We start from the raw sequence: 57,671 nt of genomic DNA, 5'->3' as shown, positions 1-57,671 counted from the left end.
GCATGCGGGCGGCGGAGTACGGCCCCCTGCTGCGGGGCCGGATCGTCCGGCGGGGCGTCGTCCACCTGGAGTCCGACGTGCTCGAACCCCTGCGCCACGGGTCGCTGTTCCTGGTGGGCGACGCCGCCGGCCTGATCAGCCCGTCCGCCGCCAAGGGGGCGAACCTCGCGGTGCTGGAGGCCGAGATCCTCGCCCGCGCCCTGATCGACGCCCTCGTCCGGGGCGATACCGTGCCTCTCGCGGGCTACTCGGAGCGGTGCCTGGCGCACATCTGGCGTGCGCAGGACTTCTCCCACTGGATGATCGGCCTCCTGCACACCGCCGCCCCCGGGCCTGAGGCCGCCTCGTTCTTCCAGGAGGGGCTGCGGCGTTCGCGCATCGCGGCGCTGCGCGGCTCGCGCACCCAGCAGGACTGGTTCGCCGAGAACTACGTCGGTATCTGAGCGGCCCGTCGCGTTCGCTTTCCTTCCCTTCCTCCCCTTTCCCCTTCTGTTTTCCCTGGCCCTTTCTCGTCTTTCCCCTCCCCTGACGGATGGTGAGTGCGCTCCATGGATTCCTTCGGCATGCCCGCGATGTCGTATGCGACCGGTGTCGTCGTCGATGACGGCAGCGATTTCGGTGGCGATTCCGGTGATGATGCGGCACGGTTGATCGCGACGGCCGGATTCGTCCGGGAGCAGGACACGTCCGTCCTCCTTTCGCGCGTCCTGCCGGGGCTCGACGGCCCCGAACTGCGGGCGCTGACCGAGCGGTGCCGCTTCGCGCACGCGGCCGTGCTCGTGTTCCCCGCCGATGAGGCGGCCCTGCGGGCGGAATTGGCACGGTGCGGGCTGGCGACCGATGCCGAGGCGCAACCCAGCGTCGTGGTCCGCCGGCGTCTCGCCGACCGGCACGGCCTCCCTGTCGCCGATCTTGACGTAAGGATTCTCCGGCCGCCGGTGCCCGGGCCCTCGGGAGAGGAACGGGCGGTGGAGGTGTTCGCACTCACCGTGCCGCCGGGTTCCGGGCTGTCCGCGATCGCCGACCACGAACGCCGCCTGGACCACGAGGCGCACCTGGCCTTCGACGTCGTACGGCCCGACCCGCTGGTGCTGCGCGGACTGCTGGCCGGATTCGCGCGGTACGGAGCGGCGGCGGACGGCGGCGGCTACAACCCGCACGAGGACGGCACCGTCTTCTACTTCACCGCCCCCGCGGGAACGAAGACGGCGTACCGGCGGGTGGAGCTGTACGCGGGCGGCGACCACCGGGACGTGCTGGGCGAGCACCTCGGTGAGCGCCGTGGCGGGAACCCTGACGGGAACGCCGACGGCAACGCGGACGCGAACGCCGTACGGCCCCTGGACGATGTGCAGGCGGCCGAAACGCTCCTGCGGCTGCTGACCGGGGCCTGGACCACCCAGGCGCTGGCCGCCTGCGCCCAGTTGCGGCTGCCCGAGGCGATGAGCCGGCACACCGGCATCGGCACGGCCGCGCTGGCGGAGCGCGTGGGGGCGCATCCGCGGAGCCTGGCGACGCTGCTGCGGTACCTCGTCATGCTGGGCGTGGTGTCCGAAGGAGCGGACGGGTTCCGGCTGACCGGCGTCGGCGCCCTGCTGGACGCGGCGGCTCCGGCGTCGATGCGGCCGCTGGCGCTGATGTACGGCGGCCCGTTCTACGAGTCCTTCGCCCGACTGGCCCACGCCGTACGCACCGGACGGCCCGGTTTCGAGGACCTGTACGGCGAGAACCACTTCGACCACTTCGCCCGCGATCCCGAACTGGCCGCGGTGTTCGACCGGTCCATGGCCTCCAGCGCCGCCATGTTCGGTCCGCTTCCCGCGCACCCGGTGATCACCGGGGCGGCGGCGGCCCCGACGAGCACCGTCACCGCCGCCCCGGGCGGGCCGCGCACCGTCGTCGACGTCGCCGGCGGTACCGGGGAGCTGCTGGGCCTCGTCCTGACCGCCCACCCCTCCCTGCACGGCGTCCTCCTCGAACGCCCTCATGTGCTCGAAGCGGCCCGGAGCCGTCTCGCCGGCACCGGTGCGGGCGACCGCTGCCGCTACGTGGCCGGTGACTTCGCCGACGTGCCCCCGGGCGGCGACGTGTACGTGCTCTCCCGCGTCCTCCACGACTGGGACGACGACCGGTGCCGGACCATCCTGGGCCACTGCGCCCGGGCCATGCCCGCGCACGCCGACCTGCTCGTCGTCGAACGCCTCCTGCCCGAGGACGGCACAACACCGTCCCTCGCCACCGCCTGGGACCTCCACATGCTGTGCAACACCGGCGGCCGTGAGCGCAGTGCCGGGCACTACGGCCGGCTGCTCCGGGACTGCGGGCTCGAACTCGTGGGCCACACCGCGCTCCCGCTCGGGGCCCATGCCCTCCACGCGCGCCGGTCCTGAGGTTGGGCACGGGACCCTCTCCCCGGGTGCGCGGGCCGTCGGCGGGCCGTGTCCGAGGCCGTATCCGGGGCCGTGTCCGAGGCCGGGACCGATTGTCAGTGGTGGGTGCGAGGATCGGAACATCGAATCGGAGAGGCCGAAAGGCCGAATCGAAAGAGGGGGATCCGCCATGTCCGGAAAGCAGAACTACATCAACCACGTCGCTCTCGTGCTGGACGCGAGTTCGTCGATGTCGCACCTGAGCGGCAAGGTCATTGACGTAGCCGACCAGCAAATCGCATATCTGGCCCGACGGTCGGAGGAACTCGACCAGGAAACCCGCGTCACGGTGTACGTCTTCGCGAACAAGGTCGAGTGCGTCATCTACGACAAGGACGTGCTGCGGATGCCGTCCCTGAAGCAGATGTACCGGACGGGTGGAATGACGGCCCTGCTGGCGGCCACGCTGCAGTCGCAGCGTGAGCTCGCCCAGACGGCCCAGCTGTACGGCGACCACAGCTTCCTGACGTTCGTCCTGACGGACGGGCAGGAGAACGCGAGCCACCGCTGCCCGGGCGCCCCGTCCAAGGACCCGCGCGTGCTGGTGGATTCCGTGGCGGAGATGATCGAGACCCAGCAGGACAACTGGACGCTGGCCGTCCTCGTGCCGGACCAGATGGGCAAGCGCGAGGCCATGCGGTGCGGATTCCCGAAGGACAACATCGCCATTTGGGACGCCACGAGCACGCAGGGGCTGGAGGAGGCCGGGCAGGTCATCCGGGAGGCCACCGAGAAGTTCATGGTGGGCCGCACCAAGGGAATCCGGGGATCGCGTGCGGTGTTTTCCACGGGCGCGGAAGCGGTGAACAAGGACACCATCAAGGCCGCCGGACTCACGCCTCTGGATTCGGCCGGCTATCAGCTCGTTCCGGTGGCACGGGAAACGGCCATCCGGGAATGGGTCACCGAAAGCGGGCACACGTACCGGACGGGTTGCGCCTTCTATCAGCTGAGCAAGTCGGAGAAGATCCAGGCGCGGAAGCAGATAGCGGTGCTGGAGAAGAAGTCGGACCGGGTGTATTCGGGGCCGGAGGCGCGGGCGCTGCTCGGCCTGCCGGACGCGGAGGTGCGCGTGAAGCCGGACCACAACGACGACTTCACGATCTTCGTGCAGAGCACCAGCGTGAACCGGAAGCTGGTCCCGAACACCCGTCTCCTGGTGATGATCTGACGGTCCGGTAACCGGCGCGAACACCCGTACGATGCCCCGCGTGGCAGAGATCATCGACTATGGACGGTTCGCCGAGCGGCTCCGGAGCCAACAGGGCAAGTCCCGTTGGGAGTTGCTCGACGCGGTACAGCGCGAGTGGGGATACGAGGACCCTGGGGGCGAGCCGGTCGCTTCCCGTTGGGACGGGGAGAACTCCGACTACGGCATCGACGAGAGCCTGCCGGTGCCCGCGGCGCTCGCGGAGTGGTGGGACTCCCCGGTCAACTCCTTCTCGTTCCGGCCGCGGCTGTACTGGACGCACACCCAGTGGCCGCCGAGCATCTGGGTCGACGAGGCCGGCGATGACGATCCCTACGACGAGGACTTCTTCGATGCGGAGGAGGACGACGAGGACGAAGAGGATCAGGAGGACGACGTCTTCCTGGATCCGGCGCGGGCCGACGGGCTGGCCGAGGACAGCCCGCTGCTGCCTGCGGACGCACCCGACCGGCGGATCTGCGTCTTCATGTCCGAGTACCAGTACTGCAACCAGTGGGGCTACCTCGCCGCCGAAGCGTCCCATGCCGACCCCCGGGTGGTGGTCAGCACCGGTGGCGGCTGGCAGCTGCAGAGCCGGTCGCTGTCGGAGTTCTTCCTGCAGCTCGCCCTGTCACGGCTGCCCGGAACGTACGGCTGGACGCTCAGGATGCGGCGGTCCGACGTCGAGCACGCCCCTGCGGTTCTGGAGCGGCTGACGGCCTCCTACCCGGAGCTGGGACTGCTGCCCTGGCAGGAGCTGGGCTGCGACTCGCTGATGTACGGCGGGCCGGACGTGCTCATCACGCACGGGCGCGGCCGGGGAGCCGACTTCGCCCTGGTCGTCCACGGCCGAACCCGTGAGGCGCTGCTCCAGGCCGTCGGGACGCTGGGGATCGACTGGACCGACGAGGACGTCGAGCAGCCCGGCGAGGTCCCCGAGCCGCTGGAGGAGCTCGGCCCGTTCGCGGCGGCCGGCGGGGACGGCGACGACCGCGGGCGCTGGCGGGTGGAATCCGCCGGCGGCGCCGCGCCCGCCGAGGACGCCGTCCCGGCCACGGAGACCGTCCCCGGTGTGTTCCCGGCGGTGGTGGACCGCCTCACCGCCACGGCTCTCCTCGACGGGGGAGCCGCCCTGGCCGTCGCGGGCGACGCCGAAGGCCGCGTCCACCTGTGGGAGTCAGCCGACCGGGCGGCTGCCGACGGGGCGGTTGTCGACGGGGCAGGCGTCGGCAAGGCACTGCACCGTGCCCCGGTGACGGCGCTCGCCTGCTTCCGGCCCGACGAGGCCCACCGGGCCGTGGTCAGCGGCGACGCCCACGGTGTGCTGCGGTACTGGCGGACGGACTGCGACCCGCGGCCGTTCCCCTTCGACCGGCGGCGCACCGCCGTCACCGCGCTCACGGCCGCCGACCTGGCCGACGGACCCGCCCTGGCCTGCGCCTGGGCGGACGGGCTGGTCCGGATCTGGGACCTGCGCTCCGGTTCCGTCGCTCGGCTCCTCCTGGGCACCGGCATCACGGACCTGACCCTGGAGGGCGACGGCACGCTGCACGTCACCTGCCCCTCCGGGCGGGTGGCGCTCCGCCTCGACACGGCGAGGCTCTGGCCGCACCGCGAACTGCAGCTGCGTCTGGACGACATCGAATGGGGCTCGTACTGGTCCGGCCGCGGGCCCGCGCACGCGGTGCCGGGTCTGATCCGCAAGGTGGCGTCCGACCACGAGGAGACCGCGATGAACGCGGTCCACGACCTCTACCGGCTGCTGGTCTCCAAGGGGGTGCGCATCACCGCGGCGGCACCCGCCGTGCCGTTCCTGGCGGAGCTGATGAACGATCCCGAGAACCGGTCCCGTCCCACCCTGCTGCTGCTCATCGCGGACATCGCGGACTGCAACTCCGCGGAGAACCTGGCCGCCGTGCGGGCGGTGCTGCCCACCCTGCGCCACCTGCACGACGACCCGCTGTCGTCGATCCGGTGGGCGGCGGCGGAGCTGGAGAAGCACTGCGCGCCGCGGGCCGGCGAGGAGGCGGAAGAGGAGTGAGCGGGCCGGGCGTCCGGGCGGCGGTCCTGCCGCCGCCCGGTCCGCTCGCCGGCCTCACGACGACACGGCGCCGGCCGTGGAAGGGCCGCCCGGGCCGGACTGCCGCTTCGCGGTGACCAGTTCGCAGGTGCCGTTCTCGCACGAGCGCTGCAGACGGCCTCTGGAGACGGTTTGCAACAGGCCGATCGTCCAGCACATGGGGCATCCCCGCAGGGCCAGTACGCCGACCGGCAGCAGCAGGAGGGACACCAGGCCCACGAGCGGGAGCAGTGCGACCGAGCCGATGAGCCCGCCGAAGCCGACCGCGCCCCGTACGAGGTGGCGGGGCAGGGACGAGCTCGCGAAGTCGGGGCCATCGTTCCCCGCCCTCGCCATCGTCCTCGTGTCCGTCCTCCTGTCCGTCCTCGTGTTCGTCTTCGTGTTCGTCTTCGTCGTCGTTGTCATCTCGACTCCTTGAGGTCTGCGAGCGGGGCCGGGGCGGCCAGGGCGGCGCGGAGCGCCGCCCTGGCACGGTGCAGACGGGACTTCATCGCGGCCGTGCTCAGGCCCAGCGCATCGGCGGTCATCCGCCCGCTGTATCCCTGGATGTCCCGCATGACGAGCACGCGCCGCTGGTCGTCGGGAAGGGCGGCCACGGCGGCGGCCACGCGGCCCGCTTCCAGGCGCTGCAGCACCTCCTCCTCGGCCGAGCCCACGGCGGTGTCCGGCCGCGGCGGCACCGGGTAGGGGTCGGCGAGGACCGTGCGGGCGCGGCGGAGGCACTCGTTGCGGACGATGCGGAACATCCACGACGCCAGGGCACCGGACGCCCGCAGCATCCCGATCTTGCGGTACAGGACGATCAGCGCTTCCTGCGCCGCGTCCTCGGCGTCCTGCGGAGTCGCGCACAGGAAGTGGGCGAAGCGCTGTACGTTCGGGTGCGCGCCGGTCACCAGGGCCGTGAGCGAATCGACGTCACCGCGCTGCGCGGCGACGACGAGCTGCTCCCCGGGCCATGTCGGCTCAGCCACGCGCCCGGCCCCGCTTCCGCAGCACGGTGACGGTGCAGGCGCACAGCAGTACCGCCCCGACGGCGACCGCGATTCCGATGACCATGGCACTCTCCTTCTCCGTCCCGGCCCCTTGCCGGCACAGCTGTAAGAGGAGCGGGCCGACGGAAAGGATTCACCCCGGGCGGGAGAACGGGACCCGGCGCCCGTTCTCACCGGACCCGGCGCCCGGTCTCAGAGGAAGTTGTTCGGCCAGATCATGGTGCGCCACATGTGCGCCTCGGGGGAGCCGTCGAAGCCCAGGCCCTGAGCGGGCTGGCGGAAGTGGCGGCCGACCACGTCCTCGAACTCCTCGAACTCGACGTGTGCCTCGGGGTCGAAGGTGTACACGTCGTTGATGGTGACCATGCGGGCGGACATGTACCAGCGGTGCCTGCGCGCTTCGAGATAGGCGACCCGGGTGTGGGCGGGGGGCCGGTATTCGGCGCCGAAGAAGTCTGCGTACGCCTCCGGGTAGCCGTAGCCGACGGTCTCGTCGGGGAAGTAGCGCAGGACCTCGTGCTGGCGGATGGCCCAGGCCACCTCCTCGTCGACGTACGCCCCCACCAGTTGCGCGCCCCAGTGGCCGTGCTGGCTGCGCAGCAGGCCGGCGACGGAGATGTCGTGCAGGAGGCAGGCCAGCACCACCTTCTCGCCCATCCCCTGCTGCCGGGCCCTGCGTGCGCTCTGCAGCATGTGGCGCGTGGTGAACGGGTCGAGGGCGAGGCGCAGCCGGAAGAAGTCGGCGAGGGTGGGCCGTTCGGGCATCGGGGGAAGGGTGTGGTTGTCACCCATCATGAAGACCTGACCGGGTCCGCGCGAGGACAGCCACCGGTCGCCGGATCGGTGGCCGTCGGTGCCGAGGGTCGCGGCCGCCGGCGGGCAGATGAGGCGGTCGTGGTTGTGCTGACCGTGGGTCACGTGCTGCCTTCCTGATCGGATGATGCCATCGGGGACGGGCATCAGGGCTCCGATCCCAGCAGGAAGATCGACACGGGCGGCGCCGTGTTCACCCGTACGGCGGAGCGTGCGGGTGAAGAACACCCGGTTCGGTGAGCCCGGCGCACGTATCCGAGCCGTCCGGGCGCCGACACGCCCCCTCCCCCTCCCCCTCGCCCACACACACCTCGGCCGCGCGCCCGTGCTGTCAGGTGTGCCTGCGGCGCAGGAGGGCGAAGGCGGCGGTGGCAGCGGCCGCGGCGAGGAGCAGGACGATGCCGGACTCGACGAGTTGGAGGGGCCAGAAGTGGGCCTGCGGGTGGTGGTGGAGGGCCGTCCCGCCGGAGGCCGGCTGCGTGGAGAGGTCCCAGGCCCGGGCGTTGCGCGGGGCACCGTCCACGGTGGGCCACAGGTGGGGGCGCAGGGCGGTGAGGGCCGTGAGGGTGCCCGCTGTCGCCGCCACGGCCGCGGCCATGGCGGCGAGCGTACGGCGCAGCAGGAGTGCGGCCAGTGCGCCCGCGGCGATGGCGAGGAGGGCGTAGGCGAGGACCACCGGCCCGGTGGCCGGGTAGACGGTGCTCCGGTACCACTCGACCGGGTACCAGGAGCGGGGGCGGAGGGTGGTGCGCAGGGCCCAGGCGTGGACGAGGACGGCCGCCGGCAGGGCGAGGGCCACGCCGGCCGCCGGGAGGAGGAGCTTGCCCGCGAGCCACCGGGCCGGGGTGACCGACTGGGTCCACTGGAGGCGGTAGGTGCCCGACTCCAGTTCACGTCCGATCACCGGGCCGGCGACGAAGGCCGCGAGGAGGACCGGGAGGGCGGTCAGCGCCAGGGAGGTGAAGGAGAACAGGCGGTTGTAGTAGAGGCTGACGCTGAGGTAGTGGCGGACCTGAATGCCGCAGCCGGGGACGGTCGCCTCGACCCGGCAGCCCTCGGCGGCGAGGTCGGTGCCGAGGCCGTCGGTGTACCAGCGGGCGGCGGGGAGCGCGGCCGAGGCGAGGGCGAGCAGGGCGAGGAGTATCCACAGGGCGTTGCGGTGGAGGCGGGCGTCGACCCACAGCGGGCCGCGCAGGGCGGGGGCGCTCATGCGTGCGCCACCTCCGCGGACGGGGTGAGCAGCGCCGGGACCTCCGGCGCGCGCAGGTGGGCGAGCAACAGTTCCTCCAGGGTGGGTTCGGCGCACTGCCAGATGCCGGGGTCGAGGGGGCCTTCGGGGCGCAGCAGGGCGGTGAGGCCGCGGCCGGTCGTGCGGGTCGAGACGACGGTGTGCGGGGCCAGGTCGTGGACGGGGCCGGTGACCAGGGTGTGGGCGGCGAGGAGGTCTTCGATGTCCCCGGCGAGCCGGATCCGGCCGCCGTGCAGCAGCAGGAGGTGGTCGCAGGCGTCCTCGAGCTCGGTGAGGATGTGGGACGACATCAGGACCGTGGTGCCGTGTTCGGCGGCCGTCGCCATCAGCAGGCCCATGAGTTCGCGGCGGGCGAGCGGGTCGAGGTCGGCCATCGGCTCGTCGAGGAGCATCAGTCCGGGGCGTTTGCCGAGGGCCAGCGCGAGGGCGACGCGGGTGCGTCCGCCGCCGGAGAGCGACCTGATCCGGTCGCCCGGGCGGAGGCCGCCGCCGGCGAGGGCCGCGTCGGCGGCCGCCGCGTCCCATCGGCCCGGGTTGAGTTCGGCGCCCATGCGCAGGGTCTCGGTGATCGTGAGCTGCGGGTAGAGCGGCTTGTCCTGGGCGACGTAGGCGATGTGCTCGCGGGCGGGGGCCCGGAGCGTGCCCTCGGTGGGCCTGAGCACTCCGGCGGCCAGCTCCAGCAGTGTCGACTTGCCGGCGCCGTTGGGGCCGACGAGGGCGCAGATACGGCCCGCGGGCAGGCGGAAGGAGCAGTCGCGGAGCGCCCAGCCGCGCCGGAAGCGCCTCCCCACCCCGTGCGCTTCGAGCTCGATGGCCGTCGCCTCCACCGCCGTCGCCGCCTCCCCCGCCGTCTTCGCCTCCCTCGCCGTCGTCGCCGTGGTCGCCGTCGTCCTCATCCTTCGTCCCCCTCGGTGGTCGTGTGCGTCCCGCCGTCGTGTTCCTCCAGTACGGCGGTGAACAGTGCGGTGATGTCGTCCTTCTCCAGGCCCTCCGCCCTCGCCCGGGCCATCCACGCGGTGAGGTCGGAGCGCAGCAGGGCGTCGTCGGCGCGTCCCCCGCCCAGGCCGCGGCGTACGAAGGTGCCCAGGCCCCGGCGGCCTTCCACGAGTCCTTCGCGTTCGAGTTCGCGGTAGGCCTTGAGCACGGTGTTCGGGTTGATCGCGAGGGCCTCCACGACCTCACGGGCCGTCGGCAGGCGGTCGCCGGGCTCCAGCAGGCCCAGGCGCAGGGCCCGTTTGGTCTGCTGGACGAGCTGGAGGTAGGTGGCGACGCCGCTGCGGCGGTCGATGCGGTACTCGATCACATCAGCTCAACACCCTTTCACTATTTGAGTAGTGAAAGGGTGTTGCATGGGCGTCGACCTTGTCAACGTCACGGAAGGGCGTGACCGGACGTGCGTGACCGGGAGGACGCGACCGTGAGGACGTGACCTGGAGGACGTGACCTGGAGTGTGTGACCGGGGGTTCGGGACCGGGGGGCGATGGGTGTCAAGAGGCGAAATGGTGGGACTTTCCGAGGGAGTCGGAGACACGGAGAGTGGCGGTGGAGCGTCGTGAACCGCCGCCGGGCGGGTCCATCCGAACGAGGAGACCGACCACCGCATGTCCACTCATGACCCCGGGGCACTGTCCCTGCCGTTGACCTCGCCGCAGGCCGGTGTGTGGTTCGCCCAGCAACTCGCCCCCGGTCGCACCGACTACGCGATCGGCGAGTACCTGGAGATCCGCGGCCCGCTCGACGCCACGGTGTTCGAGCAGGCGATCGACCTCGTACTCGCGGAGACCGAGACGCTCGGCATGCGGTTCGCCGAGAGCGGCGGCGAGGTCCGTCAGGGGCCCGTCGCCCGGCGGCCGTTCCGGCTGGAGACCGCCGACCTGCGGGGGCGGGCCGACGGGCGGGCCGAGGCGGAGGAGCTGATGCGGTCGGCGCTTGCCCGGCCCATGGACCTGGCGTCCGGGGACGTCCACCGTCACCTGCTGGTGCGCAGCGGCGCCGACCGGCACCTGTGGATGCACGGCTACCACCACATCGTCGTCGACGCGTACGGCGGCTCGCTGCTGGCCCGCCGGACGGCCGAGGTGTACACCGCGCTCGCCACCGGTGTGCCGGTGCCCGCGCCGGAGGAGCCGGCCGCGCCGTGGGCGGAGATCGTGGCGGAGGAGCGGGCGTACCGGGAGTCCGCGGAGTGGGCCCGGGACCGTGGGTTCTGGCAGGGGGTGCTGGCCGCGGCACCGGACCCGGTGGCGTTCACCGGGCGGCCGCCGGCCCGCCCGGCCGGGACGCCGCTGCGCTGCCGGGGCGATCTTGCGGCGCCGGACGCGCACCGGCTGCGGGCCATGGCGCGTTCCCTGGGCACCCGGTGGTCGGCGGTGGTGGTGGCGGCCTCGGCGGCCTACCTGCACCGGGTCGGCGGCACCGAGGACGTGGTGCTGGGCCTGCCGGTCACCGGCCGGACCACGCCCGCGGCACGCCGCACGCCCGGCATGTTCTCCAAGGTGCTGCCGCTGCGGTTGCGGGTGACCGGCGGGATGACCGTGGGCGAGCTGGTGCGCGGCGCCTCGGCCGCGATCCGCGACGCGCTGCGGCACCAGCGGTTCCGGGTGGAGGAGCTCTACGGGGACGCGCCGCCGTGGAGCGCGTCCGTGAACGTGATGTCACTGGACTACGTGCTGTCCTTCGCGGGTTCCGCGGCGACCGCGCACAACGTCGCGGTCGGGCCCGTGGAGTTCCTGTCCCTGAACGTGTACGACCGGGGCGGCGACACCCCCTTGACGGTGCAGGCGGAGGCGGACGCGGCGGACACCGGGGCGGCCGGGCTCGCCGCGCACCGGGACCGGTTCCTGGCCTTCCTCACCGCCCTGGCGGACGCGGGGCCGGACGCCGCGCTGGACTCGGTGGACCTGCTCACCGGCGGGGACCGGGCGCTGCTGGCGGAGTACGCCGACGGCGGCGGTCGCGGAGCCGAAGCCGGCGGGGAGGGGGCGCTGCTGCACGGCGTGTTCGAGCAGCAGGCCCGGCGCACTCCCGGCGCGACGGCGGTGGTGTGTGCCGGGCAGGAGGTGACGTACGCGGAACTCGACGCCATGGCCGGCGCCGTCGCGGACCGGCTGCGGGGCCGCGTCGCGCCCGGTGACCCGGTCGGGGTGTGCGTGCACCGCTCCCCCGCGATGGTGGCCGCGCTGCTGGGCGTGCTGAAGGCGGGGGGTTGCTACGTCCCCCTCGATCCGGGTCTGCCGCAGGCGCGGGTCGCGCAGATGGCGCAGGACGCCGGCATCTCGGTGGCGGTCACCGGGCCGGGTGCCGGGGACCGGCTGCCGGAGGGTGTGGTGACGGTGTCCGTCGGCGCCGGCGCCGTACCTTCCCCCGGTGCCGTACGTCCCTCCGGTGCCGTACGTCCCCCCGGCGCGGGCGACACCGCGGGCTTCGCGACGGGCTTCACGGCGGGCGGCCCGGAGCTGCCCCCTGCGGCCCCGGCGTACCTGCTGTTCACCTCGGGCAGCACGGGCCGGCCGAAGGGCGTGCTCGTCCCGCACGCCGCCGCGGCCGACTTCGTGCTCGGGCACCTGGCGTGCGCCGGGATACCGGGGCCGGGTGCCGGTGCCGGGGAGCGCTTCCTGGGCTTCGCGGCGCTGTCCTTCGACGTGTCGGTGCTCGACGTGTTCGGTCCGCTGGCCGCGGGCGGGACGCTGGTGCTGGCCACCGACGAGGAGCGGCTCGACGTGGACCGGCTGCAGGCGCTGCTGGCCGGGCAGCGGGTGACGGTGGCCGACCTGCCCCCGGCGCTGCTGCCGCTGCTGGACCCGGCGCCGCTCACCGGGCTGCGCTTCCTGTCCACGGGCGGCGAGGCCCCCTCGGGCGACGCCCTGGACCGCTGGGCGGCGCCGGGGCGGGAGGTGTGGAACGCCTACGGCCCGACCGAGGCCGCCGTGTCCGTGACGATGCACCGCTGTACGGCGCCGTCCGGGGGCCGGGTGCCGCCGATCGGCCGGCCGATGCGCAACCACCGCGCCTACGTGGTGGACGCCCGGCTGCGGCTGCTGCCGCCGGGTGCCGCCGGTGAGCTGTGCGTGGCGGGCGCCGGTCTGGCGCACGGGTACGCGGGCCGTCCGGGGACCACCGCGGAGGTGTTCACGGCCGACCCGTACGGCGGGGTGCCGGGCGGCAGGATGTACCGGACCGGGGACCTGGTGCGCTGGACGGAGGACGGCGAGCTGGAGTTCCTCGGCCGGATCGACCGGCAGGTGAAGGTCAACGGGCACCGGATCGAGCCCGGTGAGATCGAGGCCGTGCTCGCGGCGCACCCGGCGGTCGGCCAGGCGGCGGTCGTGGTGGACGGCGGGTCCGGTACGGGTGCCGGGAAGCGGCTCGTCGCGTTCGTCGCGCCGGCGCCGGGCGGGCCGGCGGCCGGGCCCGCGGAACTCGTCGCGCACCTGGGCGGATCGCTGCCCCGGTACATGGTGCCGCAGGTGTTCGTGCCGGTGGACCGGCTGCCGCTGACGCCGGGCGGGAAGGTGGACCGGCGGGCGCTGGTGGTGCCCGCCCCGGCGGCGGGCGGGCCGGGCCGGGAGGTGCGGGAGCCGGGCAGCGCGGCGGAGCGGACGCTGTGCGCCCTCTTCGAGGAGGTGCTCGGGCAGCAGGCGGGGCCCGACGACGGCTTCTTCGAGCTGGGCGGCGACAGCATCGCCGCGCTGTCGCTGGTGAGCCGGGCCCGGGCGCGGGGGCTGCGCTTCACGCTGCGCGAGGTGTTCGCGGCGCGTACGCCGGCGGGGCTGGCGTCGGCGGCCGTGCAGGACGACGGTCCGGGCGCGGAGGCGGCGGCCGGCGGTCCGGTCGCCGAGACGGGTCCGCTGCCGGCCACACCGGTGATGCGGTGGCTGCTGGACGGTCCGGGCCCGGTCGGCCGGTTCAGCCAGTCGATGGTGCTGGCGCTGCCCGAGGGCATCGGCGACGCCGCGCTGGTGCGGGTGCTCCAGGAGGTCCTGGACCGCCATCCGGCGCTGCGGATGCGGATGGCGCCCGGCCCGGACGGGCGCCCGCAGTGCGAACTGCCCGCGCCGGGCGCGGTGGACGCCGCAGGCGTGCTGGTGCGGACCGCCGACGGTCCGGGAGGGCTCGATGCGGCCGCGGCCCGGGCCGTCGCGGAACTCGACCCGGCGGCCGGGGTGATGGTGCGCGCGGTGCGGTACGACGGGCCGGACGGTGCCGGGCGGCTGCTCCTGGTCGTGCACCACCTCGCCGTGGACGGGGTGTCCTGGCGGATCCTCGCCGAGGACCTCGCCGCCGTGTGGGACGCCGTCGCCGCCGGCCGGCCGGTCGCCCCGGCCCCTGCGGGGACGCCGCTGCGCGCGTGGACGGCGTACCTGGACGGGCTGTCCCGCGCCCCGGAGACCGTGGCGGAACTGCCGTACTGGCGGCAGACGCTGGCCCCGGTCGGGGCCGGCCCGGACGCTCCGGAGCCCGCCCCGGCGGCCGGTACGGACGCCGTCGCGGAAGCCGCCACGGAGCCCACCCCGGCGGCCGTCGCAACGGCCGGTGCGGAAGCCGACGCAGAAGCCGGTGCCGAACCCGCCCTGACGGCCCTCGCAGAGGCCCGTGCGGAAGCCGTCGCGGAGGCCGTCACGGAGCCCGCCCCGGCGGCAGTCGCGGAAGCCGCCACGGAGCCCGCCCCGGCGGCCGTCGTACAGGCCGTCGCACACGCCGTCGTGGAGGCTGGTGTGGACGCCCGTGCGGAGACCCGTGCGGCGGAGGCCGCGCCGTGGGACCGGGTGCCCGACCCGGGCCGGGACCTGGTCTCCGGGAACCGCACGCTGCGGGTGTCCCTGCCCGCCGGGGTGGCCGGCCCGCTGCTCACCGGGGTGCCCGCGGCCCTGCGGACCGGGCCCGCGGAGGTCCTGCTGGCGGGTCTGGTGCTCGCCGCGCACGCCGTGCGCGGGCGGGTGGACTGCGCGGGCGTCGCCGACTCCCTGCTGCTGGACCTGGAGGGCCACGGCCGGGCCGACGCTTCCGGCCTGCACGACCTGTCCCGGACGGTGGGCTGGTTCACCACCCAGTACCCGGTCCGCCTCGACCTGCGGGGCCTGGATCCGGCGGCGGCGCGGGCCGGTGACGCGGCCGCGCTGGCCGACGTCGTCGAGCGGGTCCATGTGGCGCTGGCCTCGGTGCCGGGGCACGGCACGGGCTTCGGGCTGCTGTCCCGGCTGAACCCGGCGACCGCGCGCGAGCTCGCGACGCTGCCGGCGCCGCGAGTGCTCTTCAACTACCTCGGCCGGTTCGACGGCACCGGCACGGCCGCGTGGGGTCCCGCCCCCGAGGCCGGCGGGCTGCGGGCGGACGCCGATCCCTCGATGCCGGTGGACCACGCCCTCCAGATCGACGCCATGGCCGTGGCCGGATCCGGCGGCACCGCCTTCGAAGCGGTGCTGACCTGGCCGTCGGCACTGGTGGGCCGGGACGAGGCGGAGGCGTTGGGTGCCGCCTGGGAGGAGGCGCTGCGGCTGCTGGCCACGGCGGCCGCCGCCGTTCCCGAGGGCGGCCCTTCCGGCGGGGACGGGCGTCCCGCGCCGCGGGACGTGCCGCTGGTCCGGGTGACCGGCCGGGACCTCGACGGGCTGGCCGGACGGTACCCGCTCCTGGCGGACGTACTGCCGCTGTCGCCCCTGCAGGAAGGCCTGTTCTTCCACGCCGCGTACGACGCGGACGGCGTGGACGCCTACACCGGGCAGATCGTGCTCACCCTGCACGGTCCGCTGGACCCCGGGCGGCTGCGCGCCTCCTGCGCCCGTCTGCTGGACCGGCACGCGGGGCTGCGTGCGGCGTTCACCGACCGCGGCACCGGGCGCCCGGTGCAGGTGGTGTCCGGCCGGGTGGAGCTTCCGTGGCAGGAGACGGACCTCAGCGGCCTGCCCGCGGCGGACCGCGAGGCCGGCTGGCAGGCCCTGCTGGCCGGGGACCGGGCGCGCCGCTTCGACCTGGAACGGCCGCCGCTGGTGCGGTTCACGCTGGTGCGGACCGGTGGCTCCGAGCACCGCTTGGTGGTGACGAACCACCACATCCTGTGGGACGGCTGGTCCTCGGCGGTGATCCTGCGCGAGCTCCTCACCGGGTACCGGGAGCCTACGGACGCGCTGCCCGCGGCGCCCGCGTACCGGGAGTTCCCCGGCTGGCTGGCGCGGCAGGACCGGCAGGCCGCCGCGGAGGCGTGGGCGGCGGCCCTGGACGGACTGGCCGAGCCCACCCTGCTGGGTGCGGCCGACCCGCACCGGATGGCGGAGCTGCCCGAGCGGATCACGGTGGAGCTCTCCGAGGAGCTGACCGCACGGCTGACGGCCGGTGCGCGGGCGGCCGGGATCACCCTCAACAGCGTGGTCCAGGGCCTCTGGGCGGTCCTGCTGGGCCGGCTCACCGGCCGGGAGGACGTCGTATTCGGCGGCACCGTGTCGGGGCGTGACGCGGCCTTCGAGGGTGTCGGCGAGCTGGTCGGCCTGCTCATCAACACCCTGCCGGTACGGTTCCGGGTCCGCCGGGACGAGGGGCTGGGCGCGGCACTGGTCCGGTTCCAGCACGAGCAGGCGGGGCTGCTGGACCACCGGCACGCCTCCCTGGCGCAGGTCCAGGGCGCGGCCGGACTGGGCACGCTGTTCGACACCGCCGTGGTGGTGGAGAACTATCCGCTGGACCTGGAGGGGATGCGGGACCTGGCCGGAGAGGTCCGGCTGGCCGGCGTCGACGCCTGCGACGCCACCCACTACACCGCGAACCTGGTGGTGCTGCCCGGTGACCGGCTGCGGCTGCACCTGGACCACCGTCCCGACGCGCTGGACGCGCGGGCGGCGCTCAGCGTCGCCGAGGGCCTGGAGCGGCTCCTGACGGCGTTCGCCGAGGACCCGGAGCTGCCGGCCGGTGCCGTGGACCTGCTGTCGGACGGGCAGCACCGGCTGGTCGAGGAGTGGAACGCCACGGCCGTGCCGGTGCCGGAGACCACCCTGAGCGCGCTGTTCGAGGCGCAGGCCGCCCGTACGCCGCACGCCCTGGCGACGGTATCCGGCTCCGAACGCCTCGACTACGCGGAGCTGGACGCGCGGGCGGAGGCCCTGGCCCGGGTGCTGCGGGCGCACGGCGCCCGGCCGGAGACGGTGGTGGCGGTGGCCCTGCACCGTTCCACGGAGATGGTGGTGGCGCTGCTCGCGGTGCTGAAGTCGGGGGCGGCCTACCTGCCGGTGGACCCGTCCCTGCCGGAGGGCCGGGTGGCGTACCTGCTGGAGGACGCGCGGCCGGTGCTGCTGATCGCCACCGACGGGGTGGCGGCCGTACTGCCCGCGGTGACGGACGGGCCCCTGCGGGTCCGTCCGGACGGGACGACGGACCGGGACGCGCAGACGGATCCCGGCACGGACGCGGGAACGGACGCGGGCACGGACGGGCTTCCGGACGCCGGGGGTGCGCTGCCCTCGCACCCGGCGTACGTCATCTACACCTCGGGGTCGACGGGCCGTCCCAAGGCCGTGGTCGTGGAGCACGCGGCGATCGTCAACCGGCTGCTGTGGATGCAGGACCGCTACCGGCTCGCGGCGGACGACCGGGTGCTGCAGAAGACCCCGTTCGGCTTCGACGTGTCCGTGTGGGAGTTCTTCTGGCCGCTGCTGGCCGGTGCCGCGATCGTCGTCGCCGCGCCCGGCGGGCACAAGGATCCCGCCTACCTGGCGCGCCTGATCCGGCAGGAGTCCGTCACCACCGTCCACTTCGTGCCGTCCATGCTGGCCGAGTTCGTCCGGGAGCCGGCCGCCGCCGAATGCCGGAGTCTGCGCCGGGTGGTGTGCAGCGGCGAGGCCCTCGGCGAAGCCGTGAAGAACCGGTTCCTGGACCTCCTGGACGTACCGCTGCACAACCTGTACGGGCCGACCGAGGCGGCCGTGGACGTCACCCACTGGGACTGCCTGCGGGCGGACACCGGTCCGGTGCCGATCGGGCGGCCCATCCGGAACACCGCCCTGCACGTGCTGGACGCCGCCGGACGGCAGGTCCCGCTCGGCTTCCCGGGCGAGCTGTACCTCGCGGGGGCCGGGCTGGCCCGCGGCTACCTGGGCCGTCCCGGGCTGACCGCCGAGCGCTTCCCGGCCTCCCCCTACGGTCCGCCGGGCAGCCGGATGTACCGCACCGGGGACATCGCCCGCCGCCGTGCGGACGGGGCAGTGGAGTACCTCGGGCGCACCGACGACCAGGTCAAGATCCACGGGTTCCGCATCGAGCTCGGCGAGATCGAGGCGACGCTGTCCCGGACCTCCGGGGCGGCCCGGGCCGCGGTCGTCGTGCGCGAGGACCGGCCCGGTGAGAAGAGGCTGGTCGGGTACGTCGTCCCGGAGCCGGGGGCCGACGCGCCCGTGCCGGAGGCGGTCCGGGCCGAACTGGCCCGCACCCTGCCGGAGTACATGGTGCCGGCGGTGGTCCTCGTGGACGCGCTGCCGGTCACCGCGAACGGCAAGCTGGACCGGGCGGCGCTGCCCGCCCCGGACGATCCGGCCGGTGCCGCCGGATCCCCGGGCGGCACGGGCGAGCCGCCCGAGGGCGAGACGGAGGAACTCGTCGCCGCGGTGTGGCGGTCGGTGCTCGGCGTGGACCGGGTCGGACGCCACGACGACTTCTTCGCCCTGGGCGGGCATTCGCTCAGCGCGACCCGGGTGGCGGCACGGCTGCGCCAGTCCCTCCTCCTCGAACTCCCCCTGCACACGCTCTTCGAGCACCGCACCGTCGCCGGCCTCGCCGGGGCCGTGGAAGCGGCACTGCTCGCCGAACTGGCGGACGGCCCCGACCCCGCGGACCCGTACCCGGACCCCGTCACGGACCCCGCCGCGGGCCCGGACCCGTACCCCGCCGCGGACCCGTACGGGTCCGCGGAATCCGACGCCCTCCTCGTCCCCGCCGCCCCCGCACCGGGTGACGACGCACTCGCCCCTCAGGGAGACCGCTCATGACCCTCCAGGACAACCCGCCGGCCGCCGCAGGCCGCCCCGATGCGCGCGAACTGCTGCGCCGGCGGGTGCGGGCCGCGCTCGCCGGGACCACCGCCCCGGACGCCGACGGCACGGCGGCCGCCGCCGGCACCCCGGCCGCCGCCCCTGCCGCTGCCGGCCGGTCCTCCGCCCCGGCCGAGCCCGTCGCCTCGTTCGCCCAGGAGCGGATGTGGCTGGCCGACCGGATGGCCGACGGCGACTCCGGGTACGCCGTCCCCCAGGTGGTGCGGCTGCGCGGCCCGCTGGACCCGGCGCCGCTGCGCGCGGCGCTGACCGCCGTCGTCGCCCGGCACAGTCCCCTGCGGACGGTGTTCCGGGAGCAGGACGGGCGGCCCCGCCCCGAGGTGCTGCCGCCCCCGGCCGCGGTGCCCGTCCCGCTGCTCGACCTCGGCGCGGGCGAGCCCGCCGACCTGGAGCGGCGGGCCCTGGACCTGCTGCGCGAGGAGGCCCGCCGTCCGTTCGACCTGGCCGCCGGCCCGCTGCTGCGCGCCCTGCTGGTCCGGACCGCCCCCGAGGAGCACCTGCTCCTGCTGGTGGTGCACCACATCGCCACCGACGGCTGGTCGATGGGCCTGCTCTGGGAGGAGCTCGCCCGGAACTGGACGGAGCCGGCCGCCGGCCGGCCCCTGCCGGAGCAGCGGCCGCTGCCGCTGGAGTACCCGGCGTACGCCGGCGAGCAGCGCGAGCGCTTCGCGCGCGGTGCGCTGGACCGCGAACTGGCTTACTGGACCGGCCGGCTGGCCGGGCTCGAACCCCTCGAACTGCCCGCCGACCGGCCCCGGCCCGCCCGCCGCAGCGGGGCCGGCGCCTCCCTCGGCTTCACCCTCGACGCCGGGCTCACGGCCGGCCTGCGCCGGCTCGCCGAGGGCGAGGGCGTCACCCTGTTCACGGCCCTGCTGGCCGGTTTCCAGGCCACCCTGGCGCGTTTCTCGGGCCGCACCGACATCGCCGTCGGCACTCCGGTCGCCGGGCGGGACCGGGTGGAACTGGAGCCGCTCGTCGGGCTGTTCGTGAACACCCTGGTGCTGCGCACCGACCTGTCGGGCACCCCGGGCTTCCGGGAGCTGCTCGGCCGGGCCCGCCGGGTCGTCCTGGACGCCTACGACCACCAGGAGGTGCCCTTCGACCGGGTCGTGGAACGGCTCGCCCCGGAACGCGCAGGGGACCGCAATCCCCTGGTCCAGGTGATGTTCGCCGCGGCCCGGGACGAGACGGAGGGCCTGCGGCTGCCCGGGATCGCCGCGGAGCCCGTCGACCTCGACTTCGGCGGTTCCCTGTTCGACCTGAACGTGTTCGTCACCGAGGGCGCCGAGGAGTGCACCGGCACCCTGGTCCTGGACACCGACCTGTTCGACCGGGCCACCGGCGAACGCCTCCTGGGGCACTGGCTGGAGCTGCTCGGCGCGGCCGTGCGGGACCCGGAGGCCCCGTTCGCCGGGCTGCTGCCGGCCCCCGCCACGGCGGCCCGCCTGGTCGCCTCCGGGCACGGCACGCCGAGGCCCGGTCTGGCGCCCGCGACGGTCACCGGCCTGTTCGCCGAGCAGGTGCGCAGGTCCCCCGGCGCGACCGCCGTGGTCTGCGGGGACCGGCGGCTGAGCTACGCCGAGCTGGACGCCCGGTCCGCGGCGCTCGCGGCCCGGCTGACCGCCGCGGGAGTGGGCCGCGAGACGGCGGTGGCCCTGATGTCGGAGCGGTCGGAGCACGTTCCGGTGGCCCTCCTGGCGATCCTGCGGGCGGGCGGCCACTACGTCCCGCTGAACCCGGAGTTCCCCGCGGAGCGCCTGCGCTGGCTGCTCGCCGACACCGGGGCGCGCCTGGTGCTGGCCGACCCGGCGTGCGCCGGCCACGAGGCCCTGCGCGGCGGGCCGCTGCCGGTGCTCGGTCTCCTGGACGGGGCGGCCGGCGAGGACGGGGTCTCCGTACCGCCGGCGGGCGGGAGCGGGGAAGAGGACGGGATAGCCGTACCGCCTGCGGACGCAAGCGCTGACGTCCGGCCGGACGGGCTGGCGTACGTGATGTACACCTCCGGTTCCACGGGCACCCCGAAGGGCATCGGGATCACCCATGCCAATGTGGCGGCCCTCGCCCGGGACACCGCCTTCGGGGCGGGGCACCACCGGGTGCTGGCGCATTCGCCGCTGGCCTTCGACGCCTCCACGTACGAGCTGTGGGTGCCGCTGCTGTCGGGGGGCACCGTGGTCGTGGCCCCGCCCGGACGGACCGGCACGGACACCCTGGCGGCGCTGGTGCGGGAGCACCGGATCAGCGCGCTGTTCCTGACCGCCGCCCTGTTCAACCTGGTGGTCGAGGAGTGCGTCGGGCTGCTGACGGAGGTCCGCGAGGTGTGGACGGGCGGCGAGGCCGCCTCTCCGGAGGCGTTCCGCCGGGCCCTGGGCGCCGCGCCCGGTACGGCGGTGACCAATGTGTACGGGCCCACCGAGACCACCGCGTTCGCGCTGTTCCACCGTCTCGACCCGCGGGCCGGGGGCGCCGTGGCGCCCGGCGACGGCAGGGTGCCGATCGGGCGTCCGCTGGACGACACCCGCCTGTACGTGCTGGACGAGCGGGGGCTGCCGGTGCCCGAGGGCGCCGTCGGTGAACTGTGCATCGGCGGCACCGGGGTGGCCCGCGGCTACCTGGGCCGGCCGGCGCTGACCGCGGAGCGGTTCGCTGTGGACCCGTACGGGCCGGCGGGCGCCCGCATGTACCGCACCGGCGACCTGGCCCGGCGGCGGCCGGACGGCACCGTGGACTACCTCGGCCGGGCCGACCAGCAGGTGAAGATCCGCGGCTTCCGCATCGAGCCGGGCGAGATCGAGGCGGAGCTGCTGCGGCTGCCCGGTGTGGGCGGAGCTGCGGTCGTGGTCCGGGAGGACGTGCCCGGCGAGCGCGAGCTGGTCGCGTACGCCGTCCCGGCGGCCGGTCACGTCCTGGAGGAGGCCGCCCTGCCGGGGGCCCTGGCGGCCAGGCTGCCCGCGTACATGCTGCCGTCCGCGGTGGTGGTGCTGCCGGAGCTGCCGGTGACCCCGAACGGGAAGGTGGACCGGCGGGCGCTGCCCGCGCCCGCCGGATCCCGCCCGGACCGGGCGGAGTTCGCGGAGCCGGTGACCGCGGCGGAGCGGCTGGCCGCGGAGGTGTGGTCCGAGGTGCTCGGCGGGGTGCGGCCGGGTCGGCGCGACGGGTTCTTCGCGTTGGGCGGGCACTCGCTGCGCGCGACCCGGGCGGTGTCCCGGATCGGTGCCCGGCTGGGCGTGCCGGTGCCGGTGCGGCTGCTGTTCGAGCACCCGGTGCTGGAGGGGTTCGCGGCGGAGCTGGACGCGCTGCGGGAGGCGGCCGGGAGCGGCGGGCCGGGGCCGGAGGGCGTGGGTACGGTCCCGGCCCGGCCCGAGGGGGCCCGTGCCCCGCTGTCGTACGCGCAGCGCGGGCTGTGGTTCCTGGACCGGCTGCGTCCGGGCCGGGCCGACTACAACATCCCCTTCGCCGTACGGCTGCACGGCCCGCTGGACGTGCGGGCGGTGACGGGGGCGCTGGAGACGGTGGTGGCCCGGCACGAGCTGCTGCGGTCCCGGATCGCCGAGCCGGGGCCGGAGGACGGGTCCGGCGGGAGCGCGGGTGCGGTCGGGGGGCCGTGGCTGGTGGTGGAGCCGCCGGAGGTGTTCGCGGTGGCCGTGGACGACCTGCGGGACCTGCCCGTGGGCGGGGCCCGGGAGCGGGCGGCGGAGCTGTCCCGTGCCGATGCCGCCGAACCGTTCGTGCTGGCCGCCGCGCCGCTGCTGCGGGCCCGCCTGGTGCGCGTCGCCGAGGAGGAGCACCTGCTGGTGCTGGTGCTGCACCACACGGTGGGCGACGGCTGGTCGATGCCGGTGCTGTGGCGCGAGTTCGCCGCCGGGTACGCGGCGCTGCGGCGTGGCGGGGCGCCCGTGCTGCCGGCCCTGCCCGTGCAGTACGGGGACTACGCCCACTGGCAGCGCAACCGGGGCGAGGACGTCGTCCGGGCGGGTCTGGCGCACTGGCGGGACGCCCTGGGCGGGCTGCCGGCGCTGGAGCTGTCGGGTGACCGGCCGCGGCCGGCGGAGCCCTCGGGTGCCGGGGGCAGCGTCGTCTTCGAGGTGCCGGGCCCGCTCGCGCAACGGCTGGACGGGCTGGCCCGCGACCGCGGCGCCACCCCCTTCATGGCGCTGCTGGCCGGGTTCCAGGCACTGCTGGGCCGGTACACCGGGCAGGAGGACTTCGCGGTCGGCTCGCCCGTCGCGGGGCGCGACCGGCCCGAACTGGAGCCGCTGATCGGCCTGTTCGTGAACACCCTGGTGCTGCGCGCGGACCTGTCCGGCGACCCGTCGTTCGAGGAGCTGCTGGGCCGGGTGCGGCGGACCGCGCTGGCCGCGTACGAGCACGCGGACACGCCGTTCGACCGGCTGGTGGAGGAGCTGCGCCCGGACCGGGAGGCGGGCCGCAACCCGTTGTTCGACGTGCTGTTCCAGCTCCACCCGGAGCAGCCGGCCGCCCTGGAGCTGGACGGGCTGCGCGCGGAGTCGCTGGACGCGGCCAGTGAGGGCGCCAAGTTCGACCTGAGCCTGGCCATGACGGAGCACCCCGGCGGGTTCACGGGCACCCTCACCTACGCCTCGGACCTCTTCGACCACGACACCGCGGAACGGCTGTGCGCGCACTACCTGCGGCTGCTGGACTCGGCCGCCGGGGCGCCGGGGGCGCGGCTGTCCCGGCTGGAGGTGCTGTCGGCGGCGGAGCGGGCCGAGCTCACCGGCGACGCCGGCACGGACGGCGCCGTGGCAGCCGTACCGGCCGTAGCGTCTGTGCCCGCACTGCCCGCACTGCCCGCCGGTGCCGCCGGTGCCGCCTCGACCCTGCACGGTCTGGTCGAGGCGCGGGCCCGGCTGCATCCGGAGGCGCCGGCCGTGACCTGCGGCGGCCGCACCCTCGGCTACGGGTCCCTGGACGCGGCCGCCAACCGGCTCGCCCGCCGGCTGCGGGCCGCGGGTGCCCGGACCGGCACCCCGGTGGCGGTGATGGCGGGCCGCGACACGGGGGCCGTCGTCGCCGTGCTGGCGGTGCTGAAGACGGGCGCGGTCTACGTGCCGGTGGACCCCGCGCACCCGGAGGAGCGGATCCGTGCCGTCCTCTCGGACAGCGGGGCCCACCTGGTGGTCGTCTCCGGCCTGCCGGACGGGCCGCCGCGCGGGCTGCCCGGCGGGGCCGTCGTCGTCGACACCGACGCGGAAGCGGAGCGGATCGCGGCGCTCGACGCCTCCCCGCTGCCGGCCGCGGCCGGACCGGACGACCTGGCGTACGTGCTGTACACCTCCGGGTCCACCGGGCGCCCCAAGGGCGTGGCGGTCCCGCACGCGGCGATCACCGGCTACCTCGCGGCGCTCACCGCGGAGTTCGGCATCGGCCCGGCGGACAGCGTGCTGGCCCGTACGCCGCTCACCTTCGACCCGTCGGTGCGCGACCTGTTCGCGCCGCTCGGCACCGGCGGCCGGGTGGTCCTGGCGACCGCGGAGGAGGCGGGCGACCCGGAGGCCCTGGCACGGCTGCTGCACGCCGAGCGGGTCACCGCCCTGCTGTCGGTGGTGCCGTCGGTGCTGGAGCCGCTGGTCGCCGCCGTGCCCGGGCCCTCCGCGGACCTGCGGCTGGTGATGACGACGGGCGAGGAGCTGACGGCCCGGCTGGCGGGGGCGGCCTGCAGGCTGGGCATCGCCGGACGGTTCCGGCTGGTCAACCAGTACGGGCCGACCGAGTGCACCAACACCACCACCGCGCACCCGGTGGGTGCCGCGGACGTGGCCCGGGGCCGGATACCCATCGGCCGGCCGCTGGCCGGGGCGCGCGTGCTGGTCCTCGGGCCGCGGCTGGAGCCGCTGCCGCGCGGCGCGGTCGGCGAGCTGTTCATCGCCGGGCGCGGCGTGGCCCGCGGGTACCTGGGGGATCCGCGGCGGACCGCCGAGGCGTTCCTGCCGGACCCGTTCGGGCCGCCGGGCAGCCGCATGTACCGCACCGGGGACCTGGCGCGGCTGCGTGCCGACGGCGTGCTGGAGTTCCACGGCCGGCGCGACAACCAGGTCAAGGTGCGCGGGCACCGCATCGAACTCGGCGAGGTCGAGGCGGCCGTGCTGCGGCACCCCGCGGTGGCGCGGGCGGCCGTGGCCGCGCACGGGGAGGGCGACGGGCGGCGGCTCGCCGCGTACGTGGTCTGGGGGCCGGAGGGCGGCGACGCGGCCGCGGTCCTGGACGCCGTACGGGCCGTGCTCCCCGCGGCGATGGTGCCGTCCACGGTGACGGTGCTGGACGCGATGCCGCTGACGCCGAACGGGAAGACGGACCGGCGCGCGCTGCCCGCACCGGCCGCCGGGGACACCCGCCGGGCGTACGTCGCACCGGCCGGGCGCACCGAGCGGGCCGTGGCGGAGGTCTGGGCCGAGGTGCTCGGCGACGAGGACGGCCCGGTGGGCATGCTCGACCACTTCTTCGAGCGCGGCGGGCACTCGCTGCGCGCCACCCGGGTGGTGTCCCGGCTGCGGACCGTGCTGGGGCTGGACGTTCCGGTGCGGCTGCTGTTCCGGCATCCGGTGGCCGGGGAGTTCGCGCGGGCGCTGGCCGGGCTCGTTCCGGACGCGGACGCCGGGATCCCGGTGCTGCCGGCGGGTCCCGCCCCGCTGTCCTTCGGGCAGCAGCGGCTGTGGCTGCTGGACCGGCTCCGGCCGGGGCAGGCGGACTACAACGTGCCGGGCGCCGTACGGCTGCGCGGCCCGCTGGACGTGCCGGCGGCCCTGGCCGCGCTGGGCGACGTCGTGACCCGGCACGAGCCGCTGCGGTCGCGGGTCGCGGACGGCCCGGAAGGGCCCTTCCCGGTGGCCGAACCGGCCGGGGTGTTCCGGCCGGTGTTCACCGACCTGTCCGGGGCCGGCACCGGCGCGGCGCGGGAACGCGCCCGCGCTCTGGCGGCCGCGGACGCGGCCGAGCCCTTCGACCTGACGGCGGCACCGCTGCTGCGGGCCCGGCTGGTGCGGATCACCCCCGAGGAGCACCTGCTGGTGGTGGTCGCCCATCACATCGCCTTCGACGGCTGGTCGGAGGGGGTGTTCCGGCGGGACTTCTTCGCCGCGTACGCCGCACGCACGGCCGCCGGCGACGAGCCGGTGTCCGGACCGGTGCTGCCGCAACCGGACGTGTCCTACCGCGATTTCGCCGCCTGGCAGCGGGACCGGCTGGCGGGCCCCGCCGGCGAGGCGCAGCTCGCGTACTGGCGGGAGCGCCTGGCGGGCGTCACCCCGCTGGACCTGCCCACCGACCGGCCGCGGCCGGCGGTCCCGTCCGGGCGCGGGGCGCAGCACTCCTTCGTGCTGCCCGCACCGCTGCTGGAGGGCCTGCGCGCGCTGGGGCGCCGCGGTGACGCGACCCTGTTCATGGTGCTGCTGGCCGGTGTCCAGGTGCTGCTGTCCCGCTGGTCCGGGAGCGCGGACGTGACCGTGGGCTCGCCGGTCGCGGGCCGCGACCGTACGGAACTGGAGCCCCTCGTCGGGTTCTTCGTGAACAACCTGGTGCTGCGCGGGGACCTGTCGGACGACCCGGCGTTCGCCGGGCTGCTGGCCCGGGCCCGGAGCACCGCCCTGGACGCGTACGCGCACCAGGACGTGCCCTTCGACCAGGTCGTGGAGGCGGTGTCGCCGGAACGCGACCTGGGCCGCAATCCGCTGTTCCAGGTGATGCTCGTGGTCAACGAGGCGGTGGACGGGGCGGTCGCGGCCCCGCCCGGGCTGATCGCCGAGCCGGTGCCGCTGCCGAGCGGTGCCTCGAAGTTCGACCTGTCGCTGTACTTCGCGGAGGTGGACGGCGCGCTGCACGGCGAGGCCGTGTTCGCGTCCGACCTCTTCGACGCGTCGACGGTGGCCCGGATGGCGGAGGCCCTGGTCACGCTGCTCGGTGCGGCCGTGGCGGCACCGGACACCCCGGTGGGGGCGCTGCCGCTGCTGCCGGCGGAGACGGAGCGGGAGCTCCCCGCTCGGTGGAACGACACCGCCCGCGAGGTGCCCGCCGTACCGCTGCACGTCCTCGTCGGCCGGCAGGCGGCCCGTACGCCGGGTGCGGTCGCCACGGACGACGGCGGCCGCCATCTGACGTACGCGGCGCTGTGGGAGCACTCCGGGCGGCTGGCGTCGGAGCTGGCGGCGCTGGGCGCGGGTCCGGAGACGGCGGTCGCGGTCGTCGCGGACCGTTCGGCGCTGCTGCCGGCGGCGCTGCTGGGGGTGCTGCGCAGCGGCGCCCGGTACGTGCCGGTCGATCCCGAGTACCCGGCCGACCGCGTGGGGCTGATGCTGGCGGACAGCGGGGCCCGGATCGCGGTGGTGTCGGGGCCGGCGGCCGCGCTGCCGGAACTGCCGCCGGACGTGGCCGTCGTCGACCTGGACGCGCTGTGCGCGCCGCGGGACGGACGGCACGCGTCGGCCGGCGTCCCGGATCCCGTGGTCGGCGGGGAGCACCCGGCGTACACGCTGTACACCTCGGGCTCGACGGGCCGTCCCAAGGGGGTGGTGGTGCCGCACCGGGCCCTAGCCAACTTCGCGCACGACATGGCGGAGCGGCTGTCGCTGTCGGGTCTGGACACCGTCGCGGCCGTCACCACGGCCTCGTTCGACATCGCGGTGCTGGAACTGCTGGTACCGCTCACCCGCGGCGCCACCGTACGGGTCGTGGCCCGGGAGGACTCCCGGGACGGCACGCTGCTCGCCAAGCAGCTCGACGATTCCGGGGCGACGGTCGTCCAGGCCACGCCGGCCACCTGGCACCTGCTGATGGAGGCCGGCTGGCAGGCCCCGCGGGTCCGGGCGCTGTGCGGCGGCGAGGCCCTGCCCCCGGCCCTGGCCGCGCGGATGCGGTCGGCGCTCGGCACGGTGTGGAACGTGTACGGGCCGACGGAGACCACGGTGTGGTCGACGGCGCACCTGCTGTCGCCGGCGGATCCGGCGGGTCCGGTCCCCATCGGCGGGCCGCTGGCGAACACCACGCTGCACGTGCTGGACGGCCGGATGCGGCCGGTGCCGCCGGGGGTGTACGGCGAGCTGTTCATCGGCGGCGCCGGTGTCGCCCGCGGATACCACGGGCGGCCCGCGCTGACCGCGGAGCGGTTCCTGCCCGACCCGTTCGGGTCCGGCGGGCGGCTCTACCGCACCGGGGACCTGGTGCGGCGGCTCGCCGGCGGCGGGCTGGAGTACCGGGGCCGGGCCGACGGCCAGGTGAAGGTGCGCGGGCACCGCATCGAACTCGGCGAGGTGGAGGCGGCACTGGCCGGCCACCCGGACGTGGCGGCGGCCGCGGCGGCCGTGCACGGCACGGGCGTGGACGCGGTCCTCGCCGGCTACGTGGTGTGGCGTACGGGCGCGGGCGACCCGGGAGCGGTCCGGGACCGGCTCCTCGCGGAGCTCCCGGCGGCGATGGTCCCGGGCACGGTGACGGTGCTGGAGCGGCTGCCGCTCACGCCGAACGGGAAGCTGGACCGGCGGGCCCTGCCCGCCCCGGTGCCCGGCACGGCCGCCGGGGCGGGGGCCGTGGCCCCGCGCACCGCGGTGGAGCTGCGGATGGCCCGGCTCTGGGAGGAGGTCCTGGAGACGTCCCCGGTCGGGGTCCGGGACGACTTCTTCGCGCTGGGCGGGCACTCGCTCAAGGCGTTCGCACTGATGGGTGCGGTGCGGCGGGAGTTCGGGGTGGAGCTGCCGCTGAACCTGGTGTTCCGGCGGCCCACGGTCGAGCTGCTGTGTGCGGCGCTGCCGGAGGCCGCGGCGGCCTCCGGGCGGCTGCTGGTGCCCCTCGCCGACGGCGACCGGGACCGGCCTCCGCTGGTGCTGGTGCACCCGCGGGGCGGCGACGTGGTCTGCTACCGGGACCTGGTCCGCGCGCTGGGCGCCGGACCCGCCGCCGGACGGCGGGTGTGGGGCCTGGAGGCGGTCGGCTGCAACACCGCGGAGGCCCCGCTGGAGGACGTGGGCGCCATGGCGGACCGCTACCTGGCGGAGCTGCGGGAGCAGCAGCCCTGCGGCCCCTACCTGCTGGCCGGCTGGTCGTTCGGCGGCACGGTCGCGTTCGAGATGGCGGCCAGGCTGGAGGCGGCCGGGGAACGCGTCGCGTACCTGGGGCTGGTCGACACGGCCGCGCCGGGCGCGGCGGCCGGCGCCGACGCCGCCGCCGAGGAGGGGGACGCGCTGGTGCGGCTCGCCCTCGCCGCCCGGGGCGGTGCCGTCGCAGGGACGGGCGCGGCGGGTGGGGCCTCGGCGGATACGGCGGATACGGCCGATGCCGACGCCGCGTACGCGGCCGATGCGGACGGCGCGGTGGCCGGCGGGGCGGACGCCGACGAGGAGGCGCTCTTCGAGGCGCTGGTGCGCCGCGGGCGGGCCGAGGGCACGCTGCCGCGCGAGGCCGCGGCCGAGGCGCTGCGCCGGATGCTCGGGGTGGCCCGGGCCAACGGGACCGCGGCGGCCGGATACCGCACGTCGGCGGTGGTGGACGCCCCGCTGCACCTGTACACGGTGGCCGAACGGCACGCGGAGCTGGCCACTCCGCTGGTCGATCCGGCGCCGTGGAAGGGGCGTTCGTCCTCCGTACCGCGCCACGCGGTCGTGGCCGGCAACCACCACACGGTGGTCGACGCGCCGCACGCGGCAGGACTCGCCGCGCTCCTGGGCGCCGACCTCGCGCGGGCCCTGTCCGCCGGGCCGGCGTCCGGCTGACCGGCTGACCGGTGGGGAGGGGCCGTACCGGGCCCGGCTCGGCCCCTCCCCATTCACGCACGGCCGGCCACGCAAACAGACCACGCACGACGACCACAGACAACGAACGACGAACCCGGAACCACCGAGGAGAACCCCATGGACCGTGCCATCGCCACCGGCACCGCGACGACCGCCGCTGCCCCGCTGACAGCCACGGAGCCGGACCCGGTGTCCCGCTTCCTGGTCGTCGCCAACGACGAGGAGCAGTTCTCGCTGTGGGAGGCGGACCGGCCCGTGCCAGCCGGCTGGTACCCGCAGGGTGTCCCGGCCTCCCGCGAGGAGTGCCTGGCGCACATCGAGCGCGTCTGGACCGACATGCGTCCGCTCAGCCTGCGCTGACCGCTGCCGCCCCCGCGCCGCGGACCGCCACCGCCGCTCCGGCGGAGCCGGTCCGCGGCGCCTTCCGGAAAGATGGGAGAGACCGTTGGGAACCACGTCCCCGCCCGCGCCGCCGCGGCGGGCCACCGCCCTGGTGACCCTGGTCGCCGTCTCGGCGATCTGCTCGGCCGGTGTCGCCATGACCCTGATCGCGCTGCCCTGGTTCGTCCTGCACACCACGGGCAGCGGAACCCGCACCGGGCTGGTGGCCGCCGCCGAACTGGTGGGCCTGCTCTGCTCGTCGGTGTCCGCCGGACCCCTGCTGGACCGGCTGCCCCCGCGGGCCGTCAGTGTCGGTGCCGACGCTCTGACGGCGGCGGCACTCGGCCTGGTGCCGCTGCTGCATTCCGCGGGGGTGCTGGGCCTGCCGCTGCTGGCCCTGCTGGCCTTCGTCACCGGGGCGGCCCGCGGCCCGGCGGACACCGGCAAGCAGCTGCTGCTGCCCGCCGCGATGGAGCGGGCCGCCGTGGGTCCGGAGCGGGCCACCGGCGCGGTCGAGGCCGCCCGGCGGATCGGCACCATGGCGGGTGCCCCGCTCGCCGGGGTGTCCGTGGCCGCGGTGGGCCCGGTGCCGACGCTGCTGCTGGACACCGTGGCCGTACTGCTGGGGGCGGTGCTGGTGGCCCTGCTGGTACCGGCGGTACGGCCGGCCGGCGCCGCATCGGGCCCGGACGCCGGGCCGGATGCGGGCCCGGATGCGGGCCCGCGTTCCGGCCGGGACGCCCGTGAGCCGTACCGGCAGGAGCTCGCCGCGGGGCTGCGGTGGCTGCGCGGCGATCGTCTGGTGCGGGCGGTGACCGGTGTGCTGCTGGTGACGAACGCCCTGGACGGCGCCCTGAACGGGGTGCTCTATCCGGCGTACGGGGCACAGGTGCTGGGCAGCGGTCCGCTGCTCGGCGCGATGGTGACGGCGATGGGCGCGGGTGCCCTGGCGGGCGCCGCCGTGTACGGCTGGGCGGGGCCGCGGCTGCCCGGACGGCTGCTGTTCACCGGATCGTTCGTGCTGCTCGGTGCCGTACGGTGCGCCACCCTGGCCGCCGAGCCGCCGCCCGGCGTGCTGCTGGTGCTGCTGGCGCTGTCCGGGGTGGGTTCGGGTGTCGTGGCGCCGCTGATGATGTCGGTGGCCTACCGGCGGGTGCCCGAGGAGCTGCGGGGGCGGGTGTTCGGTCTGCTGACGGCCTGTGCGCTGGCCGCGACGCCGCTCGGGATGGTCGGCGGCGGGCTCGCCCTGGACCGCTGGGGGCTGACCGGGACCCTGCTGGCGACCGGCACGGTGTACCTGGTGGTGACGTCGGCACCCCTGGTGTTCCGGGTCTGGCGCGGTCTCGACGCGGCGCCGGACGGAACGGACGGCGGTAAGGGAACCAGCGGCGACGGTACGGGAGCCGGCGGCGGGGGTACGGACACCGTCGGGGGCGGTGGGGACGCGAACGGGCCCGGTGGGGACGGCGCCGGCCGGACGCCGGCCGCCCTCGGGGCCGCCTCAACTCCCTGACGGTTGATCTTTTGTCACGATTTGCCTGCTATGCACCCCCTTCACTTTAGCGCCAGGCAACTTGATGAGCGCCGGGACGGGTCGAAGTGGGGCCGGGAGCACGGCAGGGTTGTCAACGACCGGCGCGGCGGGCCCACAAGGCCCGCCGCGTCTCCCGCAACACCACCGACCCTGGGGGAAGCTATGACCAAGCGTTCCGCACTCGCCCTGGCCTTCGCCGCCACCGTCCTGACCGCGCTCGGCGCCCTGGGCGCTGCCGGATCCGGCAGCGCGACCACCCTGGCCGACGGGGAGGCGCCGCGCCCGCACGTGACGGCGACGACCACGCACACCACGACCGGCGGGGGCCGGAAGGACACGAACGACACCTCCTGGGGCGGCTGAGACCCCTCCCCGGACGCCCCGCAGGTGCGGGGCGGCCGGTGCCTTTCCCCCCGGACGCCGGGGCGGCGCCCCGAACGGGGGCGCCGCCCCGGCGTCCCGCTGTTCAGCAGACGGCGGGGCGCAGCAGCAGGACGGCGTCGAGCGCGGCGGCGTCGAGCGGTGCGGGACGCCGGGCCCAGCGGTCGGGTACGTACAGCACCTCGCCGGCCCGGAGCCGGTAACAGAACCGCCGGGCGCCCCCGGCACCCGGCCCGGTGAGCGTCCAGGTCCGGGAACCGCGGAGCTGGTACACGAGCAGGTGACCGCCCTCGCGGGCGGCCGACCCGTGGCAGCCGGCCACCGGGAGACCGGTGAGCAGGGCGAGCTGACGGGCCAGCAGCGGAATCCCGTCCGGGCCGGCGGCGACGGAGGGGAGGTCGTGTTCGGGCCAGAGCACGCCCGGGGCCCGGCCGTAGTGCACGGCGAGGAACAGGGCGAGTTCGCGGCCGTGGGCCTGCCCGTCCGGGGGCCGGGACGTCCGCCCCGCCCCGGCCTCCTCGGGCGGCCGAGGGCCGTCGGCCGCGAGGTCCCGCGCCTCCGGGTCGAGTGCCGGCCAGTCCATGAAGTGCCCCCGTACGCGGAAGTGCCCGCCGGGCCGTGCTCGGGCACGGGCGGCGGGACCGGGGCGGGCGACTTCCCGCCCCGCCAGCGCAGCATCACCCACGGCGCGGGGTCGGCGGAAGACACGTGAACGCGGGACCGCGAACCCGGGACAGGCACCCCGCGGGTTCGGTCTCCGCGGGCCGTCCCCCGGGTCAGGTCCCGCTCGGATCGGTCCCCTCGGGCCACTCCCCCGGCGGGCCGGTGTCCTGCGGCGGTGTCCTGCGGCGGTGTCCTGCGGCGGTGTCCTGCGGGCCGGCCTCCGGGGTCGGCTCTCCGCGGACTCTCCGGGCCGGCCCCGCGGGGGTCAGCCCGCCGCGGCCCCGTCCGGGGCGGCACCGGTGTCGAGCAGGCCGCGGGCTGCGGCGGCCACGCCGGCCTGGAAGCGGCTGCCGGCCCCGAGTTCCTCCATGATGTCGGCGATGTGCCGGCGGGCGGTGCGCAGCGACATGCCCAGGCGGCGGGCGATGGCCTCGTCCTTCAGGCCGGCGGCCAGCAGCCGGATGATGGTCTCGTGGATCTCGCGGGCCACCTCGGCCAGGTCCTGTCCGGCGGCGCTGCTGAAGGGGGTGGCGCGGTCCCAGGTCTGCTCGAAGATGTCGACCAGGTAGGCGACCGTCGAGGGCTCCCTGATGACGACGGCGCCCCAGCTCCCGTCCTGCACCGGTATGAAGGCCAGTTCGCGGTCGAACACGATGATCCGGCCGAAGAGTTCGTGTGCCGTGCGGTACTCGGCGCCGAGCGCCGAGGCGGCCATCGCGTACGCCTGGCTGGGCCCGTTGAAGCGGGCGGTGTGGTGGTAGAGGCAGCGCATGGATATGCCGCGGCGGAGCATGACCTCGTCCCGGCGGATCGCCTCCTGCATGGCCGCCGGATAGCGGCTGCCGCCGCCGGGCTGGCTGCTGAGCACCTCGGAAGTGCAGTTCTCGGAAGCCCTGTTGAGGGCGCTGCGCACGTCCTCGACGTGCTGGAGCACCTCCAGCGCCTCGCCGGTGGAGCGGCGGCTCAGGTAGTGCGGGACGAACCGGTCGAGCCGGTCGCGGATGCGGCCGATCTGCCGGTGGTGTTCGCGGATGCTCTCCTCGAGCGGTGCCGCACCCCGGGCGGCGGCGGTCTCGGGCGCCACGGCGAACGCGGTGGTCGGATCGGCGGGGCTGAGGTGCAGCAAGTGGGCGGCGAGGAGCCGCTCCACGCTGTCGGCCGCCTCCCGGGGCTGGATCCCCGTCCCGGCCGCTACCGCGTCCGGCACGACCGTCCGGTGTTCGAGGACCCATCCGTAGACATCGACGTCCACGTCCTGCAGATCTGACACCACTCTTGCCCCATTTTGCACTTTTTCGCCCCGGGTCGCCTTGCTGCCAGGCACTTTGGTGAGGTGCCCGCCCCCTGGCATCAGCATACGCAGCACGAAAGGCTGAACGAGAAGCGTTCGAACGGCATGTCGCGCCTCCCCGGCCCCCGCCCCTGCGGCGTCCGGCCTGCGGCGACCGCGGCGGACCGCGCCCCGGCACCCCTTCCGACCCCACCGACCACCGACCACCGACCCACCGACCCACCGACCCACCGGAGCCTGCGATGTACGAGACCGACCTGACCCACACCTTCCCGGCCGCCGCACGCCCGGTCGAACCCGCCGCCGGCCTCACCCCCCGCGAGGAGGAGGTGCTCGCGCACCTCGCGCAGGGCGACACGTACCGGATGATCGCCTACCGCCTGGGGCTGAGTCCCCACACCGTGGACACCTACCTGCGGCGGCTGCGCAGCAAGACGGGGGCGGTCAACCGGACCCAGCTCACCCATGTGGCCTTCCGGCTCGGCTACGGGCCCTCGGCCGGGGATGTGGTCGTGCCGAACCCGCGCATCCGGCGCAGCGGCGAGCACAGCAGCACCAGCGGGGCCGCGGACAGTGCGGTGGCCAGGATCCACAGGGCTCCGCGCACCCCGTACAACTGACCCAGCGCGCCCGCGAGGAGACCGCTCAGCGGGAGTACGCCCCAGACCAGGAAGCGCATGGTGGCCGTCATACGGCCCAGCAGCCGCGGCGGGCACACGCTCTGGCGGTAGGTCACCTGGCAGATGTTGTAGACGGTGACCCCGGCGGACTGGACGAGCGTGCCGAGCACGAACAGCCCGAGCCGCCATCCCCCGTCGGCGAGCGGCAGGAGCAGCCCGAACGGCATCGTCACCAGCAGCGAGACCCAGGTCAACCGGGCCTCGCCGACCGCCCGGGACAGCTTCTCCGTGCACAGGGCCGCCACCAGGGATCCGACGGTGGCCGCCGTGAGGACCCAGCCGACGGCGGCCGGGGGCAGTCCGGCGGTCCGGGTCAGGAAGAGCACCTCCAGGGCGCCGATGCCGCTGAGGAAGAGGTTGACGGACGCGGTGCCCAGGGCCAGCACGCGCAGGACGCGGTGGCCCAGGACGAAGCGGAGGCCCTCCCGTATCTCCGCGAGCAGGCCGGGGCGTGCGGCCGGGACCGCTCCGGCTGCTCCGGCCGCCTCTGCCGCCCCTGCCGCCCCTGCCGTCCCGTCGTCGGCCCGGCGCGCCGACGGGTCCTGCTCGGGGGTGCGGATGCGGCCCAGCAGCAGCGCCGACGCCAGCGAGGTGACCGCCTGTCCGGCCAGCGTGCCGGCCGCGCCCACCAGCTGCACCAGGAAGCCGGCGATGCCCGGCCCGGCGAACTCGGCCGTCGAACGGACGGTCTCCAGGCGGGAGTTGCCGGTGACCAGGCCGGCCCCGCCGACCAGGGACGGCAGGTAGCTCTGGTCGGCGACGTCCCCGAAGAGCCGCGCGCAGCCCAGGAGCAGGGCCACCGCGTACAGCAGCGGCATCGAGTGCAGGTCGAGCAGCCAGGCCAGCGGCAGCGAGGCCAGCAGCACGGACCGGGTCAGGTCCGCCGCGATCATCACGGTGCGGCGGCGCATCCGGTCCACCCAGGCCCCCGCGGGCAGCCCCAGCAGCAGGAAGGCGGCCTGTTCCGCGGCGGCGAGCAGGCCCGCCTCCCAGGCGGAGGCGTGCAGGGTGAGGACCGCCATCAGCGGCAGGGCGACGTAGGTGATGCTGTTGCCCAGCTCGTTGCAGACGTGCGAGGCCATGAAGAGCCTGAAGTCACGGCTGCGCCGGCGCTGTCCGGCGTCGGGCGTGGTCTCCGGTGCGGTGGTGGGCACGGTGGTGTCCTTGTCTGGATTCGGTCCCGGATCCGGGTCGCGGATTCGGGGGTGGTGCCGGGCCGGGGTCAGGCGGTGCGGTCCGCCGCGGGCGCGGCGGCCGGGGCGGGCGCGGCGGCCGGGGCGGGCGCGGCGGCCGGGGCGGGCAGGGCACGGGCGTCGAGCTTGCCGCCCGGGGTGCGCGGCAGCTCCGCCATGATCACCACATCGGCGGGCACCAGGTAGGACGGAATCCGGCCGAGCAGGGAGCGGCGCAGTTCCTGACCGTCCGCGGGACCGGCGCCCGGCGCGAGCACCACCCAGGCGGCCAGCCGCGGCTCACCGGTCCCGCGTACGGCCCGCACCACCGCGTCCGCGACGCCGGGATGGGCGGCGACCGCCGCCTCCGCCTCGCGGAGCTCCACCCGGTGGCCGCGGATCTTGACCTGGTCGTCGGCTCGGCCGAGGAAGCCGAGGGTTCCGTCGGCCTCCCGCCGCACCCGGTCGCCCGTGCGGTACATCCGCTCGCCGGGATCCGCCGCGAACGGGTCGGCGACGAAACGCTCCGCCGTGAGGGCGGGTCGGCCGTGGTAGCCGCGGGCCAGGCACGGACCCGCCAGGTACAGCTCGCCGGCGGCTCCCGCCGGGAGCTCGCGCAGCTCCCCGTCCAGGACGTACGCGCGGACGCCGGGGAGCGGGACGCCGAGGGGGATCAGCCCGCCGCCGTCCGGCCCGTGACCGCCCGTCGGGCCGCGGCTCCCCGTCGGGCCGTGACCGTGGCCTCCCGCCGGGCCGTGACCTCCCGTCGGGTCGGGCTCGTGGGAGGTGGCCGTGATGGTGGACTCGGTGAGTCCGTAGCAGCTGACGGTCCGCGGGCCGCCCGCGGCCCGCCACCGGTCCAGGTCCGCGGTGCGCCCTGCATCGCTGCCGATCACCACCAGCCGCAGCGCCGCGGGCAGCGGCCGCGGACCGCGGACCAGGTCGGCGGTCCACTGCGCCCAGTACGGGGTGGGCAGGTTGACCACGGTGACCTCCCGTGCGGCCAGTACGGCCTCCAGCTCGGCGGGGGCCAGGACGTTGTCCGCGAGGAACACGGCGGTCCCGCCGGCGCACCAGGTGGGGACGGCCTCCTCCAGCGCCACGTCGAACGCGGGCGCCGCGAACTGCAGCACCCGGTCGGCGGCGGTCAGCGCGTACCGGCCGGCCAGCGCGCGGGCCTGCCGGGCGAGTCCGGCGTGGCCGACGGCGACCGGTTTGGGGGCCCCGGTGGATCCGGAGGTGAACAGGATGTAGGCCAGTTGCTGCGCGGCGGTCCCGCCGGGCACCGTCCCGGGCGGTGCGTCCGTGCCGTACGGGGTCGTGCCGTACGCCGCTGTGCCGTACGCCGTGCTGCCGTACGCCGTGCTGCCGTGCGCGGCCGCGAACCCGTCGGCTGCCGGAGCCGGTTCCGTACGGGCCCACAGCAGCGGGGCGCCGCAGCGCTCGTGGAGGCGGGCGGCTTCGGCGTGGCCGGTGGTGACGGCGTAGCGGGTGCCGGAGGCGGCGGTCAGGGACCGCAGCCGCTCGTCCGGGGCGTCGAGGTCGACGAGGAGCAGGGCGGCACCGGCGTACCAGATGCCGAGCACGGCGACGGCCCACGCGGTGTCGCGGCGCACCCCCACCAGGACCGTGTCCTCGGGGCCGGCGCCCGCCGCGCGGAGTTCGGCGGCGACCGTACGGGCCCTGCGGTCGAGTTCCCGGTAGGTGAGGTCGCCGCCGGGGGCGCGGACCGCTACGGCGTCCGGAGTGCGGGTGGCCTGCCGGGCGATGAGCAGCGGTACGGGGGCGTCGGCCGGCCACGGAGGTTCGGCGGGGGGCCGGGGGCCGGCGGTGGGGGCGGGGGCGGGGCCGACGGCGGGGGCTGTTGCGGGGAGCGGGGCGGGGGTCACGGGGGTTCTCCTGGGGGTCGGGGTGGGCCCGGCTCCGGGACGGATCCGGAGCCGGGGCGGGGGGAGGGGCACGCTGCGCGGTCGGCGCGGGCCGGTGTGCCGTGTGCCCACCCGTGCCGCCCTGCGGCACGCCTGCCCACACGGCGGCGTGAACGGCAGCCGGGCCCGCACGGCGGCGGGGGCCGGCACGCCTGCCCACACGGCCGCGTGAACGGCAGCCGGGCCCGCACGGCGGCGGGGGCCGGCACGCCTGCCCGCACGGCGGTGGATCAGGTGGTGCGGGCGCGGGGGCGGAGGGTCGGGCGGGGCGGTTCCGGGGTCTGCGGGTGCTCCTGCGCGGTGGTGCGGGCGGCGATGCCCGCCGGAGTGGGCGTCTCGTACAGGTCCCGCAGGGCGAGTTCGGTGCCGAGGGCCGAGCGGAGGCGGCCGACGAGGCGGGTGGCGAGCAGGGAGTGCCCGCCCAGCGCGAAGAAGTCGTCGTCGGGGCCGGCCGATGCCAGGCCCAGGACCTCCGCGAACACGGTGCAGACGGTCTCCTCGGCGGGCCCGGCGGGCGGCCGGCCCCCAGGCACGGTGAAGGACGCCGGGTCCGGCAGTGCCTTGCGGTCGAGCTTGCCGTTGACGGTGAGCGGCAGCTCGGGCAGGACCAGCAGCACGGAGGGGACCATGTAGCCGGGCAGGGTTCGGGCGAGTGCGGTGCGGACGGTGTCCGTGTCCGCCTCCCCGGTGAGGTAGCCGACGAGGCGCAGGCCGCCCGCGGGGTCCGGCCGCGCGACGACGACGGCCTCGGTGATCCCCGGCACGGCGCGCAGCGCGTTCTCCACCTCGCCGGGCTCGACCCGGTTGCCGCGCACCTTGACCTGGTGGTCCTGGCGGCCGAGGAAGTCGAGCTGTCCGTCGGTGCGGAGGCGGGCGAGGTCCCCGGTGCGGTACATCCGGGCGCCGGGCTCGGCGGCGAACGGGTCCGGTACGTAGCGCTCGCTGGAGCGGCGCGGGTCGTTGAGGTAGCCGGGGCCGACGCCGGTGCCGGCGATGAACAGCTCTCCGGGGACGCCGGGCGGGACGGGGGCGAGACCGGGGTCGAGGAGGTAGAGCCGGTTGTTGCGCAGCGGGCGGCCCACGGGCAGCCGGCCCTGTTCCAGCTCGGCGGCCGGGTCGGGGCCGATGAAGGCGTGGGTGTTGTCGTCGGAGCACTCGGTGAGGCCGTACGCGTTGATGATCGCGGCCCGGGGGTGGCGGGCGTACCAGCGGACGCACAGTTCGGGCGGCAGCACCTCGCCGTTGACCACGAACCAGCGCAGCGCGGGCAGTTCGGGCGGGACGGCCCCGGAGTCCCAGAGGTCGACGGCGGCGCGGACGAAGGAGGGCACCGTCTCCAGGACGGTGGTTCCGTGGCGGGCGGCGCCGGCGAACAGGGCGGCGGGGTCCCGGGCGGTGTCCCGGGACACCAGGTGCACGCGACCGCCGGTGATCAGCGGGGCGAGCATCTGCCAGACGGAGATGTCGAAGGTGAGCGGGGCGTTCATCACCACGCGGTCGGCGGGGGTCAGCCGGAGGTCGTCGAGCTTGGCGAGGAGGTGGTTGTTCATGCCCCGGCGGTGCACCATCGCGCCCTTGGGCCTGCCGGTGGAGCCGGAGGTGAAGCAGACGTACGCGAGGGCGTCGGGGCCGCCGGCACCGGCCCGGGAGGGGCCGGCGGGTACGGGCGCACCGTCCAGGGGGAGGATCCGCGGGCCTCCGCCCGGTACGGCGGCGGCGATCTCGCGGGCCCGGTCGAGCCGGTCGGGGGCGGCCAGGACGCGGCCAATGCCGGCTTCGGCGAGCAGGGCCGCGGTGCGGACGACAGGGCCCTCCGGGTCGAGGGGGACGTACGCGGCGCCCGCTCCGAGGATGCCGAGGACTGCGGCCGGCACGGCGGCGGTGGGCTCGCTGAGCACGGCGACGAGGTCGCCTGGGCGGACGCCGTCGGCGAGGAGCCGGGCGCCGACGGCGTCGGCGCGGGCGACCAGCCCGGCGTAGTCCCAGCAGGTGCCGTGCTCGTCGGTGACGGCGACGGCGCCGGGGGTGCGGGCGGCGATCCCGCGGACCCGGTCGGGGACCTCGGCGTAGTCCTCGTCGCGGGCGGTGTCGTTGAACTCCTCCAGGACCAGCCGGCGTTCGGAGGCGGAGAGCAGGTCCACGGCACCGGCGGGCAGGCCGGGGTCGTCGGCGAAGGCGTGCAGGATGCGCACCAGGCGGTCGAGCAGGGCCCGGGCCCCGTCCGGGGTGAACACGTCCGGGCGGTGGTCGATCTGGAGGCGCAGGCCCTCGCCCGGGATGGCGGTCAGGCTGAGCGGGTAGTGGGCGGCGTCGCGGGGGTCGAGGCCGGTGACGCGGAGGGGCCCGGTGGACAGGGCGGCGAGCCCGGCGGGGTCGACGGGGTAGTTCTGGTAGGTGACGCACGAGTCGAAGAGGTCGCCGGCCCCGGCGGTCCGCTGGATCTCGGTGAGTCCGAGGTGGTGGTGGTCGATGAGGCGGGACTGCTCTTCCTGGACCCGTTCGAGGAGGGCGGCGAGGGGCTCGTCGCGGTCGATGCGGACGCGGACGGGCACCGTGTTGATGCACAGTCCGACGATGCCCTCGACGCCGGGCAGGTCGGTGGCGCGGCCGCTGACCACGGTCCCGAACACGACGTCGTCGGAGCGTATCTGGGCGGCGATCAGCAGGGCCCAGGCGGTCTGTACGAGGGTGCTCGGGGTGATGCGGCGCTCGCGGGCGAGGGTGCCCAGCCGGTCGGCGGCGGCGGCCGGGAGGACCGTTTCGACGCGGGCCGGGAGCACCGTGCCGGGCGGGACCGAGACGGGTGCGGTGCGGCAGCCGGACTCCAGTCCGGCGAGGGCCTGCGACCAGGCCGCGCGGGCGGCTGCGGTGTCGCGGCCGGCGAGGTGGCGCAGGAAGGCGGCGTAGGGGGTGACCGGGCCGAGCAGGGCGTCGGCATCGGCGTCCGGTCCTGCGTCCGGACCGGCGTCGTGCAGGGCGAGGAGTTCGCGGACCAGGACGGGCCAGGACCATCCGTCGAAGAGGACGTGGTGGTACGTCAGCAGCAGGCGGTGGCGGTCGGGGCCGGTGCGCAGCAGGGTCAGGCGCAGCAGCGGGGGCCGGGCGGGGTCGAAGCGGCGGGCACGGTCCTCGGTGAGGAGGGTGTCCAGGGTCCGGTGCAGGTCGTCGGGGGCGAGTCCGGACAGGTCGTGCTCCTGCCAGGGGGTGCGTACGGCGCGGCGGACGACCTGGGCGGGTTCGCCGGAGGCGCGGCGCAGGAAGCCGGCGCGGAGGTTGGGGTGGCGGGCGAGGACGGTGTCGGCGGCGGCGCGGAGCCGGGCCGGGTCGAGGGGGCCGGTGAGGTCGAGGAGGAGTTGGGCGGTGTAGACGTCGGGGCCGGTGTGGTCGTAGAGGGCGTGGAAGAGGATGCCTTCCTGGAGGGGGGAGAGGGGGAGTACGTCCTCGACGTGTGACGCGGGTGCGGGTGCGGATGTGGGCGTGGGCGTGGGCGTGGGCGTGGGCTGGTTCATGGGGTGGGTCCTCGGCGGGTCGGTGGCTGGTCGGGGTCGGGGGTGGGGCCGGCGCCGCCCTGCAGCGGCGCTCCGGCCGGAGCGGGGGTTCGACCCCGTCAGCGGGGTCGGGGTGCGGGGACACGCTGCGCGGACGCCGCGCGCCGGTGTGCCGTGTGCCCACCCGTGCCGCCCTGCGGCACGCCTGCCCACACGGCGGCGCGAACGGCCGGCAGGCCCACACAGCGGCGGGGTGGGGCACGCCTGCCCACACGGCGGCGCGAACGGCCGGCAGGCCCGCACGGCGGCGGGGTGGGGCATGCCTGCCCGCACGGCGGCGGCGGTTGGGGTCAGGTGCGGGACGGGCGGCGGCGGATCACCGGGGGTGCGGTGTCCTGGATGCCTGCGGCGGTGGCCTCGTCCACCGCGGCGGCGAGGCCGGCGACGGTCGGCCCGGCGAAGAAGCGCCGGACGGCGACGGGGACGCCGAGGGCTGCCCGGACCCCGGCGAGGACGCGGGAGGCGAGCAGGGAGTGCCCGCCGAGGTCGAAGAAGTCGTCGTGGAGCCCGACCGGTGCGGTGCCCAGGACCTCCTCGAAGACGGCCCGGACGGCGTGTTCGGTGGCGGTGCGCGGCTCCTCGGAGCGGCCGGCACCCGCCGTCGGCGGCACCGGCGCGGGAAGGGCGGCGTGGTCGGTCTTGCCGTTGGCGGTCACCGGCATCCGGTCCAGCACGGTGACGGTGGCCGGCACGGTCCACTCCGGCAGCAGGGCGCGCAGGTGCTCGCGGAGCTCCGGCGGTTCGCACGTGGCGCCGTCGGCGGGCACGGCGTACGCGGCGAGCGCGGGGCCGGCCGGGCCGGTGACGAGGGTGACGGCCGCCTGACCCACGGCGGGGTGGCGGAGTAGGGCGTCCTCCACCTCGCCGGGTTCCACGCGCATGCCGCGCAGTTTCAGCTGGCGGTCGGCGCGCCCCAGGTACTCGACGTTGCCGTCGGCGCGGCGGCGGGCCAGGTCCCCGGTGCGGTACATGCGGCTGCCGGGCGGTCCGTGGGGGCAGGGGACGAAGCGTTCGGCGGTGGTGCCGGGCCGCCCCAGGTAGCCCCGGGCGAGGCCGCGGCCGGAGACGTAGAGCTCTCCGGTGACGCCGGGCGGGACGGGGGCCAGGGCGGCGTCGAGGACGTGGAGACCGGTGCCGTCGAGGGGCCGGCCGATGGGCACCTGCCCGTCCGGGCAGGTGCTGCCGGGGCGGACGGGGAAGAGGGCGGCGAAGGTGGCGGTCTCGGTCGGCCCGTAGGCGTTGGTGACGGTGGTGTCCGGGCAGTGCTCGCGGACCCGGCGGACGGCCTCCGCGGATGCCGCCTCTCCCCCGGTCATGGCCTCGCGCAGCCCGGCCAGGCGTTCGGGATGGCGGTCGGCGAGCGCGTTGAAGAGGGTGGCCGTCAGGAAGGTGCCGGTGACGCGTTCCTCTTCGAGGAGCCGGGCGAGGCCGTCCAGGTCCAGGTCGCCGGGCGGGGCCACCACGACGAGTCCGCCGGACAGCAGCGGTACCCACAGTTCGTAGGTGGAGGCGTCGAAGGCGTGCGGTGAGCGGAACAGGACCCGTTCGTGGGCGCCGCCGCTCCAGTGGCCGTCGCGGGCCAGGGCGACGACCGCGCGGTGCGGCACCGCGACGCCCTTGGGGGTTCCGGTCGAGCCGGAGGTGTACATGAGGCAGGCGAGCGCGTCGGGGTGGACGGTGGGGCGGGCAGGGTGTGCCGGACGGGCGCCCGGGTCGGTGGCCGGGTGCGTGTGCCGGGTGGCGGCGGCCTCGGGGGCCTCGGGGCGCAGGGTCAGCGGGATGCCGAAGTCGGTGCCGTCAGTGCTGTCAGTGCCGTTGGTGACGTCGGTGACGAGGACTGCGGCGCGGGCCCCGGCGGCGAGTTCGGTCGTACGGGCGCGGGGGGCGCGGGCGTCCAGCGGCAGGTAGGCGGCGCCCGCCTGCAGGACGCCCAGGCAGACGGCCACCAGTTCGGCGGAGCGGTCCATCAGGACCGCGACGTTGTCGCCGTTGCGGACTCCGGCGGCGGTGAGCCGGTCGGCCCACCGGCCGGCCCGCGCGGCGAGCTCCCCGTAGCTGGTCTCCCGTCCGGCGCAGGTCACGGCCGGGCGGTCGGGGTGGGCGGCGGCCCGCTCGGCGAACAGGCCGTGGACGGTGGCCTCGTCGGAGGCGGCGGGCCCGCCCTGCCAGCGGCCGCGCAGGGCCTCCTCCTCGTCCTCGGCGAGGACGGGCAAGGCGGACAGCGGGCGGTGGGGGTCCGCTGCGGCGGCCGTGGTCAACCGGACCAGGCGGTGCAGGAGGCGGCGGGCGGTGTCCTCGTCGAAGAGGTCCACGGCGTATTCCAGGGTGAGCCCGATCCCGTCCGGGGTGCCGTCCGGCCGGTGGTGCTCGGTGACCTCCAGGGTGAGGTCGAACTTGGCGGTGCCGGTGCGGACGGGTTCCGGTGCGCCGACGTGCAGGCCGGGGAAGTCCGCGGCCGGTCCGCCGCCCCGCTGGGCGGCCACGGCGACCTGGAACAGCGGGTGCCGGCCCGGCGCCCGCGGCGGGGCGAGGCGCTCGACGAGTGCGTCGAAGGGCAGGCCGGCGTCGGCCCGGGCGTCGAGGACGGCGTCGCGGACCCGGTCGAGGAGGTCGGCGTACGCGGGATCGCCGGAGGTGTCGGCGCGTACGACGGTGGTGTCGACGAACAGGCCGACGAGGTCCTGCAGCGCCTCTTCCTCACGGGCGTCGACGGGGCAGCCGAGCGGTACATCGGTTCCCGCGCCGAGCCGGGTGAGGAGGGCCGCGAACGCGGCCTGCACGGCCGTGAACGGGGTCGTGCGGCGGGCACGGGCCAGCTCCGCCAGCGCGGCGTGGACTCCGGGGTCCAGCACCGCGGAGGTGTCGGCGCCCCGGTGGGTGGGCACGGCGGGGCGGGGCCGGTCGGCGGGCAGGGCGATCCCGTCGGGCAGTCCGGCGAGGGCGGCGGCCCGCCGGCCGAGCGCCCGGGCGTGGCGGGATCCCGGGTCGGCCGGGTCGCCGAGGAGCTCCCGCTGCCACAGGGCGTAGTCCGGGAACTGGACGGGGAGTTCGGGCCAGTCCGGGGCGGTCCCGGTCAGGCGGGCGGTGTAGGCGGCGGCGAGGTCGCGGAGCAGGAGGTCCAGGGAGGCGCCGTCGCCCGCGATGTGGTGGAGGGAGAGCAGCAGGTGGTGCCGGTCCGCGCCGTCGGTGAACAGGTGGACCCGCAGGGGTGTTTCGCGGTCCAGGGCGAAGGGGCGGGCGGCGGCTTCCCGGGCGCGGGCCCGGTGCTCACCGGGATCGCAGGCGGTCACGGCGAACACGCCGGCCGTTCCGAACACGCCGGCCGTCCCGAACACGCCGGCCGTCCCGGAGGCGCCGACCGCCCCGGCGCTGCCGGCCGTCTCGGCGGTGCCGGCGGGGAGGACGTGCTGGCGGGGAGTGCCGCGGTCGTCGGGGAAGACGGTGCGCAGGGCCTCGTGCCGGGCGGTGACGTCCGCGACGGCGCCGCGCAGGGCGGCGGTGTCGAGCGGGCCGCGCATCGGCAGCCCGGACGCGATGGTGTAGAGGGCCCCGGCGGCGTCCTCCGCGCCCCCGCCGGCGGCGGCCGGCACGGCGTCGCCGCCGGTGCCCGTGCCGGCGTCGTGGGAGAGGAGCCACAGGCGGTGCTGGGCGTGGGTCAGGGGAATCACAGCGGTGCTCCGAGCTGGTCTTCGAAGAGGTCGAGGTCGGTCTGGGAGAGTCCGGCCAGGGAGACGTCGGAGGGGGTCAGCCGGGCGGCTCCGGGCCGTCCGGCGTGGTCGGCGACCGCGCGGAGCATGGCGAACCACTCCTCGGCGAGGGCCCGGACCCGGTCGGCGTCGTAGGCGTTGCCGGACCAGGTCCAGGTCGCGGTGAGGGCGGGCCCGTCGGGTCCTTCGTGGGCGGCCGCGTTGACCTCCACGGCGTGCGGCAGGGGCATCCCGGGTTCGGCGGCGTCCAGGGCGAACGCGTGCCCGGGGGCGGCCTCCCAGTCGGCCGTGCCGCCGACCGGGAACCGGCCCAGGTAGTTGAAGCCCAGCTCGGGTACCCCGGCACGGGTCAGGCCGGGCGCGGTGCGCGGGTTGGTGTGGCGCAGCAGTCCGTGGCCGATGCCCTTGTCGGGGACGGCCCGCAGGGCCTCCTTGACGCGGCGCAGGGCGTCCCCGGTGGTGGGGCCGCCGGTCCGGGCGGCGTCGGGGTCGGTGCGGCCGAGGTCGAGGCGGACGGGGTGGACGGTGGTGAACCAGCCGACCGTACGGGAGGGGTCGGGTGCGTCGGCTCCGGTGCCGTCGGTGATGTCCTGCCGGCCGTGTCCTTCGACGTCGACGAGGACGGCGCCGGAGTCGTCCGGTCCGGTGTACGGGCGGCGCCACGCCAGCACGGCCAGGGCCAGGCCGGTCAGCAGGACGTCGTCCACGGTGCCGTTGACGGCGGCGGGGGCCCGGGTGAGCAGCGGGGCGGTCACCTCCGCGGGCAGGGTGAGGGTGAGGGTCCGGTCGGGGCAGTCCGCGTCGAGGGGGCCGTGGGGGCTGGTGCCGGCCAGCGGTTCGGGGGCCGGCCGCAGCGTGTCGTGCCAGTACGCGGCCTCGGCGGTGCGGCGTCCCGACAGGGCGTCGGCCCGCAGCAGCGCCGCCCATTCGGCGAACGGGGTCGTCACCGGGGCGGGCGCCGGGTCGCGGCCCTCCAGCAGGTCCTGCCAGCAGGACTTCAGGTCTTCCTGCAGGATGCGCCAGGAGACGCCGTCCACCGACAGGTGGTGGACGACGAGGGCGAGACGCCCCTGCACGGCCGGACCGCGGTCGAGGAGCACGGCCCTGTGCACCGCGCCGTCGGCGGGCGACAAGAGGCGTGCCGCCGCCCGGATGTGGCGTCCGGTCAGTTCCGGGAGGAGGTCCTCGGGGACGTCCCGGGCGTCGACGACGTCGAGCACGCGGGCCGCGTCCACGCTGCCGGGCGGGGGTACGGCGGGCCGGCACGGCCGGGCGCCGGTGCCGCCCTCGACCCGGAGCCGGAGCAGGTCGTGGTGGTCGGTCAGCGCCTGGAGGATGCGTACGGCGTCGGCGCGGCCCAGGGCCGCCGGGGTGCGCAGGACGAGGGACTGGTGGTAGCTGTCCGCGGGGACGCCGGGGGCCGCCGTCTCCGCGAGCCAGTCCATGATCGGGGTGGCGGGGAAGGGGCCGAGCCGGCGGACCGGCCCGGCCCGGCGGGCCGCCGCGCCCGACGGGCCGGCCGTCCGGGCACCGGCCGCGAGCGCGCGGACGGACTCGCTGCGCAGCACCTCGCGGGTGGCGAGGACGAGTCCGGCCCGGCGGGCGCGGCCGACGACCTGGATGGCCTGGATGCTGTCGCCGCCGAGCCCGGTGAAGCTCGCGTCCGGGTCGACCCCGGGCAGGCCGAGGACCTCGGCGAACAGCCGGCAGAGCACGTCCACGGGGGCGGCAGCGGCGTCGGGGGCGGTACCCGCCCCGGCCGGGGGGTGGCCGGGGCGGGGCGGGTGGTCAGCCACGGTCGGAGCCGGCGGCGGCGAGGGCGGCCACCAGGGAGGCGGGACGCATGTCGGTCCAGTGGGTCTCCACGTACTGCAGGCAGTTCTCCCGGGTGTCGGGGCCGTGGACGACGGTCCAGCCGGCCGGGACGGGCGTGGCGGCCGGCCACAGGGCGTGCTGCAGCTCGTCGTTGCGGACCACGGTGTAGGGGGCGGCGTCGTTCTCGAACGGGTTGGACATGGGGACTCCTCGTGTGGGTGCGGATGGTGCGGGTGGTCTGGGCTATCTGGGCGGTCTGGATGGTGCGGAGTTGCGGGTACGGGACACAGCAGTCGCGGGTACGGCGTACGGACCGGCCGTACGGGCCGGGCCCGGCCGGAGTCAGGGGCTGCCGAGGCCGGCCGCGGCAGGGACCTCGGCCGCGGCAGGGACTTCGCCCGCGGCAGGGGCGGCAGCCATGGCGGGGGCGGCAGCCGTGCCGGACTCGGCGCCCTCCCCGACGGTGATCCGCAGCCGGGAGTGGGCCTCGTCGAGGGCCTCGGCGACCCCTTCGGCGGTGGCGTGGCGGGCGATGACGTGGCCCAGCCGGTCGGCGGCGCTGCGCGGGCGGCGTACGGGGGTGCCCGCTGCGGCGGTGACGGTGACCTCCTCGACGCCGGGTACGACGGCGGCGGACGCGGTGCCCTCGACGGCGGTCAGCGGCCCGTCCGAGCCGGCCAGCAGGAACCGGATGCCGGCGTGGCCGTCCCGGTCGGGCACCAGGCCCGGTTCCCGGCCGAGGGCGGCCCGCAGCTGCGCCCGCAGCAGGTCCACGCCGGTGGCGAGGCGCACCAGTTCGGGGATCATCCCGCCGGCCGGGCGGGGGTTGACCTCGACCACGGCCGGGCCGTCGGCAGTCAGCTTCACCTCGGTGTGGGCGGCGCCGTGGCACAGGCCGACGGCGGTGAGGGCGGCCACCGCGGTGTCCGCGGCGGCGCGGGCCGGGTCGGCCGGCAGCGGCGCCGGGAAGACGTGCCGGTGCTCGACGAAGTACGGGGTGCCCGTGACGGACTTGGCGGTGACGCCGACGCGGTGGATGCGGCCGCCGGTACCGAAGGTCTCCACGCTGACCTCCGGCCCGTCGAGGTACTCCTCGACCAGGACGGTGCGGGCCGCCCGCATGCCGCGGGCGTTGACCTCCTCGGCGAGGATGAGTGCGGTCTGGGCTGCGGCCTGTTCCGGGTCGTGGCAGAGCAGGACGTGCGTGGACCCGGAGCCGTCGGCGGGCTTGACCACGCAGGGCAGGCCGGTCCGGGCGAGGGCCGCGGGCAGGTCCGCGGGGTCCTTGACGACGGCGTGCCGGGGCTGCCGGACCCCGGCGGCGGCCAGTGCGGCCCGCAGGGCGGCCTTGTCGCGGCAGGCGGCGGCCGCCTCCGGCGGGTTGCCGGGCAGGCCCAGCCAGGTGGTGAGCCGGGCGACGGCGGGGACGTAGAAGTCGCTGGTGGTGGTGATGCCGGCGATCTCCTCGCGGCGGAACCTGCCCAGCAGGGCGGCGCGCAGCGCGGCATCGTCGTTGGTGTCGCAGCGCAGCACCTCGGCTCCGGTGTCCGCGAGCCCCCGGTAGCGGTCCGGGTCGCCGGTGAGCAGCACCGGGACGGTGTCGAGTTCCCGGGCCAGGTCCAGGGCGATCATGCCGGTGCCGGTGGTGTTGGATTCGACGAACACCAGGTGGCGGCGGAGGTCCGCGGGGGGCCGGTGGGCGGTCCGCGACCAGCTGTGCGCGGTGGCGCCCGGCGGGAGGTCGGCGGGCGCGCCGGGGGCGGGCAGCTCGTGCAGGCGGTGCGCCGCCCAGTGGGCGTCGTCGTAGACGGTGTCGGCGTAGCGGTCGCCGCGGTCGGGCAGGATGCCGGCGATCCGGGTGCCGGGCGGGGCGACGGCCGCCAGGGCGGTGAGCACCCGGTAGACCGAGCCGGAGGTGTTGCCTCCGAACACCTGCTGGTCGCGGGCGAGTTCGCGGGCGGCGGCGAACGCCTCGCGGTCGTTGAGCCAGTGCACCTCGTCGATCAGCGTGCGGTCGAGGTTCTCGGGGAGCAGGCTGTTGCCCAGGCCGCTCTGCAGCCGGCCGGGCCGGTCGGGCTGCCCGAACAGGGCGCTGCCGACGCAGTCGACGCCCACGACGCGCAGGCCGGGCAGGGTCTCCTTGAGGGCGCGTGCGGTCCCGCACAGGGAGCCGCCGCTGCCGACGGCACCGACCAGGACGTCGAGGTGCCCGAGGTCGGCGAGGAGTTCGGCGGCCAGGCCCCGGTAGGCGCCCGGGTTGTCGGGGTTGGAGTACTGGCGGGGCCAGAACGCCCCGGGCAGCGTGTCCATGAGTGCGGCGAGGCGTTCCAGGCGGGCGCTCTGCCAGCCCTGGGCGCCCATGGCGTCGACGATGTGCACCCGGCAGTCCAGGGCGCGCAGCTTGGCGAGGGTGACGGGGTCGATGCGCGGGTCGGTGACGATGTGCACCTCGTGGCCGAGGGAGCGGCCGACCAGGGCGACCCCGAGCGCCATCGTCCCGGAGGAGCTCTCCACGACGGGTGCGCCGGGCAGCAGGTCGCCGCGGCGGCGGGCTTCCGTGAGAATGTGCCGGGCGACCCGGTCCTTCATGGCGAACGGGTTCTGCAGTTCGAGTTTGGCGTACGCCTCGACGCCGCGGTCCGCGCCGAGGCGGAGCCGCACCAGAGGGGTGCCGCCGATCGCGTCGGCCAGGGTGTCGTACAGCATGGTCAGCTCTCCGTGGGAGGGGCGGGGTGGCGGTGCGGCGGTCCGGCGGGGGTCCGGGCTTCGCCGGTGCCGAGGCTGCGGTGGACGGAGACGGCGCCGCCGAGGTCGGCGCAGCCGTCCCGGACGTGCTTGGTCTTCGCGTCGAGTTCGGGGTCGCCGGCGTCGAGGAGGACGCCGAGCACGGTGCCGCTGTGCGCGAGGACGAGGCCGTACCCGCCGACGTCGCGGCCGAGCCGGCGCAGCAGGTCGAGGCCGGGGCGGGGGCGGCGGGCCGAGTGCAGCTCGGCACTGCGGGTGGCGACCGCGCCGACCCGGTGCAGGTCGGTGTCGGCGACGGCCCGGGTGAGACGGCCGAGGAGCCGCGCGTACTCGGCCCGGTCGGCGGCGGGGACGGGGCCGACGGTGCGGTTGTGCGCGACGGTGTCGACCTGGCCGCCCAGGTCGTGGGCGATGACGGCGAGCGGCGGCAGCTCCCCGAGCCGGTGCCGGAGGCGGACCGTGCGGTGGTGGAAGGCGACGACGCCGTCGTGCATCACGCCGTCGGAGGGCTCCACCGCGCGGAGGAAGTCCTCGGTCCGGTGCGGCGGGAAGGTGATGCCGAGGGCGTCCCCGACGGCGCGGACGGTGGCGACCAGGTCGGCGGAGGAACTGGCGAGGCCCTTGCCCTCCGGCAGGTCCGCGGAGATCTCCAGGACGCCGCCGTCGGCCGCGCCGGCCGAGGCGAGGACTGCTTCGGCGACGCGGCGGGCCTTGGTCTTGTGGGCGGGGAGCACCCGTACGCCGGGGCCGGTGCCGGGCGGGGCCGGGCGGAAGGTGGCGGTGGACCAGCGGGCGAGGGGGAAGGTGACGAGGAAGTCGCCGTCCGGCTCGGGCAGAGCGCCCTGGAGGAGCTCCCCGAAGGTCCCGAAGGCGCGTCCGGTTCCCGGGGCGGGTCCGGTTCCGGCGGCGTCCTCGGTCCCCGAGCTGTGCCCGGTCGCGGAGGCGTCTCCGCTCCCGGAAGCGTGCCCGCTCCCGGAGGCGTGCCCGGTCCGGGGGCGGCCGGGTGCGGTGGTCTCAGATGTCGTGGCGGGAGGCACCCTCCACCCCCTCCCGTACGGGACCGGTCAGGCAGCGGTCCGTCTCGGCGGCCCCGTCCAGCCGGGCGGCGGTCCGCCGGGCCCAGGCCGCGGCCAGTTCCGCGTACCCGGCCCGCTGGGCGCGCAGGGTCTCGGCGACGGCGTCCGGGTGGGCGGAACCCGCGGAGGACAGCCGCTCCAGGGCGGCGGTGACGTCGAAGGCCTCGGACAGCAGCCCGCCCGGGTCGGCGGGGGTGAACCCGTGCCCGGCGGCCGCCCGGAGCAGCAGTGCGGGGTCGCCCGGCCGGGGCGGGACGCCCGCCCGGGCGGCCGCCACCACGTACTGTCCGGCGATGACCTGGGCGGTGCGCCAGGGCACCCCGGCGGTGAGGGTGAGGGCGTTGGCCAGGCTGAAGCCGCCGAGGTACTCCCGTTCGCAGACCTCCCGCATGCGGTCGGCCCGGAAGGTGACCCGGCCGAGGACTCCGTCGAGCAGCCGCACGGTGCCCAGGGCCGATTCGACGGCCTGGTGGACGTGCGTGCCGGCCTCCTTCGACACCTCCACGAGGTTGCTGAACGGGGTGTTGCGCTGCCCGAGCAGGACGTCGGCGTGGAAGGCGGTCAGGTGGGCGGTGCGGCCGCGGATCCGCTCCAGGACGGGGAAGTTCTTCTTCTGCGGCATCGCCGAGGAGATCCCGGAGAGCTCGTCCGGCAGGTCGAGGAAGCCGTGCTCGCTGCCGCCCCAGGTGAGCAGGTCGGTGACGAACCGGCTCAGGGTGCTGCCGAACAGGCTGAGCTCCCCGGTGAGTTCGGCGCTCCAGCGGCGGCCCGCCACCGCCGTCAGGGCGTGCGGCTGGGGCCGGGAGAAGCCGAGCAGGCGGGCCATGCGGTCCCGGTCCCAGGGGAGCTCCTGGCCCGCCATGGCCCCGGCGCCCAGCGGGCAGGCGTCGATGCCGTCGTAGGTGTGCAGCAGCCGGCCGAGGGTGTGCAGCACGTGCTCGGACAGGGCGGCCAGGTGGAAGCCGGGGGTGATGACCTGGGCGGCCTGGAAGTGGGTGTAGCCGGGCATGGGCAGGGTGCGGGTGGCGTCGGCGACGCGTACGGCCGTCTCGCCGAGCCCGAGGAGCGCGTCGGCGAACTCGGCCAGCCGCTGTCGGCCGTACATCACCTGGGCGGTGGCCTGGAGGTCGTTGCGGCTGCGGTCCACGTGCCAGTGGGGCACAGGCCGGGCCAGTCCGGCCTCGACGTGCCGTTCGACGGCGAAGGCGATGTCCGAGAGGTTGGCGTCGGGGCGCGCGGTGAGGGTCCGGGGCCCGATGCCGTCGAGCAGGGCGGCCACGGCTGCGGCCTCGGCGGGGGTGAGCAGGCCCATCCGGGCGTACTCGGCGGCCAGGACCTTCTCGACGGCCGTGTAGTGGTGCAGCAGGTGGCGGGACTCGAACGCGAACTGCGGGGCGAGGACCTCCTCGTGCAGCAGGCGTGCCGGGCCGTCCTGGAGCCGGCCGGTGAGACCGGCGGCCGGGGGCGGTGTGTCGCTGTTCACGGGTGGATTCCGATCTGGTGGGGTGCCGGCCGCCCCCTCGGGGCGGCGGCGCGGTGGGACGGTCCGACGGCGGGCGGGCGGTGAGCGGGCGCGCGGCGGGCGGACAACCGGCGGACGGGACCGGAGGCCGCTCCGGCAGGGTCCGAGGGGGCCGGACCCGGCCGGCGACCTCCGGCCGTTCCTCATCCGCCGGGCGTCGCCCGGCGATCCTGGTCGGCGGCGGGAGCCGGGTCGCCGACGGAGGCCGGGTCACCGGCGGAAGCCGAGTCACCGGCGGAAGCCAGATCACCGGCGGGTGCCGGGTCGGCGGCGGCGAGGGCCGCGTCGAGGTGTTCGGCGACGCCGGCCGCGTACGGGGGCCGCACCAGCTCGTAGTGGTCCGCCGCCAGTTCGTGCACGGTCAGCCCGTCCGGGGCGTACGCGGCCCAGCGGCGGGCGGCGTCGCAGCCGGCGCCGGTGCTGCTCTGGAGGAAGTGGACGGGACCGGGAACCGGGGTCGGCCGGTGCCGGGCCGCGGCGCGCACCGCCTCGGCGAACACGGCGTAGTGGTGGGCGAGTTCCTCCGCCTCGGGCAGGGCCCCCGGGTGGCGGCGGGCGGTGTGCGCCGCCAGCGCCCGCAGTCCGGCGGCCGCCGTGGCGGTGCCGTCCGCCGCGACGGCGGCCCGCAGTCCGGCCCGCAGCCCGGCGCGTTCCTCCTCGTCGGGGTCGATGCCGGCGGTACGGGCGAGGTCCTGGTGGAACCACTCCAGCAGGCCGTTCTCGTCCTCGGGGACGCCGTCCGGCTCGGGGTGGGCGGTGTCGAGCAGGGTGAGGGAGGCCGCGGGACGCCCCCGGGCCGCGAGTCGGGCCGCCATCTCCTGGGCGACCAGGCCGCCGAACGACCAGCCGGCCAGGTGAACGGGTCCGGCCGGGCGGGCGCGGTCCGAGGCGTCCGGGCCGTCCGGACCATCCGGGCTGTCCAGGCCGCCCAGGGCGTCCAAGGTGTCCAGGTGGAGGGCGGCCAGTTCGGCCACGGTGCGCGGGCGGCCGTCCGCCCGGGGTGCGGGGGCGGTGAGGCCCAGGACGGGCCGGCCCGGCTCCAGTGCGGCGGCCAGCGAGCGGTAGCACAGGACCTGTCCGCCGACCGGGTGCACGAGGACCAGCGGGGGCAGGTCGCCGCCCGGGCGGATCCGTACGACGGCCGGGGCGTGCCCGGTCCCGGCGGTGGGGGCGCCGTCGCGCAGCAGCTCGGCCAGGCGGGCCACGGTGGGCCGTTCCAGCAGCGTGCCGACGGAGAGTCCGGCGCCGAAGGCGGCGTTGACGCGTCCGGTCAGCCGCAGGGCGTCGATGGAGTGGCCGCCGAGTTCGAAGAAGTCGTCGTGGACGCCCACCGGGCCGCCGCCGAGGAGGTCGGCCCAGAGCGCGGCGAGCCGGGCCTCGGTGGCATCGCGGGGCGGGACCGCAGCACCGCGGCCGGACCGGTCGGCGCCGCCGGTGCGGGGTACGGGCAGGGCCGCGCGGTCGAGCTTGCCGTTCGCGGTCAGCGGCAGTTCGGGCAGGGTGACCCAGGCCGCCGGGACCATGTGCTCGGGCAGTCGTTCCCTGGCGTGGGCCGCCAGTTCGGACGTCACGACCGGCAGCAGGGCCGGGGTGACGTACGCGGTGAGGCGGCCGTCGCGCAGCAGGACCGCGCAGGACCGGACCGCGGGGTGCCCGGTGAGCACGGCCTCGATCTCGCCGGGCTCGACGCGGAAGCCGCGCACCTTCATCTGGTGGTCGGTGCGGCCGGCGTACTCCAGCGCCCCGTCGGGGCGGCGCCGGGCCAGGTCGCCGGTCCGGTAGAGGCGCCGGGGGGCGCCGTCGCGGCCGGTGGTGAGGGGGAACCGTTCCGCGGTCAGGGCGGGGCGGCCGTGGTAGCCGTCGGCGAGGCCGGTGCCCTCCAGGTACAGCTCGCCGGTGACGCCCGTGGGGACCTCGGCGAGGCGGGCGTCGAGCACGTGGACCTTGATGTTGGCGATGGGCCGTCCGATGGGCACGGTGTCGCCTTCGCCGGGCCGGCACTGCCAGTGGGTGACGTCCACGGCCGCCTCGGTCGGCCCGTACAGGTTGTGCAGTTCGACGCCGGGGAGGCGTTCGAAGAAGGTGTCCCGGAGGTCCGCGGGGAGCGCTTCGCCGCTGCAGACGACCCGGGTGAGGCCGCGCGCGTCGGCGACGGCGCGCGGGTCGTCGAGGAACACGTCGAGCATCGACGGCACGAAGTGGACGGTGGTGACCTCCTCGGACCTCAGGAGCGCCCCGATCCGGAGCGGGTCGCGGTGCGCGCCCGGCGGGGCGACGACCAGGGTCGCCCCCGTGATCAGCGGCCAGAACAGTTCCCACACGGAGACGTCGAAGGTGTACGGGGTCTTGTGCAGGACCGGCTCCCCGGGGGCGAGGCGGTAGGCGTCCTCCATCCACAGCAGCCGGTTGGCGATGGCCCGGTGGGAGACCACGACGCCCTTGGGGCGGCCGGTGGAGCCCGAGGTGAAGATCAGGTAGGCGGGGTCCTCGGGACGGACCGCGCGGGGCGCGGGGACGGTGAGGGCGGTGTTCCCGGGCCCGGAGTCCTCGCCGGGGACGGTTTCCTCGCCTGGGACCAGTACGGTCCGGCCCGTGCCGCGGAGCGGTCCGGCGTACCGGGCGTCCGCGACGACCAGGTGGGCCCCGCACTCGGCGAGCAGGGACTCGGTGCGGGCCGACGGGTGGTCCGGGTCGAGCGGGACGTACGCGGCTCCGGAGCGCAGCACCGCCAGCAGGGCCGCCGGGAGGTCCGCGGAACGGTCCATCAGCAGGGCGACGAAGGTGCCGGGGCCGGCCCCGTGCCGGCGCAGGCGCCGGGCCAGCCGGTCGGCGGCCGCGTCGAGTTCGGCGTAGGTGAGGGCCGTGCCGTCGTGGCGGACCGCCGTGGCGGCGGGGGTCCGGCGCACCTGTTCGGCGAAGAGGGCGGTGAGGGTGTGCGGGCGGTCGAAACGGCGGCCGGTGGCGTTGCCCCGCTCGATGCGCCGGTGCTCGGCCGGGGACAGCAGGTCGGCTTCGTGGACCGGGCGGGCGGGGTCGGCGGCGAGCGCGGTGAGCGCGGCCACGTACGCGGCGTGCGCCTCGGCGGTGCGTTCCCCGGTGAAGCGTGCGGCGTCGTAGCGCAGGCCGAGTTCCAGGCGGGCGCCGTCGGGGGTGCGGGAGAACTCTGCGCCGAAGGGGAAGTCGGTGGCCGCCTCGCCGGTCTCCTCCAGCACGGTGAAGGCACCCGCGTCGGCGAGGGCCCGTTCGACGTGGAAGTGGGTGTGGTTGAAGAAGGTCTCGAAGAGGGGGGCGCCGTCGTTGCCGCGGAGGATCTCCGCCAGGGGGAAGCGGCGGTGCTCGTGGACGAGAAGCTCCAGGTCGGTGATCCGTCCGATGAGCTCGCGCCAGGTCTGCGGGCCGACGTTCAGGCGCAGCGGCAGCGTGTTCAGGAAGGGCCCGATGACGAGGTCGCCGTCGGGTTCCTCGGCGCGGCCGCCGACGACGACGCCGGTGGTGACCTCGTCGGCGCCGCCGAGCAGGGCCATCACCCGGAGGTGCGCTGCCAGCAGCAGGGTCCGCAGCGGGACCCGGAGGTCGGCGGCGACGGCGGTGAGGCGTGCGTGCAGCGGTGCCGGGAGCGGACGGTGGTACCAGGTGTGCCGGGGCGGTCCGCCGGCGGGCGCGCTGCGGGGCAGCCTGGTGACGGGTGCGCCGTCCGTCCGGGCGGCCCAGAACGCGCGGGCGGCGGGGTCCGCGAGCGCGGCCCGTTCCAGGGCGACGTAGCCGGCGTAGCGGGACCGCGGCGCGGCGGGGGCGGCGGGGGTGGTGGCGCCCGTCGTACCGGAGGCGGCGGCGGTGGCGGTGGCGGTGGCGGTGGCGTGCCGGGTGTAGGCGAGGGCCAGTTCGGTGAGGAGGGAGCGCTCGCTCCAGCCGTCCATGGTGGCGTGGTGTTCGGCGAGGAACAGCCGGAAGGTGCCGTCGGTGAGCCGCTGGACGTGCAGGCGGACGAGCGGGGCCCGGTCCCAGCGGAACGGTCGTGCGCGTTCGGCCCGGTGGCGGTCGGCGACGGCGGCCTCCCGCGCGTCCTCGGCGAGCGCGCGGAGGTCCTCGAAGGTGATCCGGGGGCGGGCGTCCCGGTGGACGAGCTGGAGGGGTTCGCCGTAGCGGTGCGGGTCGAAGGAGGTCCGCAGCATCTCGTGCCGGGCGGCGAGCTCCGCGACGGTGGCGTGCCAGGCGGCTTCGTCCCAGGGCGCCTCGACGAGGTAGGAGGCGACGTTGTGGTAGACCCGCCCTCCGTCGGCGGTGGGCAGGTCGCTGTGGAACAGCATGCCGGCCTGCAGCCGGGTCATCGGGTAGGCGTCGTCCAGGCCGGGCGGGAGCAGGGCCCGGTCCCGGGGGTCGAGCAGCGCGAACGGCTCCGGGCCGGACGCCGCCGGGGCCGTACGGTCCGCTGCGGGGCCGGCGCCGGCCGCGAGGTCCCGCAGGGTGCGGCTGCGCGTCAGAGCGGCGAGGGACAGGCCGATCCCGCGGTCCCGGGCCCGGGAGAGGACCTGGAGCGAGCGTATGGAGTCGCCGCCGAGGGCGAACCAGTTGTCGTGCGCGCCGACCCGCGGGTGCCCGAGGACCTGCTGCCAGATCCCGGCGAGCGCGGTCTCGACCGGGCCGGCCGGCGGCTCGTACGCGGCCCCGGCGGGCAGGGCGGTGCCGGCCGCGGCCGGGGCGGGCAGGGCCCGCCGGTCGACCTTCCCGTTGGCGGTGAGCGGGAAGGCGGGCAGGGCCACGAAGGCGCCGGGGACCATGTACGGCGGGACCAGCCGGTCCAGATGCGCGCGCAGCTCGGCCACGGCGGGCGCGGATGCGGTGGGGCCGGATGCGGTGGGGCCGGATGCGGCAGCGGGGGCGGATGCGGTGCCGGTGTCGGATGCGGCGCCGGTGTCGAGGCCGGGCACGGCTATCCAGGCGGTCAGCACGGGGGTGCCGGAGGCGTCGGGGGCGAGCCGTACGTGGGCGGCCGCGATCCGGGGGTGCGCGGTCAGCGCGGCCTCCACCTCGCCGGGTTCGATGCGGAAGCCGCGGAGCTTGATCTGGTCGTCGGCGCGTCCCAGGTACTCCAGTTCGCCGTCGGAGCGGAGCCGGGCGAGGTCTCCGGTGCGGTAGAGGCGGGCGCCGGGGGCGGCGCCGGGCGTGCCGTCGGCGGGGAAGCGCTCGGCGGTCAGGGCGGGCCGGTGCAGGTATCCGCGGGCCAGGCCGGCGCCGCTGACGTGGAGTTCGCCGGTGGCGCCGCGGGGGACGGGGCGGCCGTGCCGGTCGAGGAGGTGCAGGGCGAGGTCCGGGATGGGCGTGCCGATGACGCTGCCGCGGTCCGCGCGGGCGTCGTGGGCGGTGAGCGGGCGGTGGGTGACGTGCACGGTGGTCTCGGTGATGCCGTACATGTTGACCAGCCGGGGCGCGGTGTCGCCGTGGCGGTCGAACCAGCCGCGCAGCGAGGCGGTGTCCAGGGCCTCGCCGCCGAACACGACGTACCGCAGGGCGAGTCCGCCGTCCGTACCGCCGGGGTACGGGCCGGAGCGGGCCTCGGACTCGGCGTCTGCGTACGCAGAAGCCTCGGCCTCGGTGTCCGCGGAGGCCTCGGCGTCGGCCCGGTCCAGCTGGAGGAAGGCGGACGGGGTCTGGTTGAGGACGGTCACCCGCTCGCGGCGGAGCAGGCCGAGGAACTCCTCCGGAGA

General features: G+C 76.2%; 27 protein-coding genes and 1 pseudogene (2 of these 28 cut by a window edge). 10 read left to right on the top strand and 18 right to left on the bottom strand.

The window, feature by feature from the left end; all coding sequences use genetic code 11:
• From AB0O36_RS21665 to AB0O36_RS21650, 4 genes are all read left to right on the top strand, one after another.
• On the top strand, window positions 1–443 hold the end of the coding sequence (locus AB0O36_RS21665) for a 4-hydroxybenzoate 3-monooxygenase (RefSeq protein ID WP_365112966.1). The gene continues 730 nt to the left of window position 1, outside the view; 443 of the gene's 1,173 nt are visible here — the last part of the coding sequence; its start codon lies off the left edge, out of view; the stop codon is at window positions 441–443.
• Window positions 444–548: 105 nt separating this feature from the next.
• The gene (locus AB0O36_RS21660; protein ID WP_365112963.1) at window positions 549–2,390 is read left to right on the top strand and encodes a methyltransferase; all 1,842 of its coding nucleotides are present in this window, start codon (window positions 549–551) and stop codon (window positions 2,388–2,390) included.
• Window positions 2,391–2,559: 169 nt separating this feature from the next.
• Window positions 2,560–3,600 carry a vWA domain-containing protein gene (locus tag AB0O36_RS21655; protein WP_365112843.1) on the top strand — a complete coding sequence of 347 codons (1,041 nt, stop codon included), beginning with the start codon at window positions 2,560–2,562 and terminating at the stop codon, window positions 3,598–3,600.
• Between the two features lie 40 nt (window positions 3,601–3,640).
• Complete coding sequence (locus AB0O36_RS21650; RefSeq protein WP_365112841.1) at window positions 3,641–5,659, top strand: hypothetical protein; 2,019 nt, start codon at window positions 3,641–3,643, stop codon at window positions 5,657–5,659.
• Window positions 5,660–5,713: 54 nt separating this feature from the next.
• Here the strand turns inward: AB0O36_RS21650 and AB0O36_RS21645 are convergent, their stop codons facing one another.
• The 6 genes from AB0O36_RS21645 to AB0O36_RS21620 form a co-directional block, all read right to left on the bottom strand.
• Window positions 5,714–6,034, bottom strand: a complete 321-nt coding sequence (locus AB0O36_RS21645; protein WP_365112961.1) for a hypothetical protein — start codon at window positions 6,032–6,034, stop codon at window positions 5,714–5,716.
• Window positions 6,035–6,099: 65 nt separating this feature from the next.
• Window positions 6,100–6,669, bottom strand: a complete 570-nt coding sequence (locus tag AB0O36_RS21640; RefSeq protein ID WP_365112838.1) for an RNA polymerase sigma factor — start codon at window positions 6,667–6,669, stop codon at window positions 6,100–6,102.
• A gap of 213 nt (window positions 6,670–6,882) precedes the next feature.
• The gene (locus AB0O36_RS21635; protein ID WP_365112835.1) at window positions 6,883–7,608 is read right to left on the bottom strand and encodes a hypothetical protein; all 726 of its coding nucleotides are present in this window, start codon (window positions 7,606–7,608) and stop codon (window positions 6,883–6,885) included.
• A gap of 226 nt (window positions 7,609–7,834) precedes the next feature.
• Window positions 7,835–8,713, bottom strand: coding sequence for a hypothetical protein (locus tag AB0O36_RS21630; RefSeq protein ID WP_365112832.1), 879 nt, complete (start codon window positions 8,711–8,713; stop codon window positions 7,835–7,837).
• Window positions 8,710–9,648, bottom strand: coding sequence for an ABC transporter ATP-binding protein (locus AB0O36_RS21625; protein ID WP_365112829.1), 939 nt, complete (start codon window positions 9,646–9,648; stop codon window positions 8,710–8,712). Before AB0O36_RS21625 ends, AB0O36_RS21630 begins: the two co-directional genes overlap by 4 nt.
• Window positions 9,645–10,055 carry a GntR family transcriptional regulator gene (locus AB0O36_RS21620; protein WP_365112826.1) on the bottom strand — a complete coding sequence of 137 codons (411 nt, stop codon included), beginning with the start codon at window positions 10,053–10,055 and terminating at the stop codon, window positions 9,645–9,647. Before AB0O36_RS21620 ends, AB0O36_RS21625 begins: the two co-directional genes overlap by 4 nt.
• 299 nt (window positions 10,056–10,354) lie before the next feature.
• On the opposite strand from AB0O36_RS21620, the gene AB0O36_RS21615 reads away from it, so the two are divergent.
• From AB0O36_RS21615 to AB0O36_RS21595, 5 genes are all read left to right on the top strand, one after another.
• Window positions 10,355–18,721, top strand: coding sequence for an amino acid adenylation domain-containing protein (locus tag AB0O36_RS21615; RefSeq protein WP_365112823.1), 8,367 nt, complete (start codon window positions 10,355–10,357; stop codon window positions 18,719–18,721).
• On the top strand, window positions 18,718–29,502 hold the full coding sequence (locus AB0O36_RS21610) for an amino acid adenylation domain-containing protein (RefSeq protein ID WP_365112820.1): 10,785 nt from the start codon (window positions 18,718–18,720) through the stop codon (window positions 29,500–29,502). Before AB0O36_RS21615 ends, AB0O36_RS21610 begins: the two co-directional genes overlap by 4 nt.
• Before the next feature lie 138 nt (window positions 29,503–29,640).
• The gene (locus AB0O36_RS21605; protein WP_365112817.1) at window positions 29,641–29,883 is read left to right on the top strand and encodes an MbtH family NRPS accessory protein; all 243 of its coding nucleotides are present in this window, start codon (window positions 29,641–29,643) and stop codon (window positions 29,881–29,883) included.
• 85 nt (window positions 29,884–29,968) lie between these two features.
• Complete coding sequence (locus AB0O36_RS21600; RefSeq protein WP_365112815.1) at window positions 29,969–31,417, top strand: MFS transporter; 1,449 nt, start codon at window positions 29,969–29,971, stop codon at window positions 31,415–31,417.
• Between the two features lie 183 nt (window positions 31,418–31,600).
• Window positions 31,601–31,801 (top strand): hypothetical protein, encoded by a 201-nt coding sequence (locus tag AB0O36_RS21595; protein ID WP_365112812.1) that lies wholly within the window; start codon window positions 31,601–31,603, stop codon window positions 31,799–31,801.
• A 103-nt stretch (window positions 31,802–31,904) separates the two neighbouring features.
• Here AB0O36_RS21595 and AB0O36_RS21590 read toward each other — a convergent pair whose 3' ends face one another.
• Both AB0O36_RS21590 and AB0O36_RS21585 read right to left on the bottom strand, forming a co-directional pair.
• Entirely contained in the window at window positions 31,905–32,402 is a 498-nt protein-coding gene (locus tag AB0O36_RS21590) for a hypothetical protein (protein WP_365112809.1), read from the bottom strand.
• Window positions 32,403–32,747: 345 nt separating this feature from the next.
• The gene (locus AB0O36_RS21585) at window positions 32,748–33,752 is read right to left on the bottom strand and encodes a helix-turn-helix transcriptional regulator (protein WP_365112807.1); all 1,005 of its coding nucleotides are present in this window, start codon (window positions 33,750–33,752) and stop codon (window positions 32,748–32,750) included.
• Window positions 33,753–34,015: 263 nt separating this feature from the next.
• On the opposite strand from AB0O36_RS21585, the gene AB0O36_RS21580 reads away from it, so the two are divergent.
• Window positions 34,016–34,393: a helix-turn-helix transcriptional regulator gene (locus tag AB0O36_RS21580; RefSeq protein WP_365112804.1), complete on the top strand. Its 378-nt coding sequence runs from the start codon at window positions 34,016–34,018 to the stop codon at window positions 34,391–34,393.
• A gap of 419 nt (window positions 34,394–34,812) precedes the next feature.
• On the opposite strand, the pseudogene AB0O36_RS21575 reads toward AB0O36_RS21580, so the two are convergent.
• The 10 genes and pseudogenes from AB0O36_RS21575 to AB0O36_RS21530 form a co-directional block, all read right to left on the bottom strand.
• Window positions 34,813–35,607, bottom strand: a pseudogene (locus tag AB0O36_RS21575) (MFS transporter); the annotation flags it as partial.
• 68 nt (window positions 35,608–35,675) lie between these two features.
• On the bottom strand, window positions 35,676–37,514 hold the full coding sequence (locus AB0O36_RS21570) for an amino acid adenylation domain-containing protein (RefSeq protein ID WP_365112802.1): 1,839 nt from the start codon (window positions 37,512–37,514) through the stop codon (window positions 35,676–35,678).
• A 269-nt stretch (window positions 37,515–37,783) separates the two neighbouring features.
• Entirely contained in the window at window positions 37,784–41,062 is a 3,279-nt protein-coding gene (locus AB0O36_RS21565; RefSeq protein WP_365112799.1) for an amino acid adenylation domain-containing protein, read from the bottom strand.
• Window positions 41,063–41,391: 329 nt separating this feature from the next.
• The gene (locus tag AB0O36_RS21560; protein ID WP_365112797.1) at window positions 41,392–44,769 is read right to left on the bottom strand and encodes an amino acid adenylation domain-containing protein; all 3,378 of its coding nucleotides are present in this window, start codon (window positions 44,767–44,769) and stop codon (window positions 41,392–41,394) included.
• Complete coding sequence (locus AB0O36_RS21555) at window positions 44,766–46,604, bottom strand: condensation domain-containing protein (RefSeq protein WP_365112794.1); 1,839 nt, start codon at window positions 46,602–46,604, stop codon at window positions 44,766–44,768. Before AB0O36_RS21555 ends, AB0O36_RS21560 begins: the two co-directional genes overlap by 4 nt.
• Window positions 46,597–46,824 (bottom strand): MbtH family protein, encoded by a 228-nt coding sequence (locus AB0O36_RS21550; RefSeq protein ID WP_365112791.1) that lies wholly within the window; start codon window positions 46,822–46,824, stop codon window positions 46,597–46,599. The genes AB0O36_RS21555 and AB0O36_RS21550 overlap by 8 nt, the downstream gene beginning before the upstream one ends.
• 141 nt (window positions 46,825–46,965) lie before the next feature.
• Complete coding sequence (locus tag AB0O36_RS21545) at window positions 46,966–49,329, bottom strand: pyridoxal-phosphate dependent enzyme (RefSeq protein WP_365112788.1); 2,364 nt, start codon at window positions 49,327–49,329, stop codon at window positions 46,966–46,968.
• 2 nt (window positions 49,330–49,331) lie between these two features.
• Window positions 49,332–50,405: a kinase gene (locus tag AB0O36_RS21540; protein WP_365112786.1), complete on the bottom strand. Its 1,074-nt coding sequence runs from the start codon at window positions 50,403–50,405 to the stop codon at window positions 49,332–49,334.
• Window positions 50,383–51,927: a lyase family protein gene (locus AB0O36_RS21535; RefSeq protein WP_365112783.1), complete on the bottom strand. Its 1,545-nt coding sequence runs from the start codon at window positions 51,925–51,927 to the stop codon at window positions 50,383–50,385. Before AB0O36_RS21535 ends, AB0O36_RS21540 begins: the two co-directional genes overlap by 23 nt.
• Window positions 51,928–52,109: 182 nt before the next feature.
• Window positions 52,110–57,671, bottom strand: partial view of an amino acid adenylation domain-containing protein gene (locus AB0O36_RS21530; protein WP_365112780.1) — the 3' portion only. 2,058 nt of this gene lie beyond the right edge of the window; only the last 5,562 of its 7,620 coding nucleotides appear in the window; the start codon falls outside the window, past its right edge; its stop codon occupies window positions 52,110–52,112.

The organism is Streptomyces sp. NPDC089799, assembly GCF_040684755.1.
In the GTDB taxonomy this organism is placed as follows: Bacteria; Actinomycetota; Actinomycetes; order Streptomycetales; family Streptomycetaceae; genus Streptomyces.
This window is presented reverse-complemented; position numbering and strand designations above follow the sequence as displayed.

Excerpts from the sequence above, each read along its gene's own strand:
- AB0O36_RS21660 (WP_365112963.1), top strand. The coding sequence starts at position 549 with ATGGATTCCTTCGGCATGCCCGCGATGTCGTATGCGACCGGTGTCGTC.
- AB0O36_RS21655 (WP_365112843.1), top strand. The coding sequence starts at position 2,560 with ATGTCCGGAAAGCAGAACTACATCAACCACGTCGCTCTCGTGCTGGAC.
- AB0O36_RS21645 (WP_365112961.1), bottom strand. The coding sequence starts at position 6,034 with ATGGCGAGGGCGGGGAACGATGGCCCCGACTTCGCGAGCTCGTCCCTG.
- AB0O36_RS21630 (WP_365112832.1), bottom strand. The coding sequence starts at position 8,713 with ATGAGCGCCCCCGCCCTGCGCGGCCCGCTGTGGGTCGACGCCCGCCTC.
- AB0O36_RS21625 (WP_365112829.1), bottom strand. The coding sequence starts at position 9,648 with ATGAGGACGACGGCGACCACGGCGACGACGGCGAGGGAGGCGAAGACG.
- AB0O36_RS21615 (WP_365112823.1), top strand. The coding sequence starts at position 10,355 with ATGTCCACTCATGACCCCGGGGCACTGTCCCTGCCGTTGACCTCGCCG.
- AB0O36_RS21610 (WP_365112820.1), top strand. The coding sequence starts at position 18,718 with ATGACCCTCCAGGACAACCCGCCGGCCGCCGCAGGCCGCCCCGATGCG.
- AB0O36_RS21605 (WP_365112817.1), top strand. The coding sequence starts at position 29,641 with ATGGACCGTGCCATCGCCACCGGCACCGCGACGACCGCCGCTGCCCCG.
- AB0O36_RS21595 (WP_365112812.1), top strand. The coding sequence starts at position 31,601 with ATGACCAAGCGTTCCGCACTCGCCCTGGCCTTCGCCGCCACCGTCCTG.
- AB0O36_RS21590 (WP_365112809.1), bottom strand. The coding sequence starts at position 32,402 with ATGGACTGGCCGGCACTCGACCCGGAGGCGCGGGACCTCGCGGCCGAC.
- AB0O36_RS21580 (WP_365112804.1), top strand. The coding sequence starts at position 34,016 with ATGTACGAGACCGACCTGACCCACACCTTCCCGGCCGCCGCACGCCCG.
- AB0O36_RS21565 (WP_365112799.1), bottom strand. The coding sequence starts at position 41,062 with ATGAACCAGCCCACGCCCACGCCCACGCCCACGCCCACATCCGCACCC.
- AB0O36_RS21550 (WP_365112791.1), bottom strand. The coding sequence starts at position 46,824 with ATGTCCAACCCGTTCGAGAACGACGCCGCCCCCTACACCGTGGTCCGC.
- AB0O36_RS21545 (WP_365112788.1), bottom strand. The coding sequence starts at position 49,329 with ATGCTGTACGACACCCTGGCCGACGCGATCGGCGGCACCCCTCTGGTG.